Origin of the sequence: Chlorogloeopsis sp. ULAP02 (genome assembly GCF_038404745.2) — a bacterium.
GTDB lineage: Bacteria > Cyanobacteriota > Cyanobacteriia > Cyanobacteriales > Nostocaceae > Chlorogloeopsis.
Window position 1 is genome coordinate 1 of sequence record NZ_JAYKTT020000015.1, and the last position, 49384, is coordinate 49384.

At 40.5% G+C, this 49384-nt stretch carries 53 protein-coding genes, 1 tRNA gene and 2 pseudogenes; 30 read left to right on the forward strand and 26 right to left on the reverse strand.

The genetic code is table 11. The features are described 5' to 3' along the window. The first annotated feature begins 222 nt into the window (after nucleotides 1–222). The 7 genes from U2718_RS08035 to U2718_RS08065 all read left to right on the forward strand — a co-directional run bounded on the left by U2718_RS08035 (nucleotide 223) and on the right by U2718_RS08065 (nucleotide 5661). The gene (locus tag U2718_RS08035) at nucleotides 223–630 is read left to right on the forward strand and encodes a hypothetical protein (protein WP_341997756.1); all 408 of its coding nucleotides are present in this window, start codon (nucleotides 223–225) and stop codon (nucleotides 628–630) included. A 40-nt stretch (nucleotides 631–670) separates the two neighbouring features. Then, complete coding sequence (locus U2718_RS08040; RefSeq protein WP_341997754.1) at nucleotides 671–988, forward strand: hypothetical protein; 318 nt, start codon at nucleotides 671–673, stop codon at nucleotides 986–988. 400 nt (nucleotides 989–1388) lie between these two features. Continuing rightward, entirely contained in the window at nucleotides 1389–1742 is a 354-nt protein-coding gene (locus U2718_RS08045; protein WP_341997752.1) for a phage holin family protein, read from the forward strand. A gap of 42 nt (nucleotides 1743–1784) precedes the next feature. Beyond that, on the forward strand, nucleotides 1785–2597 hold the full coding sequence (locus tag U2718_RS08050; RefSeq protein WP_341997750.1) for a superoxide dismutase: 813 nt from the start codon (nucleotides 1785–1787) through the stop codon (nucleotides 2595–2597). Between the two features lie 12 nt (nucleotides 2598–2609). Then, the gene (locus tag U2718_RS08055; RefSeq protein ID WP_341997748.1) at nucleotides 2610–3947 is read left to right on the forward strand and encodes a ferric reductase-like transmembrane domain-containing protein; all 1338 of its coding nucleotides are present in this window, start codon (nucleotides 2610–2612) and stop codon (nucleotides 3945–3947) included. A gap of 25 nt (nucleotides 3948–3972) precedes the next feature. Next, the gene (locus tag U2718_RS08060; RefSeq protein ID WP_341997766.1) at nucleotides 3973–4212 is read left to right on the forward strand and encodes a hypothetical protein; all 240 of its coding nucleotides are present in this window, start codon (nucleotides 3973–3975) and stop codon (nucleotides 4210–4212) included. Nucleotides 4213–4215: 3 nt separating this feature from the next. Continuing rightward, on the forward strand, nucleotides 4216–5661 hold the full coding sequence (locus tag U2718_RS08065; protein ID WP_341997747.1) for a hypothetical protein: 1446 nt from the start codon (nucleotides 4216–4218) through the stop codon (nucleotides 5659–5661). A gap of 6 nt (nucleotides 5662–5667) precedes the next feature. Here U2718_RS08065 and U2718_RS08070 read toward each other — a convergent pair whose 3' ends face one another. Continuing rightward, nucleotides 5668–6441, reverse strand: a complete 774-nt coding sequence (locus tag U2718_RS08070; protein WP_341997745.1) for a Uma2 family endonuclease — start codon at nucleotides 6439–6441, stop codon at nucleotides 5668–5670. Nucleotides 6442–6516: 75 nt separating this feature from the next. After that, nucleotides 6517–6648, reverse strand: coding sequence for a hypothetical protein (locus tag U2718_RS08075; RefSeq protein ID WP_341997743.1), 132 nt, complete (start codon nucleotides 6646–6648; stop codon nucleotides 6517–6519). A gap of 431 nt (nucleotides 6649–7079) precedes the next feature. Between U2718_RS08075 and U2718_RS08080 the strand changes: the two genes are divergently transcribed. From U2718_RS08080 to U2718_RS08105, 6 genes are all read left to right on the forward strand, one after another. Continuing rightward, nucleotides 7080–7859 carry an FHA domain-containing protein gene (locus tag U2718_RS08080; RefSeq protein WP_341997741.1) on the forward strand — a complete coding sequence of 260 codons (780 nt, stop codon included), beginning with the start codon at nucleotides 7080–7082 and terminating at the stop codon, nucleotides 7857–7859. A 340-nt stretch (nucleotides 7860–8199) separates the two neighbouring features. Further along, nucleotides 8200–8505: a hypothetical protein gene (locus U2718_RS08085; RefSeq protein ID WP_341997739.1), complete on the forward strand. Its 306-nt coding sequence runs from the start codon at nucleotides 8200–8202 to the stop codon at nucleotides 8503–8505. Nucleotides 8506–8730: 225 nt separating this feature from the next. After that, complete coding sequence (locus U2718_RS08090; protein WP_341997738.1) at nucleotides 8731–9084, forward strand: YtxH domain-containing protein; 354 nt, start codon at nucleotides 8731–8733, stop codon at nucleotides 9082–9084. Between the two features lie 14 nt (nucleotides 9085–9098). Continuing rightward, a complete protein-coding gene (locus U2718_RS08095; protein ID WP_341997736.1) occupies nucleotides 9099–9632 on the forward strand; it encodes a DUF948 domain-containing protein in 534 nt (177 codons plus the stop codon). Between the two features lie 193 nt (nucleotides 9633–9825). Beyond that, nucleotides 9826–10632, forward strand: a complete 807-nt coding sequence (locus tag U2718_RS08100) for a TPM domain-containing protein (RefSeq protein ID WP_341997734.1) — start codon at nucleotides 9826–9828, stop codon at nucleotides 10630–10632. A 164-nt stretch (nucleotides 10633–10796) separates the two neighbouring features. Next, complete coding sequence (locus tag U2718_RS08105; protein ID WP_341997764.1) at nucleotides 10797–11429, forward strand: precorrin-8X methylmutase; 633 nt, start codon at nucleotides 10797–10799, stop codon at nucleotides 11427–11429. Here the strand turns inward: U2718_RS08105 and U2718_RS08110 are convergent. After that, a complete protein-coding gene (locus U2718_RS08110) occupies nucleotides 11426–12190 on the reverse strand; it encodes a phosphate ABC transporter permease (RefSeq protein ID WP_341997762.1) in 765 nt (254 codons plus the stop codon). The genes U2718_RS08105 and U2718_RS08110 overlap by 4 nt on opposite strands. An 86-nt stretch (nucleotides 12191–12276) precedes the next feature. After that, complete coding sequence (gene dapB, locus U2718_RS08115) at nucleotides 12277–13113, reverse strand: 4-hydroxy-tetrahydrodipicolinate reductase (RefSeq protein ID WP_341997732.1); 837 nt, start codon at nucleotides 13111–13113, stop codon at nucleotides 12277–12279. 547 nt (nucleotides 13114–13660) lie between these two features. On the opposite strand from dapB, the gene U2718_RS08120 reads away from it, so the two are divergent. Next, nucleotides 13661–14029 carry a hypothetical protein gene (locus U2718_RS08120; protein WP_341997731.1) on the forward strand — a complete coding sequence of 123 codons (369 nt, stop codon included), beginning with the start codon at nucleotides 13661–13663 and terminating at the stop codon, nucleotides 14027–14029. Nucleotides 14030–14237: 208 nt separating this feature from the next. Here U2718_RS08120 and psaK read toward each other — a convergent pair whose 3' ends face one another. Further along, complete coding sequence (gene psaK, locus U2718_RS08125; RefSeq protein WP_341997729.1) at nucleotides 14238–14498, reverse strand: photosystem I reaction center subunit PsaK; 261 nt, start codon at nucleotides 14496–14498, stop codon at nucleotides 14238–14240. Between the two features lie 112 nt (nucleotides 14499–14610). Continuing rightward, nucleotides 14611–14775: a hypothetical protein gene (locus tag U2718_RS08130; RefSeq protein WP_341997727.1), complete on the reverse strand. Its 165-nt coding sequence runs from the start codon at nucleotides 14773–14775 to the stop codon at nucleotides 14611–14613. A gap of 372 nt (nucleotides 14776–15147) precedes the next feature. Between U2718_RS08130 and U2718_RS08135 the strand changes: the two genes are divergently transcribed. Then, nucleotides 15148–15291 (forward strand): hypothetical protein, encoded by a 144-nt coding sequence (locus tag U2718_RS08135; protein WP_341997725.1) that lies wholly within the window; start codon nucleotides 15148–15150, stop codon nucleotides 15289–15291. 92 nt (nucleotides 15292–15383) lie between these two features. Further along, the gene (locus tag U2718_RS08140; RefSeq protein ID WP_341997723.1) at nucleotides 15384–15707 is read left to right on the forward strand and encodes an S-layer protein; all 324 of its coding nucleotides are present in this window, start codon (nucleotides 15384–15386) and stop codon (nucleotides 15705–15707) included. 78 nt (nucleotides 15708–15785) lie between these two features. Here the strand turns inward: U2718_RS08140 and U2718_RS08145 are convergent, their stop codons facing one another. After that, on the reverse strand, nucleotides 15786–16532 hold the full coding sequence (locus U2718_RS08145; RefSeq protein WP_341997721.1) for a ferritin-like domain-containing protein: 747 nt from the start codon (nucleotides 16530–16532) through the stop codon (nucleotides 15786–15788). A gap of 185 nt (nucleotides 16533–16717) precedes the next feature. Between U2718_RS08145 and U2718_RS08150 the strand changes: the two genes are divergently transcribed. The 3 genes from U2718_RS08150 to U2718_RS08160 all read left to right on the forward strand — a co-directional run bounded on the left by U2718_RS08150 (nucleotide 16718) and on the right by U2718_RS08160 (nucleotide 18524). Next, nucleotides 16718–16984, forward strand: a complete 267-nt coding sequence (locus U2718_RS08150; protein WP_341997719.1) for a hypothetical protein — start codon at nucleotides 16718–16720, stop codon at nucleotides 16982–16984. Nucleotides 16985–17140: 156 nt separating this feature from the next. Next, the gene (locus tag U2718_RS08155) at nucleotides 17141–17776 is read left to right on the forward strand and encodes a thermonuclease family protein (RefSeq protein ID WP_411813250.1); all 636 of its coding nucleotides are present in this window, start codon (nucleotides 17141–17143) and stop codon (nucleotides 17774–17776) included. 178 nt (nucleotides 17777–17954) lie between these two features. Beyond that, nucleotides 17955–18524: an HdeD family acid-resistance protein gene (locus U2718_RS08160; protein WP_341997717.1), complete on the forward strand. Its 570-nt coding sequence runs from the start codon at nucleotides 17955–17957 to the stop codon at nucleotides 18522–18524. A gap of 209 nt (nucleotides 18525–18733) precedes the next feature. On the opposite strand, the gene U2718_RS08165 is transcribed toward U2718_RS08160, so the two are convergent. Beyond that, a complete protein-coding gene (locus tag U2718_RS08165; protein ID WP_341997715.1) occupies nucleotides 18734–20320 on the reverse strand; it encodes an alkaline phosphatase in 1587 nt (528 codons plus the stop codon). 169 nt (nucleotides 20321–20489) lie between these two features. Further along, nucleotides 20490–21257 carry a class II glutamine amidotransferase gene (locus U2718_RS08170; protein ID WP_341997713.1) on the reverse strand — a complete coding sequence of 256 codons (768 nt, stop codon included), beginning with the start codon at nucleotides 21255–21257 and terminating at the stop codon, nucleotides 20490–20492. A gap of 241 nt (nucleotides 21258–21498) precedes the next feature. Between U2718_RS08170 and U2718_RS08175 the strand changes: the two genes are divergently transcribed. Together U2718_RS08175 and infC are read left to right on the forward strand one after the other, a co-directional pair. Next, complete coding sequence (locus U2718_RS08175; protein WP_341997711.1) at nucleotides 21499–21687, forward strand: helix-turn-helix domain-containing protein; 189 nt, start codon at nucleotides 21499–21501, stop codon at nucleotides 21685–21687. 153 nt (nucleotides 21688–21840) lie between these two features. Beyond that, on the forward strand, nucleotides 21841–22308 hold the full coding sequence (infC, locus tag U2718_RS08180; protein WP_411813251.1) for a translation initiation factor IF-3: 468 nt from the start codon (nucleotides 21841–21843) through the stop codon (nucleotides 22306–22308). Nucleotides 22309–22612: 304 nt separating this feature from the next. On the opposite strand, the gene U2718_RS08185 is transcribed toward infC, so the two are convergent. The 7 genes from U2718_RS08185 to U2718_RS08215 form a co-directional block, all read right to left on the reverse strand. Continuing rightward, nucleotides 22613–22903, reverse strand: coding sequence for a putative quinol monooxygenase (locus tag U2718_RS08185; protein WP_341997709.1), 291 nt, complete (start codon nucleotides 22901–22903; stop codon nucleotides 22613–22615). A gap of 437 nt (nucleotides 22904–23340) precedes the next feature. After that, nucleotides 23341–23970, reverse strand: a complete 630-nt coding sequence (mtnB, locus tag U2718_RS08190) for a methylthioribulose 1-phosphate dehydratase (RefSeq protein WP_341997707.1) — start codon at nucleotides 23968–23970, stop codon at nucleotides 23341–23343. Further along, nucleotides 23963–24610 carry an HAD-IB family phosphatase gene (locus U2718_RS08195; protein WP_341997705.1) on the reverse strand — a complete coding sequence of 216 codons (648 nt, stop codon included), beginning with the start codon at nucleotides 24608–24610 and terminating at the stop codon, nucleotides 23963–23965. Before U2718_RS08195 ends, mtnB begins: the two co-directional genes overlap by 8 nt. Nucleotides 24611–24634: 24 nt before the next feature. Beyond that, on the reverse strand, nucleotides 24635–25186 hold the full coding sequence (locus U2718_RS08200) for an acireductone dioxygenase (protein ID WP_341997703.1): 552 nt from the start codon (nucleotides 25184–25186) through the stop codon (nucleotides 24635–24637). A gap of 158 nt (nucleotides 25187–25344) precedes the next feature. Continuing rightward, complete coding sequence (locus tag U2718_RS08205; protein WP_341997701.1) at nucleotides 25345–25692, reverse strand: hypothetical protein; 348 nt, start codon at nucleotides 25690–25692, stop codon at nucleotides 25345–25347. Nucleotides 25693–25861: 169 nt separating this feature from the next. Then, nucleotides 25862–26242, reverse strand: coding sequence for a hypothetical protein (locus tag U2718_RS08210; protein ID WP_341997699.1), 381 nt, complete (start codon nucleotides 26240–26242; stop codon nucleotides 25862–25864). A 27-nt stretch (nucleotides 26243–26269) separates the two neighbouring features. Then, nucleotides 26270–26890, reverse strand: coding sequence for a hypothetical protein (locus tag U2718_RS08215; RefSeq protein WP_341994204.1), 621 nt, complete (start codon nucleotides 26888–26890; stop codon nucleotides 26270–26272). 579 nt (nucleotides 26891–27469) lie between these two features. On the opposite strand from U2718_RS08215, the gene U2718_RS08220 reads away from it, so the two are divergent. The 5 genes from U2718_RS08220 to glpD all read left to right on the forward strand — a co-directional run bounded on the left by U2718_RS08220 (nucleotide 27470) and on the right by glpD (nucleotide 32856). Then, a complete protein-coding gene (locus U2718_RS08220; RefSeq protein WP_341997697.1) occupies nucleotides 27470–28195 on the forward strand; it encodes a hypothetical protein in 726 nt (241 codons plus the stop codon). 310 nt (nucleotides 28196–28505) lie between these two features. After that, complete coding sequence (locus U2718_RS08225) at nucleotides 28506–28790, forward strand: DUF3303 domain-containing protein (protein WP_341997695.1); 285 nt, start codon at nucleotides 28506–28508, stop codon at nucleotides 28788–28790. A gap of 198 nt (nucleotides 28791–28988) precedes the next feature. Further along, a complete protein-coding gene (locus U2718_RS08230) occupies nucleotides 28989–30068 on the forward strand; it encodes a glycosyltransferase family 4 protein (protein ID WP_341997690.1) in 1080 nt (359 codons plus the stop codon). Further along, entirely contained in the window at nucleotides 30068–31009 is a 942-nt protein-coding gene (locus U2718_RS08235; protein WP_341997688.1) for an LD-carboxypeptidase, read from the forward strand. The genes U2718_RS08230 and U2718_RS08235 overlap by 1 nt, the downstream gene beginning before the upstream one ends. Before the next feature lie 176 nt (nucleotides 31010–31185). Next, a complete protein-coding gene (glpD, locus tag U2718_RS08240; protein ID WP_341997686.1) occupies nucleotides 31186–32856 on the forward strand; it encodes a glycerol-3-phosphate dehydrogenase in 1671 nt (556 codons plus the stop codon). Here the strand turns inward: glpD and U2718_RS08245 are convergent. From U2718_RS08245 to U2718_RS08255, 3 genes are all read right to left on the reverse strand, one after another. Then, a complete protein-coding gene (locus U2718_RS08245; RefSeq protein WP_341997684.1) occupies nucleotides 32843–33295 on the reverse strand; it encodes a response regulator in 453 nt (150 codons plus the stop codon). The two genes, glpD and U2718_RS08245, sit on opposite strands and share 14 nt — an antisense overlap. A 358-nt stretch (nucleotides 33296–33653) precedes the next feature. After that, complete coding sequence (locus U2718_RS08250; RefSeq protein ID WP_341997683.1) at nucleotides 33654–35198, reverse strand: NAD(P)/FAD-dependent oxidoreductase; 1545 nt, start codon at nucleotides 35196–35198, stop codon at nucleotides 33654–33656. Continuing rightward, nucleotides 35195–36826, reverse strand: a complete 1632-nt coding sequence (locus tag U2718_RS08255) for a cyclic peptide export ABC transporter (RefSeq protein WP_341997681.1) — start codon at nucleotides 36824–36826, stop codon at nucleotides 35195–35197. The genes U2718_RS08250 and U2718_RS08255 overlap by 4 nt, the downstream gene beginning before the upstream one ends. Nucleotides 36827–37127: 301 nt before the next feature. Here U2718_RS08255 and U2718_RS08260 point away from each other — a divergent pair, with 301 nt between their 5' ends. Then, nucleotides 37128–38252 carry a hypothetical protein gene (locus U2718_RS08260; RefSeq protein ID WP_341997679.1) on the forward strand — a complete coding sequence of 375 codons (1125 nt, stop codon included), beginning with the start codon at nucleotides 37128–37130 and terminating at the stop codon, nucleotides 38250–38252. On the opposite strand, the gene U2718_RS08265 is transcribed toward U2718_RS08260, so the two are convergent. The 6 genes and pseudogenes from U2718_RS08265 to argF all read right to left on the reverse strand — a co-directional run bounded on the left by U2718_RS08265 (nucleotide 38245) and on the right by argF (nucleotide 45087). Next, entirely contained in the window at nucleotides 38245–38712 is a 468-nt protein-coding gene (locus U2718_RS08265; RefSeq protein ID WP_341997677.1) for a DNA phosphorothioation-associated protein 4, read from the reverse strand. The genes U2718_RS08260 and U2718_RS08265 overlap by 8 nt on opposite strands. A gap of 259 nt (nucleotides 38713–38971) precedes the next feature. Then, nucleotides 38972–41044, reverse strand: coding sequence for an AAA family ATPase (locus U2718_RS08270; protein ID WP_341997675.1), 2073 nt, complete (start codon nucleotides 41042–41044; stop codon nucleotides 38972–38974). Further along, complete coding sequence (locus U2718_RS08275; protein ID WP_341997673.1) at nucleotides 41041–41214, reverse strand: hypothetical protein; 174 nt, start codon at nucleotides 41212–41214, stop codon at nucleotides 41041–41043. Before U2718_RS08275 ends, U2718_RS08270 begins: the two co-directional genes overlap by 4 nt. Before the next feature lie 483 nt (nucleotides 41215–41697). Continuing rightward, nucleotides 41698–43214: pseudogene (locus U2718_RS08280) on the reverse strand (DNA phosphorothioation system restriction enzyme). Nucleotides 43215–43373: 159 nt separating this feature from the next. Further along, nucleotides 43374–43979 carry a transcriptional repressor LexA gene (gene lexA / locus U2718_RS08285; protein WP_341997671.1) on the reverse strand — a complete coding sequence of 202 codons (606 nt, stop codon included), beginning with the start codon at nucleotides 43977–43979 and terminating at the stop codon, nucleotides 43374–43376. A 187-nt stretch (nucleotides 43980–44166) separates the two neighbouring features. Further along, on the reverse strand, nucleotides 44167–45087 hold the full coding sequence (argF, locus tag U2718_RS08290) for an ornithine carbamoyltransferase (RefSeq protein WP_341997669.1): 921 nt from the start codon (nucleotides 45085–45087) through the stop codon (nucleotides 44167–44169). A 360-nt stretch (nucleotides 45088–45447) separates the two neighbouring features. On the opposite strand from argF, the gene U2718_RS08295 reads away from it, so the two are divergent. From U2718_RS08295 to U2718_RS08305, 3 genes are all read left to right on the forward strand, one after another. Further along, nucleotides 45448–45519 (forward strand) — tRNA-Thr (locus U2718_RS08295). A 910-nt stretch (nucleotides 45520–46429) separates the two neighbouring features. After that, entirely contained in the window at nucleotides 46430–47242 is an 813-nt protein-coding gene (crtW, locus tag U2718_RS08300; RefSeq protein WP_341997667.1) for a beta-carotene ketolase CrtW, read from the forward strand. After that, nucleotides 47181–48542 (forward strand): glycosyltransferase, encoded by a 1362-nt coding sequence (locus U2718_RS08305; protein ID WP_341997665.1) that lies wholly within the window; start codon nucleotides 47181–47183, stop codon nucleotides 48540–48542. The genes crtW and U2718_RS08305 overlap by 62 nt, the downstream gene beginning before the upstream one ends. A gap of 33 nt (nucleotides 48543–48575) precedes the next feature. On the opposite strand, the pseudogene U2718_RS08310 reads toward U2718_RS08305, so the two are convergent. Then, nucleotides 48576–49242 (reverse strand): annotated as a pseudogene (locus U2718_RS08310) (Uma2 family endonuclease). Nucleotides 49243–49384: the final 142 nt, after the last annotated feature.

Sequence of the window (49384 nt, forward strand, 5' to 3'; positions counted from 1 at the left end):
TTCTTTTTAGCTACCTAAAACTTTACAGCATACGTTTATTGTGTTGCCGTCACTTTCTATTCACATTCATTTCTCACACTGAACGTAGATGGAATATTTTATAATTTTGCCTCAATTAGCCTACAAGCCTTGGTTGTAACATACCTCGCTAATATAAGCATTTTTTCTCACACATCAACAAAATAACAGCAAATAATTACTTATGAGCGAGAGGGTAATGATATGTCTTTTAATAATCTTTTAGAACAAATTACATTCAATGAAACAAAAATAGCTGAAGCAAACTTGAGTATAGAGCAGCCTAATGGCGAAATACTTAATAGAGAAAATTTAAATGTCACATCTAGTCCCGATCCGGCACTGTTTGTGGCTCCTATCATATTTTTAGCAATGGCAGGGGTGATTGCTTCTCATAAACTCAAGCTCTTTCATGAGTTTAATCGGCTGAATAAATTGCAACAACATTCTTGTCAAAACTGCCGTTACTTCTCAAATAATAAATATCTCAAGTGTGCAGTAAATCCTATGACTGCTTTAACAGAAGAAGCAAAAAATTGTCTCGACTATCATCCTCAAAAGCAAATCAAACCTGCTTGGCTTTCCAGATTTACTAATAAAAAACGTGATTAATTCGTCATTAATCTTAGAATATAGCAATCCTAAATAATTTGTGAAATTCTTTCTTTTTACATTCCTTCGTGTTCTTTTTCCGGCAGAGTATCGCAATGATGTTTTTGTTACCATGCGGGGTTCTTGGAATCGCAACCCTCCCGTGGGATATAAAGTCGTGCGTTTACGTTTTCAAAATGGCAAACCGACTCAGTTTGAAGACTTTGTAACAGACTTCTTGACAAAAGGTGCAAAGGCACAGTTTGGTAGACTGGTTGGTTTAGCGATCGCATCAGCTGGTTCGCTGCTATTTGCCGATGATACTAACGGTGTAATTTATCGTGTCTCCTACACAGGTACGAAACCATCACCTCGTTAGCGATCGCAGTCAAATTACCTCTACTGCCTACTAATAGAATTCTAGATTTTCGTCACTTTTTACTCACATTTACTTTCAACACTAAATATATAGCAGTCCTAAATGATTTGTGAGATATTGCGTTTGGATTATTTTACTTTAGCTATTTATCATAAGTTACAGCCATTTTCAGATGAATAGACAATACTGTAAGGGCGGGTTTTGTTTCAATCTCTAGCTCAAACCGAAAGGATATCTGCTAAAGCCGCCCAGACAAAAAATTGTGGTTCAAATCAATGAAATTTGCTGTAATCATGACGAATGGTACTTGTCACGAAAAATTTTACAAACCAAATAGGACTGTTATGTGTAAATTCTCCTGAGCGAATTACTCGCTACTCGAAAAAAGAGAGGAACGATTATGGCTGGTCTGATTCTAACCTTGCTAGTCACTGCTGTTAGCTTTTTAATTATTTCTAGACTCCCATTTTTGGGAATTGAAATAGATGGTTTTGGTAAAGCAGTCATCACTGCTATAGTTTTTGGTATTCTTAATGCTATTTTACTGCCCATTCTGACTTTGTTTACTTTACCACTCATTATTTTGAGCATAGGATTATTCTTCTTTGTGTTAAATGCCATCATCTTCGGTTTGGCAGCTGCGATAGTTCCAGGATTTAGTTTACGTTATGGTTTTTGGAGTGCTTTATTAGGTTCAATTGCTTTAGCAATTATTAACTCAATTCTTCTGAGATTAGTAGCACAATTTACCTAAATCAAAAGTAACAGTTTTGGTAATTTTTTAATCAAATCCAATATGAAGAAATCATTTGTTTTACAACCAATAATTTGGTTTTTAACAGGAATTTTGTTAGTATCTACCTTATTTGCCTGTCAACCTCAACAGGTAGCAGAGTCACCAACAAACACTACAGCTACTCCTATACAAACAACCGCACCTGTCGCAGATACGCGTCCCATCGCTTATTTAGATCGCCAACTGAGTGCAAATCCCGCTCAGTTGCCACCATTACCTTACTCTTATAATGCTCTAGAGAAAGCTATTGATGCAGAAACAATGAAACTGCATCATAACAGACATCATGCAACTTATGTTGAGAATCTCAATGAGGCTTTAAAACAATATCCGCAACTGCAAGATAGAAGCGTGGAGGCTTTGCTGCGCGATCTCAATGGTGTACCTGAGGATATCCGCACAGCAGTACGCAATAATGGGGGTGGTCACCTTAACCATACAATTTTCTGGCAAATTATGAGTTCTCAAGGTGGCGGAGAACCAACAGGAGAAATTGCCCAAGAAATCAATCAAACCTTTGGCAGTTTTGAGGAGTTTAGAAAACAATTTAATGAAGCGGGAGGCGATCGCTTTGGCAGTGGTTGGGTTTGGCTAGTGCGCAATCCCCAAGGACAGTTGCAAATTACGAGTACACCTAATCAAGATAGCCCTATTACGGAAGGTTCTTACCCCATCATGGGTAATGACGTATGGGAACATGCATATTACCTTAGATACCAAAATCGCCGCGCTGAGTATTTGAATAATTGGTGGAACGTCGTCAACTGGCAGGAAATCAATAGACGTGCTCAAGCTTCACGCCAACAGAGTTAAAAGAGGTGGCTTATGAGAAGTTTGTTAATGCATAGTCCGGTTGTCATTGCAGCTGGCTGGATTGGGGCATATCTATTCATTACCCTCTTACCCTTATTAATTCTGCTCATCTATCCCCCACTAACAGGAGGAGGATTTTGGACTGACTTCTCAGTTGCTTTGGGTTTCATTGCTTTGGCAATGATGGCACTACAATTTGCTCTCACTGCCCGTATTAATCGTGTCGAAGCTTCCTACGGTATTGATATCATCCTCCAGTTTCACCGCTACATCTCGTTAGTAGCATTTGCATTCATTCTCATCCATCCGCTGATTTTGTTCTTAGTCCAGCCAGAAACGCTACAACTATTAAACGTTTTTACAGCACCGTGGCGAGCCAGAATGGCTGTTGCAGCAACATTGGCGTTGATAGCGCTAGTTATTACTACGATCTGGCGACAGCAACTGAAGATCCCTTACGAACCCTGGCGTACTTCTCATGGAGTTTTGGCAGTTTTAACGGTTGCTTTGGGATTGGGACACGCAATTGGCGTGGGTAATTACTTAGGGCTATTTTGGAAGGCAGTTTTGTGGACAGCGATCGCCCTAGTCGCTCTGTGGTTACTAGTTTACGTGCGTCTGGTGAAACCCTGGTTAATGCTGAAAAAGCCCTATCTGGTGGAGGAAGTACGAGCCGAACGCGGTGATGTGTGGACACTTGCATTGCGGCCTTTTGGACATAAAGGTTTTTGCTTCCAACCCGGACAATTTGCTTGGATTACCCTTGATATCTCCCCATTTCGGATGCGAGAACATCCATTCTCTATGTCTTCTAGTGGAGAACACGCTGAAAAGATAGAGTTTAGTATCAAAGCTCTGGGAGACTTTACCAATACCATCAAAGATGTTAAATCTGGAACGAAAGCTTTCCTAGACGGCCCTTACGGAGTATTTACTACAGATCGTTATGAAGACTCAGCAGGTTTTGTGCTCATTGCTGGGGGTATCGGCATCACACCAATAATGAGTATGTTAGTAACTGCCGTCGAACGTAAAGATGATCGTCCTTACTTAGTAATCTATGGCAGTAAAAATTGGGACGATATCACCTTTCGCGAAGAATTAGAGGGTTTGAAGAAAAAACTTGACTTGAGTATCATCCATGTTCTCAGAGAACCACCCGAAGATTGGTCAGGAGAAACTGGATATGTAGACAAGGAACTTTTGGAGCGATACATACCCAAACGACGCGCCACACGGCAGTACTTTATCTGTGCATCACCCAAGATGATGGATCAAGTAGAATTAGCCTTGCATGATCTTGGAGTTTCACCCACGAACATTCACATGGAACACTTCAATCTTGTTTAATTGAGTTAGTAGTGGTGGGTTTGTGTTGAAGATATTTCTTAATTTACAGAGAGATATTTTCGTTCAACCCGCACATATAGTAGTTAGTAGTAAATTTGCTCAACCAACAATTACTATGCGTTACAGCATCATGCTTCAAATTGTCACAGGTATTACCCTAATTTTAGTTGGTGGTGGTGCTTTGTTTGCTTGGATACAAAACCGTCCTGTCGAAACTACAGAAGTAAATGAAAATAGAAATTTAAGTACGATTTCTTCAGATTAGATAATGGCAAAGTATACACCTCATTTTGAACGCCAGCATCTTTGGCACGAACGCCTGATTGCGCTCATTGCCTTGCTCAACTTATTGCTAGTGTTTTTTAACGCCAGCTATTTATACGCACGTGATTTTTACCTACAAACTATCCCTGCACTTACCCGTTTTTATGACCCTCTTAAGGGTATAAAACCTCATCCAGAAACTGTTAATTATCTAAAGCAGATAGAAGCTTTAGAAGCACAAGTTATAGCAACGGGATTGCAGTCACCCCAGGTAGAAAATCAACTGGCACAACTGCGTCAAATCAGCCTGCAAATAATAGAAGATAATCCTTTCGCAGTCGCAAATCAAAGCAGAATATTAGAAAAAATTAATAATGAGCTTCGGCAAAGAACAGGTGAAAGCTTTGCTCGTGATGCTTTTACAACTTTTTGGAGTTTAGCTCACTTGCAGAGTAGAGGATGGCAGCAAGAAATTAATTTTTGGAATTATCAAATTCACCCTTTAATTCAGACTAACTATTATCGAGAGCTGAATAGATTTGGAAAATTCGTTGATTATTTTTGGTTACTTGACTTGCCATTTATAATCGTATTTGCTCTCGACTTGTTAACACGTACCTACTTTATCAAATGCCGATATCCAGAAATAAGTTGGTTCCAAGCTCTGTTGCGGCGTTGGTACGATATCCTCTTATTGTTACCATTTTGGCGATCGCTACGAGTCATTCCCGTCACAATTCGCCTTTACCAAACAGATTTATTAAACCTGGAACCCGTAAGAGCAGAAGCTCAACGCGATTTCGTCATTGGCTTTGCCGCAGAATTGACAGAAATGGTAGGTATTCAGGTTATTGACCAAATCCAGGCATCGATTCAACGCGGAGATGTAACCACCTGGTTGTTTCATCCTGAGTCTCGCCAACCTTATGTGCAGGTAAATAATACAAATGAAGTTCATGCACTAACTACTCGTCTGGTTAATGTCAGCGTTTATGATGTGCTTCCAAAAGTGCAACCAGATATTGAAGACTTGTTACACCACACTATCACTACCACTCTTAACCAATTACCAGCTTGGCAACAATTGCAGTACTTGCCTGGTTTACGCCATCTACCATCTCAGCTCACAGAAAATTTGTCAAAATCTATATCTCAAGTTGCATATAAAAACTTGGTTAATGTCATAGAAGATCCAGTATTAGCAGAGATTCTTTCCCGTTTAGGTAATAACTTTCGCGAGGGTCTAGAAAAAGAGTTGCAGAAAAAACACAACGTTCAAGAAATTCAGACTTTACTGATAGATCTACTCGAAGAAATTAAAATTAATTACGTTAAAGGTATTCAAGAAGTTGGAATTGAACAACTCCTTGATGAAACCGAGCAATTACATTACAAAATTAAATCTTACTCTAATATACCCTCAGGTTCACTTGTTAAGAAAAGCAATTAATCATGTTTAATCTATAGGCAAGTTATTCGGATCAATTCCTTGAGATTGTAAATAAGCTATGAGCTTTTCTTTTTGCTGGCATTCTTGTTCTGCACGTTGGCGTTCTTGTTCTGCGCGTTGGCGTTCTTGTTCAATCACTTCCACAGCCCACGGTAACAAATTACCTGCCTGATCCCACCACCGCAGCCAATAACCAGTTCGGGCTTCTTTTGTTCCTTGCCAAGTTCCCAAAAATAAACCCATTGAATCAATCCAATGACGACCATTCTCATCTGGCTGCTTTAGTTCGTACCGTCTATTTTCTAGTTGATAAAATTCCAATAAACCACCACTAGGGTCAAAAATTACATATATGGGAACCTGCAAAATTTGCTCGTAAAAAAACCATTTTCCTGGCGGATAGGTTCGTTTTACCGAATATTCTTCCCCCTGAGTTTCGGATAAAAATTCCATCACCACCGCAGGGACATCCCCTTCTAAATTGGGTGTGTAGCTTTTGCGTTCTCCTAAAACTTGATTGACACAAGGAACATAAACCCAATCTGGTGCTTTAACAATAAATTGACTGTTCACAGTCGCACAAAGACCAAAATTGGAAGCAATCAACATCTGAGGTTGGATGAAACCACTGATTTCTAAACTTTCACGCAATGCACCAGCCAAAATTGGCTGACCTGTATTTTCCACTGGTTCATCCTCTAATTGAAAATCGTCGGGCAAAGCTTCCCATGAGATTACCAGTTCAGTTGACAATTTGGTTTCACCAAGTTGGGTTGCCATAAAGACTGCCTTTGGTCGATTTGTTTTTATTTTATCGTTGTCAGTTGGTGTAATAGTAATTCGTCATTAAGAAATTCATATTGCAGTGATTCTTGCTTGTAATGCTGCGATCAATCCCTCTACGGCTAGTATGTCTATGTCCTTGGTAAAATTACTTAAATTATCATAGTGACAATTCAAGGCGATCGCATCTATGAATTTGACCAAATATTTTTGATCAGTTACTTTCCTAACAAATCGGTAAAATTTGGTTTTTTGGGCAATTTGGCACGTATATTGAGTTGTGACTCTTAAGATGAAGGTAATCAGTTATAAGCTGGTTCGTAGAGCATTGCCCTGGCATCGTGCCGGGGTTTTTGTTAGCAAAGAGTTAGCTTGATTTCGGCATTTTGGCAAATATTGAAATTAATAGAAGAGTATTGTAAAAACACCATACGTTCTTGTGCAAATCTCCCGGCTAACTACCGGGTCTTTTTATAAAAAAACTTTGTTAATCTACTCATATATTAATAATTGGTAATTGGTAGATACAATTATTACCAGAGTTAAAATAAGAAAATTTCAGATAATCAACTGAAAACTTTTTGTCTCTAGATTACAGAATCTGGAGAAAATAAAATTTTTTCTGAAAATAAGCCATGCAAAATTTAGGGACACTACAGACAAAAAGTCTGGGTTTAGAGCTTTTTCATGTTCAAACTCACACGTCTTTTGAAATACAACCGTATTTTTCTGTCATTCGTATAGGTAAGCCGAATGCAACTATTAATCCTGATGTGGATGTTTCCGATTTACCAGATGCGAATATAGTTTCTCGCACACACGCAGAAATTCAGTTACAAGAAAGTACTTATTGTATAGAAGATTTAGGCAGTGCTAATGGTACATATCTCAACGACATCAAATTAGATCCAAAAACTCGCTATCCTCTCAAACCAGGAGATAAAATTGACCTGGGACAAGGCAGCAAAGTAACTTTTATATTTCGACACAAACAACACAATAAATCAAATATTGGTAATATCTCCAATCCCACACTAATGCAACCTCCAAACCGCGTTGCTCGGACAAGCAAAATATTAGGTGCATCCCTAATAGTTGCAGGTATCTTGATTTTGGCTGCCAGCACTCAAGTTGGTTTATTTGTACGTCTACCAGGTGTGTTGCTGAGTATTGCCGGAGTTGCGGTTCTGCTAGTGGGTTGTGTCAACCGCATGATCGGATGGTTGTTGATATTGGGAGGAATAGCAGTTATTGCTTTTACTGGTGGTATATTTGCGTCAATAAATCTTCTGTCTGTTTTGGTGGCATCTGCTTTGTTCGCTGCGGGATATCAGTTGTTTACCTCTGGCAAAATCTGGAAGTACGATTTACAAACTCTCCAGACATTAGTAAAGAAACACAGACACAAACAATGAAATGCGATCGCCAAAAAAATCCAGTACTGTTTGAGCTTGCTTGAGATTGTCTATAGCTTTCAATATTCCTAGTACAAACTCAGCTCAACCTAGTTTAATTTTCTTGATCTTATACCTTCACCAGTTACAACAGCCCGGAGGCACAGCCTCCAAACGCTCGTTACCAGGTTCAACCTAGTAACGAGAATTAAGAGCCTTTGGCTCTTCTTGAGAATAGTGCAAGATGTCAATGAGTAATGTAGAAACTACTGCTCACAAAATTCTCTCTAGCTATGATGAAGTCAGAATCTAGCTCAGTTCCACAAAAAAATCTTTGTTTTGGTACTGCTAAAGGAAAGCAATGGTACAAATTGTAGTTGTAATTAATATGCTCATCTCAGCAATTCTACTTTATATAGCTTGGCGAGTATGGCGACTGCGACTACGATGCACTCGGATCACTAATTGGTTCATTCTCGCTGAACGTCGCTCTCATGCGGTATTACGTAATGCACCAGAAGCTATCTATATTAGTCAGTACCAAATTCAAAACTTGCGGCAAACTAACCAAGTGCTAGAGATACAACTCCAACAATTGCGACAGATTGTTAGTCTGTTGGTTGTTGGACAAAGAATATGGCGTAGATATTTGCGAAAAAGTTGGTAGGGGCGGGTTTTGCTGATAATCTTGCCGTTCAAACCGAGAATTTGTCTTCTAAACCCGCTCGTACATCCCCATTTCCTATCCAAATTGTGTTAAGTCAATAACAATAGCGCCACTCAGGCAACCTTTATATTGATATATTGTCTGTAAGTTGGGATGATTTCAATATTTGGGCCTTGCAAGGTGTGAAAACCTGCATAAAATGGGTGTAAGGAGAAAAACAGCAAAATGTCTAACAACCGTTCTGGAGTATTTTTTGGCGGTTTAATGCTAGGAGCTACCATCGGTGCTTTGACTGGGTTGCTCGTAGCTCCACGTGCAGGGCGCGAAACACGTCAACTATTGAAAAAATCTGCCAATGCCCTGCCAGAATTGGCAGAAGATTTATCAACGAGTGTCCAACTTCAGGCAGATCGCCTATCTGCAAATGCATTAAGAAATTGGGATGAAACATTTGAGCGACTGCGGGAAGCGATCGCTGCTGGTATAGAAGCCAGTCAAAGAGAAAATCAAGCAATTAAGCGAAAAGATGCTCCTTCAGAAGCTAACTCAGATTCTATTGCCCAGCACAGAGATAGCTAATCAACGACGTAACTGTGAGTGAACCTCTGTTTTGGCTGGGATTATCTATACTCCTAGTCGCCACCAGTTTGACTGCTGTTTTGGTGGCGGCTATACCGGCTTTGCAAGAGGTGGCGCGTGCAGCTCGTAGTGCGGAAAAGTTTTTTGATACTCTCTCACGGGAACTACCACCAACCTTAGATGCTATCCGCATGACTAGCTTGGAAATCACTGATTTAACAGATGATGTCAGTGAAGGTGTTAAAAGTGCTTCTGGTGTAGTCAAGCAAGTTGATCAAAGTTTCAATAGCGCTAAACAGCAGGCTCAAAATCTTCAAGTTGGTACGCGTAGCCTGTTTGTTGGTGTCAAAGCGGCATTGAAAACCCTAACGCGCCCCAAATCTTCCAAAAGAAGTGGCGATCGCTTATCGGTAAATCAAAAAGGCGTGCTTTCATCCCGATCAAAAAAAGCGATCAGACAATACAAACCTTATCGCAATCAAGATATCTACAATGATGCAAATAGTTGGGACAGCAATAATACAGAAGATTGGCAGGACGAAGAATAGAAATTAGAAAAGCCAAATACAGATAAATACGGAGTCGCTCCCTACAATTCAACCATCAGGAGGCGAAAGCAATCCTTTTGCCAGATAAAATAAATTAGAGTAAAGTTAAAAAGTGTAAAGAATTATCACTTTTCACCTAATCTTTAAAAATAACTCATTCAAGTCCATTGTGAAGATTTGTATAGAGAAGCCCATGCAGCATTGTTTTTGGCGACGGATTTTGGCATTTTGCGCGGTGTTTCTTTTGGCAGGTTCAGTTTGGGCAACCCACTCTCCCCGTGCCTACGCCTACGAGAATCCGAATTTATTACCCGATATTCCAACCCCTGTCATAGATTTAGCCAAGTCTCTTACCATTGTTCAGGAAGAAAACTTAGCTCAAGAATTAGAGCGATTTGAAGCTGAAACTGGCTGGAAACTGAGAGTTTTGACTCAGTATGATCGCACCCCCGGTAGAGCAGTGAAAGAGTTTTGGGGGTTAGATGACAAAAGCGTTCTCCTCGTAGCCGATGCTAGTGGTGGTAATATTCTCAATTTTAATGTCGGTGATGCTGTTTATAAGTTTCTTCCTCGTACTTTTTGGGTAGAATTGCAAACACGTTTTGGCAATTTATACTTTGTACGCGAGCAAGGTGAAGACCAAGCTATTTTACAGTCTCTAGAGTCGATTGAAACTTGTTTGCGTCAAGGAGGTTGCCGTGTTGTTCCTGGATTGCCCAGAGAACAATGGATTCTTACCCTCGTTACCTCAATCATTGGTGGAGTTATTTGTGGATTTGCTGCTCAACCCCGACGCGAAGGACAAATTTTGGCTTGGCAATGGGCATTAATTTTTTCTCCTTTATGGGGAATTTTGTTTATTGCCTTCGGTATTGGGCCAGTAGTATCACGTACTTCTGAATGGCTACCTCTAATTCGTAATATCTCCGGCTTTCTAATTGGCGCTTTAGTTGCGTACTTATCTCCTGTTTTCAGTCGCTCATCAGCATCGGAGACGTAATATTTGGGACTAGGGGATAAGGACAAAAAGACGCGGAGAGGGGGAGACGCGGTGACGCGGGGAAATAGTTCTCTCTCCGCGTCACCGCGTCCCCGTGTCCTCTTCTCCCCAATCCCCAATCTTTACTGATAAGCTGAAAGCTGTTAGGTAAAAGCTTAATAATGATGGAATGGCACGCAACTGATGCTCAGAGTTTGGCAATAATTGATGATGAATTTGGCGATCATGTCTTTTCTCCGGCTGAGTACGAAATTGTGCGACGGAGCATTTACGCTACAGGGGATTTTGAGTATAAATCTTTGATTCGCTTTTCTGACAGTGCCTTGCAAGCGGGTGCTGCTGCTTTGGCTGCACGTACGACTATCATAGTAGATGTACCGATGGTACAAGTAGGCATTAGCTATGATATCCAAAATACTTTTGCTAATCCGATATATTGTGGCATAGATGCCCCTGCTCGCCCTCAAAAGGAAAAAACTCGTGTAGCTTGGGGCATGGAGACTTTAGCCAAGCGATATCCAGAGGGTATATTTGTGGTAGGACAAGCAAAAACTGCTTTGACAATATTGGTTGATTTGATTGAAGTAGAGGAAATTAAGCCTGCTTTAGTTATTGCTACACCAGCAAGTTTTATGAATGTGGATACTGCCAAAGAGCGATTGCGAGATTCTCTAGTACCCAACATCATAATTGATAGCCGCAAAGGTGGTGCTATGGTGGCTGTTGCAATTATTGATGGTTTGGTAGATTTAGCTTGGCAGGCTTATGGACAAGCAGGCAATAATCAGCAAAGTTAGTAGTTATCCATTTCCTCTTCTTCCCATCTTCTACTTTGCCTACTTCCCTTATTTCTCCTACTCTCCCTACTTTCTACATCTACTTCTGGGCGATAACGCTGACTACGTCTTTCTTGCTGGCGATCGCGCAAACGGCGACTCACTTCAGGAAAGTAATCTCGACGTAGATAAGGATAATCGTTCACCCACAACTCGCGCCTGGGAATGTAAACATCAGTGATTTGTTCGATCCTGCTCAAATCTGGGCGATTTGACATCACCACCATTTCTGCTACTTGCCCACGAGTGATAGCCTTGTGTTCAACCCGTAGTGGGGCTTTAATTTGGGCTGTAAATCCCGTGTCATCGCCTACTTCCAAGTTAATTCGTTTTTCTCGATTTTCTACGATGACTAAATCACCTTTACCATCAACGGTTTCTTGTTTGCCAACTAACTCATCGGTGATCCACCAATCCAAAACTCGCCCGCGGAAAAAGCCACTGTATTTATAACGGCGACATTTGGCATTTTGCATACTAGCCCAAAAAACTGGCCCCCACAACCAGTAGAAAGCACCGATTAGTCCTAGTAAAAATACTATGGGGCCAAAATCAAGCCGAAAAATAACTTTGACCACTAAAACAATAGCTGCTGCGACTACAGAAATTAATAGCCGCTGTAAAAAATCTGGAAATTTTCCCCAATAATACTTGTACTGTTGGCCAGTGGCGATTAAGGGGACAAGTTGATTAAATTTTTCGCGAGTCAGTGGGACAAGCATTCGGATTTTTGATTTGATGATGGAGCCACTGCGCTCTTGGTGTTTTATACCAGTTGTAGCACGTGGCATGACTGTGAATTAAAAATTTAGAGTATTTTTTCTAAACCATATACTAACGACTTTAGCTGAAGAACTTTGCGGATTGCTAGTATTACTCCTGGCATATAGGCAGTGCGATCGCTCGTATCATGCCGTAAAGTATAAATTTGACCAAGCGCACCGAAAATAACTTCCTGATGAGCAATTAGTCCTGGTAAACGTACACTGTGAATTCTAATTCCTTCGTCTGCCAGACTACCTCTTGCTCCTGCTAATTTTTCTGTTTCTTTGACAATTGGCTGGTTAAATGTTTTTCCCATCTCAGCCAACATCTGAGCTGTTTGAATGGCAGTACCACTAGGAGCATCAGCTTTTTGATTATGATGTAATTCTATAATTTCTACATGGTCGAAGTGTTGAGATGCTGCTATTGCTGCTTGTTGGAGTAAAACCATGCCAATAGAGAAATTGGGAATAATGAGGCATCCAGTACTGGCTTTATCGGCAAAATCTGCCAAATCTTGAATTTGTTCGGGACTTAATCCGGTAGTACCAACAACCGGACGGATACCGTAAGCGATCGCGCTGCGAATATTATCATATACAGAATCAGGATGGGTAAAATCCACCATTACTCCTGGTTGCATATGCCTCTCACCAGCCACATATCCCAGCATCGGTTCCAATTGATTAGTAATAGGCACTTCTAGGGGTTCATTTAAACCTGCTATCTCTCCTGCGTCTTTACCTTGATGTTCAAGACTGGTATCGATAGCACCCATTAGGCTTAGATCTGGTGCTTGCGCCACAGCCTTGATTACCTCACGGCCCATTTTACCTGCTGCACCATTGACAATCACTGGAATCAGATTTTGATTTGCCATAAATCGAGAAATGCTTTTGTACCCAACAAGCGCATTGTAGGAGAATTTGGTGTTCTAGAACTTTGCTCCTCACCAAAAACAGTGCGATATGTACTCAGACAGAATTAATTACCTAAATAAAATTAATTACACATTCCTTATGCTGTTCCCCGTTCCCTTTTTTGAGTTGCTTATTACTTTGCCTGATCAGGGAACTTGGCTATTGTAGAGTTAGTCGATGACTTCAACTTGGTCTAAGCTAGCTGAAGTTGGTTGTGCGATTATTCAAAGTTCGGCTGAAACTCCAAGTAGCCTTCATGAACTGCCTACACAGAATGGATGAAAAAACTTTCCTCCCTTCTGCCATCTGTTTTAAGTTAATTTTACCGAAAGGGTGCGCAGCACAAACTAGTTGCAAAAACGAGGATTTAAAGTTGTGTCTGCTTTTTCAGCATTACTTGGGTTATATCTTTCAGACAACTTTGTATACAATTTACTGAAAATCAACTAGCTAATGTGAGAATATGGCCACCTTACCTTCGTTAATCAAAAACATCCTGGAGTACAGATGAATAAGAAATTTGTCCTCACTTTACTTTCCAGCCCTGTGCTCTTTGCGTCTATGCTGTCTATGCTCATGATTGCTCATCCAGCAAGCGCAAATCAAACGGTGAAACCGTCAGGAGCTCGCCTTTCCTGCGTTAGAGATACCCACTCAGTATCTCCTCGTTTTGGATGTACACAGGCAACCAAAACCAACACTACAACATCTAAACCAGAGGTAGCGGCACCACAGAATTCCGATCCCAGTAGTATTAAAGAACTCAATTTTACTGAAGAAGAAAGTGATGCTGCTATAGCTATGTTTGGCTGTGACTGCGCCGTTTGTCTCAATGCTATACGTCAAATGCGTGGTTTAACTCCTATGCAAGTTTAGCAGACTGAGCTTATAGATTAAGTTTGAGTTGGATTTTATATACAGAAATAGTCGGAAATCATCAAAGGTAAAAGTAACAAGTTGTTCTGTTGCTTTTACTTTTTTATTTTCAAATTTACAAAAAAAGCCAGAGAAATAATTCTCTGGCTTACAACTGGAGACAAAAGCATTTCTAGGCATCATAACTAACGTTATGGATGAAATAAATCTAGAATCTTCCTAGATTGTGTAATCCCAAGATTACACCTGCTCCTAGAATATGACCAAAGGCGGTAGTAGCTAATAGTGCTGGTAAACCAAAACCACCAAAAAACTGAGATGAAGGTAGAGCAGGCTCTGAGTTCGGATATCTAATGGTTGATTTACCAAAAGCAATGGCAAAGATGTTGCAGAGAATCATAATTACCCCAATCGTTGGATTCCATTGCAGGGGTGTGGTTGCAGCGGCTAGTAAAGTCGATGTCAACAACTGATTTTCTCCTTAAAATAGGTTAATGCTTCTGAAAATATTCATGTGAATTTAATACCAATAAATTCAATCTAAATATTAATTATGCATTAATATTTAATATTTTTTCTTATTACTTAATATATTTTTCAAGCACTTTGAATATCGCCTCTATGTAAAATTTCAGCCATTGGATAAGTTTGTGCTTGCGATCGCCATCTGTTTGTCCTCTATTTGCTACTCTTGCTTTTGATAGCTTGTAAGTAGGTTCACAACAAAATAAATTAAGAATCTTCACAATTTTCAGAGTGCGATCGCTCTTGTCGCTCCTTTATGGGAAAATAGAATCTAATATCTTACCATCACGAAAAACTGTTGGTAATTTTTTAGGCAAGGGAACGCTTAATAAACATAAGTATTAGTTGAGACAATTGCGTACTTGTTCTCTCAATTAATGCAGCATATTTTATATTTATCTCATACCTTTTTTAGGAGGTTTAAGGAAAATATTCAAAATACAAATGTTTGGAGAAAAAGTATTAAATATTGCTTTCAATATCAATTAGTTAGACTTGAGAAGATAGGATGCTCAAGCCTAATATCCTGATCTCAAATTAACTAGCGATCATTGCATGTCTGGTGAAGCGCAAAATAATCGGAGGGGATAAATATGGCAATTCGTAGCAATAATTCAGAAACCAATAATTTCTGGCAAAAAATCCAACAAGATTCTGTTAGTTGGGGAGCATTGATACTTTGGATGGTTGGGTTAGCTGTAATGTTAACATTGGTGGCAATGTTTGCTTACATATAGTTTTTGTGACCTTGCCTGAGTTAGATAACAGAGGGCGCTGACATCTTTAGAAAACTAAACTAGAGATGTATAAATAGGTAACTTTAAGACTTATGAGCATCAAAATTCTGACTAGCTTTGTAGTATTGATTGCTAGCAGTTTCGTTATTCCTGTAAAAGCACAAGAACCTGGCAATCAGGTTCCAGCAAAACCGAATCCAGTTTCCAAAGCTTGCGTTCAAAATCAAGCTGAGACTTTACCCAATCCTTTTAGTGACGTGCCATCCAACCATTGGGCTTTTAAAGCAGTGATGACAATGTATTACTGCGGAGCCTTTCGCCAAGCTACTCCAGCTGCTTTATTTGAGCAAGTACAACCAACAGAAAAACAGCAGCAACCTTCACAGAGTTCGCAACCTCAGAATCAGAGGATCTAAACAAAGAGAACAAGAGAATAGACACGAGGTAAAAGGTAAAAGCAAAAACAATTACCTTTTACCTTATTTTCTAATGACTTATGCAACCATTAATTCAGAATCATTTTCTGAGGGTGCACTATCTTGTACTAACAAACGGGTTTGTCCTTTACCCTGCAATAAATTATCAGCAAATGCCAACATCGCGTTGACTTTACGAGTGCGCCACTGATTGACTAATTTTTGCACCTCATCCGCAGACATCCGTCGCATCATCGCTTCGTACAAATAGCTAGCGTGATCGGTTTCATCTTTAGCAATACTTAACATACCTAACTTGAGATTGCGAGTTTTTGGATCGTTCTCAGGCAAAACATTTGCCATTCGCGTAAAATCCTTACTAGCATCCAACTCTAGAATGTAAGTACTACCCATAAATACATTCCAGTCAATTGCATCTGGTTTTAATTGTTCTGGAGTGAAACCCTCAAAATAGGCTGCAAAAAAGGGACTGCGTCGTTCCTGTGATTTCTTTTCTTCCGTGTTTTTTGGCAAACTTTTAAAATCAATAACTTGTTTATGCAACTGTTTTAAAGCATGAGCAAAAATTTGTCCGTGTCTGGTTTCGTCTGCTGCGTGTTTTGATAGTTTTTCTGCCAACCATGTATCACCTTCTGCTGCGGCTCGTTCACCGAGTTTAGTCAAAAAAGGTACAGAACCAGATTCTGCGAGTTGAAACCCTGCAAGGATGTTAGGACGGGTTTTGATATCGCGGATTTGTGCGGCAGAATAATATGCAACTGCGCCTGAACCCACCAAATGCAAGACGTAAGTCAACAAGTTCATCAGAGATTTGCCCTCATTTTTGGAAAGTGAGATGCCTTTTCTTATAGTAAACTTTTATTTTTTCAATGCTTGGTCAGCTCATTTGCTGTTGCCTAGATTCCTACTCAAGGTTTATATTGTAAATAAGGGGATTTTTTTGACAATTTTTTATCAACTAAAAATTTTGAAATCTAACTAGTAGAAATATGAAGCAGAATCGATTTCTGGTTTTAGTGATGTCTGCTGCTATTACTAGTAGCGCCTTATTTTTTTCTATGACTTCTGCCCAAGCAAGTTCTGAAAAAAACACAGGCAGTTCTAATGAAAATGTTAAAACTGAAGATACTAGTAGCTCAATGGGTGGATCTATGCTTTTAGGTAGTTTGTTAGTAGGCTGTATTTACTTGTTGAGCCGCTCTCAAGAAAGAGAAAGTGCAGCAGTAGTAGAAAAAACCAATACTTACAAAGATTAAAAATCTATTGCATATCTAGAGGTAAAGCAAGCTAGTTTAACACTGGAGGAAGTAACTCGTAAAAGCTAAGTATGTCAAAAAAAATGGATACCAAAAGTATGGGGACGTAGCATAGCTGTGTCCCTATTTGTTTGTCTAAATTTCTTTGTGGCTACTGTGATTCTGGCTTCTTTTCATTTTGGTATTATCAATCCACAGAGAATTGGATGTTTTGATGCTGTGAAACTGACCAAACAGGCTTTGATCTGGCTTTGTGCTGCTATCATCATTTTAGGTTTAATAGGATGCGATCGCCTCTTGCCCCAGCTTTTCCCCTCTGGCGATATAGTCGAACGAGTCAGCGACGGTGATACCCTCAAAGTCAAAGATTCGCAAGGCAACGAGTTTAACGTCCGTTTTGCTTGTGTGGATGCACCAGAAGTACCGCATTCCAACAAAGAAAGAGAAAGTAAAATAGCAAGCGATCGCAATCAATTTACTTGGGGTGCTAAAGCGCAAGAACGGGTACAGCAGTTGGTACAACAAGGAGGCGATCACGTCAAGTTAACGGTAACAGATAGCGATCGCTACGGACGCAAAGTTGCTGAAGTACGCTTGCCGAATGGCACGTTTGTTCAAGAAGTATTGGTGCGTGAAGGATTAGCGCTGGTTTATCGTCCATATTTAAATAAATGTCCGAGTCGAGACACAATTCAACAAGCCGAAGCACAAGCCAAACAACAACAGCGAGGTGTTTGGAGTGATGCCAAGTTTGTTAAACCTTGGGAGTATAGAAGTCTTTATAAAAAGTGATTGGGTATAGGGAACAGGGGACAGGTGACAAGGAACACAGAGAAGAATTCTTCCCCATCTTCCCTATCTCCCTCCTCTTCCTAACCCCTATTCCCCAATCTACCTTAGGGTTCTAAAAAGTTCGTGAAAAATTCCCTAGCTTAATCGTAGAGTTCACAATACTAAGGAAAAAATTTATATGACAACCAATGTTTCTAGCGACATTAACAAGAGTTTTAATAATTCGCTCCTAATTGGTGTTATTTTGATTGTTCTCGGAATTGCTGCGATCGCTGCACCTGCCGTCTCCACAATTTTTGCTGAAACTTGGATTGCTGCGATTTTAGCTAGTGCCGGGGTTAGTAAACTCATCTATGCATTTCAAACTCGCGATCACGGAGGCTTTATTTGGAAGCTTTTGTTAAGCGGATTGTATATCGGCACTGGTGTGATGCTGTTTGTTTACCCTTTAACAGGTGTCCTGACACTGACTTTACTACTAGGTAGCTTTTTGTTAACTGAAGGCATATTCGAGCTAATTCTGGCATTGCGGTTGCGTCCCCAACAAAACTGGACATGGGTGTTGGGTGATGGCATTATAACCCTACTTTTGGGTGCAATGATTTGGTTCCAATGGCCCTTCAATGCGCGTTGGCTAATTGGGACATTAGTTGGTGCAAGCGTTCTGTTTACTGGCATTTCACGCGTCATGCTGTCATTGAATGGGCGTTCTACTTTGAGTCAATCTAACCAACCTACTGGGGCTTAAGCTGGGTTGAGTAGGGTAATACCGTTTTTTCTCTTTCCCAGGCTCCAGCCTGGGAAAACATTGATTGAGGCTCTGCCTGATGATTGAAGACGGAGCCTTACAGTTTTCATTACAATGCTCTGCATGGTAATGAGAAAAACTTCAAAAGGGGGTTAGGGGGAATCGAGGATTGGTGTAACTATCGATAAACAAAAAATCCCTGAAATAATTTAGACTTGCTGTATCCCTGGACGACCATTTTCAACAATAAATGCAGCACGCTTACTAATGGAGCCAGACTCAGTTATCACATCTGACATCACTAGAAAGTCTGCTTGCCAGTTTATAGGAGTTAGCAAGCAACGGACATATCCACGTTGAGCGTTAAAAAACTTAATGTGTGGGTTATCTGGGAGATAAGCTTCTACCGTAGGGTTTGTGTCTGCCCCATTGCCACCAGAACTAATTGATGTACAAACGAATTCACTTCCAACTGTTGTGGATTCTGGGCGATCAAAGTCAGCCTTGAGATCCATTGCCCAGTGGGAATGTACATCACCAGCCAAGGAAACTGGATTAGAGGGTTTGCGCTGTTCTAGAAAACTCATCAGTCGGTTGCGAGAAGCCAGATATCCATCCCACTTATCCATACTGAAAGTTGCGCCTTCCCCAGGTGTCATATCTCTTTGAGCAATAGGAACCTGTTGAGCCAAAATGTTCCATTGAGTTTGTGAAGTATTTAAACCTTCGAGTAACCAATTTTCCTGTGCTTTGCCAGTAATCGTTGCATTTGGATCGAAAGTTCCTGCACAACGTTCTTTGGTTCCATCTCCACAGGGCTGATCGGTACGGTATTGACGAGTATCTAGGACGTGGAATGTTGCCAAGTTACCGAAAGAAAGTCGGCGGAAAAGCTGCATATTTGGCCCTTCTGGTCGAGAGAATGGACGTAGTGGCATATGTTCGTAGTATGCCTGATAAGCTACTGCTCGACGAGCTAGAAATTCTAGAGGATCTTGATCGTCATCGTCGAGTTGAGAGATGGCATTAGCATAGTTGTTTTCTACTTCGTGATCATCCCAGGTAACAATCCAGGGAAAAGCAGCATGGGCAGCTTGGAGGTTGGGATCGGTTTTATAGAGGGCGTGGCGGTTACGATAATCTTCTAAAGTTTTTATTTCAGAGCCGTTATGTTGCCTCACACGTCCTTGTACGATAGGCCCTTCATAAATATAGTCACCCACATGCACCACTAAATCTAGATCTTCCTGAGCCATGTATTTGTATGCAGTGTAATATCCCTGCTCGTAATGCTGACAAGAAGCAAGGGCAAAGGTAAATTTATTTACATAGCTGCCTGGTGAAGGTGCTGTACGAGTACGCCCAATTGGACTAGCTTCGTTGCCTGAGATGAATCGATACCAGTACCAACATTCGGGCTGAAGTCCTTCAACCACAACTCGAACTGAATGAGCTAATTCTGGGCTGGCAATCGCAGTACCCCTAGCTACAATTCGCTTCATTTGGGGATCGGTTGCAACTTCCCAGCGAATTGGAACGATCACAGGAGACATTCCACCGCCATTTAAAGGATCGGGAGCCAAACGAGTCCAAATTACTACGCTGGTTGGATAGGGTTCACCTGATGCTACACCCAGTTTAAAAGGATAATCGGGAAATCTTGCTTTAGCGATCGCTCTTGGATGAGAAAATTGGCTCGCGATCGCTAAACTAGTTAATGCCCCTGTACCAATGATCAGGTTACGCCGCTTGATCCGAGTGTTTAGAAACCGCTGAAAATTCTGGTAGTCCATCATACTTTCCCCCTGGCTAACAGGTAAATGAAAGCAGAGAAACAGATAACACAAAGCAGGCAGAATCATCACATCTGCCAGAACCAAAATGTTAACTGTTACTTTGCCGAGAAGAAGCTACCATTGAGACTTTAATGATTTGCAAAGGTGAAGTTAATATCAGCTTAATTCTCTACTTGATTGGTAAACCGTCTTTAAATACCAGCAATTCCCCTGGAGCGATTGGTGTCCACACTTCGTTGTCAGTCAGGGGAGTAGTAGCAATAACGGCAACGCGATCGCTGGGAGTAGTCAATTCTCGAAAATCTACTGTTACATCTTCGTCTATCAAATGGGCAGCAGCAAAGGGTGCTTGTCGAACAATGTAGCAGAGTTTAGTTGAGCAATGAGCAAAAAAGTGTTCGCCATTGGTTAGTAAATAGTTAAAAATACCTGTAGAAGCCAGTTTATCAGTAATTTCTTGCAAGACTGGATATAACTCTTCTAAAGGAGGCTTCCCAAAAGGAAAGCGTTCTCGCAAAGTTTCTAATATTAAGCAAAAAGCTTTTTCACTGTCGGTGTTACCCACAGCTTGATAAAACTGCATACCAAGCAAAGAAAAATTCGGTAAATCGCCATTGTGGGCAAATACCCAATATTGCCCCCACAATTCGCGGCGAAAGGGATGGCAGTTTTCTAAAGCAATTTCTCCTTGGGTGGCTTTGCGAATATGGGCAATCACGTGGGTAGAGTGGATGGGATAGCGTCGCACAAAATCTGCGATCGGAGAACTGACAGAGGATTTGGGATCTATAAAAAACCGACATCCTTTTCCTTCAAAAAAAGCAATGCCCCAACCATCGCTATGATCGTCAGTTTTTCCTCCTCGTGCCGAAAAGCCCTCAAAAGAAAAGCAAATATCCGTCGGAACATTGCAATTCATTCCCAGCAGTTGACACATGGTAGTTGCGATTGTGAACTTTAGACTAATTGTCTGTGGTCTTAAGATACTTCAGAATGCGTCAACCTGTCTGGCGCAATGATTACTTTGTTTATAAAGGCGAGCAATAAAATATTTGGCGATCGCTGATTTCAACTTGCTTTGTTCAAAATTTCTTTATTATTTTTAATATTTTTCAATAATTAGTTACAATTTAATTTAGATAGCAATCTAATTACGATTGCAAGGAAGGCAACAGCGTATGCAAATGCAAGGTGTTTCACTGGCAGAGGCAGCAAGACGTTTGGGCATGAGTCAGAGCGATTTGTATGTAGCTGTGCAAAAAGGGCAAATCCCTGCTTTTAGAAGAAATAGGAGAACTGTAATTCCTCAAGCTGCATTAAGAGCGTATCAAGTTAGGCATCGTCCTAACTCTGATTACAGACTTTAAGCTTCTCAGAGAAGTATTATTTTTAACCCATCACATATGCTAACTATGTCCGCATCTATGTTCATAGTTAGCATTGTGTTACCTTAGCATTAATTGCAAATCAAACTGTTGAACAATTGAGAGGAAATAACTATCGTAGTCCAAAAACAACTTATTAACTCGCAGATCAAGTCACCTCAAGTCTTCTTGATCGATCATGAGAATAACAATCGTGGTCTTGTCAACACCCGTGAGGCTCTACAGCTAGCCGAGAGCGTAGATCTCGATTTAGTAGTAGTCTCTGAAGGCAAAGAGGCTCCTGTGGCGAAAATTCTCAACTACGGCAAGCTTCAGTATCAAAAGAAAAAACGTCAGGGTCAGAGTTCTAGACCTACAGTTAAGGAAGTTCGGTTTCGTCCCAATGTCGGTACGGCCGATTACAATTTACGCATCACTCAAGCTACCCAATGGTTGAGTAAAGGCGATTCTGTTAAGTTTACCATTCGTTTACGAGGTCGAGAGCATCAATATCGTGATGCTGCGGGAAAACTTTTAGACCGTATTGTCAGCGATCTCAGTTCAGTGGGTAAAGTACAATCGCTTGATAAACGCTCACTAATTGTTCAAGTCATTCCTGCCTAAATAGAGCTTTGTGCGATCGCTAAGTGAAACCAAGCGAGCAACGACTGAAAATTATTCAAAAATTGCTGGCAGAGAACGACTGGGTTGCAGCAACTAAAATATCTGGGCATTCTGATTGAATCCTAAGATTTTAAGAGTGATGCAGTCATAAACTAAACTTTATAGATTTGCTGCTACCGTTATTACCAACTTTTCCAAATTGCCCCTCCAGGTTGACTTTACCTTGAGGGGCTTGCTGTTATCATGCTGGAAGCAAATTTGGAGGCACAATAACATCAAGAGATTGTCAATGTTCTTTGCAATACTATGCCAAAAGTTGATAGCGACGAATATCTGGTTCAGCCGCAACTAAACCATCTAGTTGAGCTACTGCCTTATTAATATGAGCTGACGCGAGATGAGCATCAAGAGTATCATTGGAAGCCCATTCCTCAACAAAAGTAAAGTCTGTTGGAGTGGATTGGTTTTGTAATAATTCATACTTGATACAACCGTTTTCTTGGCGAGTAGGCTCAATTAATTCCAGTAGCACAGCTTTGAGTGCTTCGACTTGATCAGGTAGAGCAATCACACGGGCAACAACGCGAGTAGTCATGTGTTAGTGGTTAGTAGTTAGTGATATAGTGGTTCTGCTGATAATCTTGCCGTTAAAACCGAGAATTTGTCTTCTAAACCCACCCGTACAGGAGTTAGTGGTGAGCCAGCGCGCTCTTGGGGATCTCCCCCATGTAGACGCCCTCCGGGCGGTGAGGGCTTCCCGTAAGGGTATGCGAACCCCCATACTCCTACTCTACGAGAAGGGCTACGCCTAACGGAGAACCCGCAGGATATCCGAAGGGCTTCTCGCAGATTACCCGGAGGGTTAATGGCCAACAGCTAATAAGTGGTTAGGCAAAATTAAAGTTATGGGTAGAGGCAAGGGAACAGGGAACAGCAAAAAAATGTGTAATTAATTTTGTTTAGATACTTAGTTAGTGGTTGTTTCATTACTCTCTTTGTCCCCTTGTCTTTGTGTCCCCGCGTCTCCCCCTTTCACATTATCCCTATCCGATGACCTGCAACCATATAACGAAAAATATACTCTACTAACTCAATATAATTACGAGCATCTATGGGAGAAGTTGCCCACACTGTAACACCGTGATTGCGGATGAGTAGGGCAGGCACTTGCGGGGGAGTTACACTGAATCTCTCTTTAATCTCATCTGCAATCAGCTTCACCTGTAGATGGTTTGCAAATACAGGCATTACACAATTTGGATTTTCTTCCCACACTCCCAGTCCTTTCAGCATTTCCAGTGCTGGCAGAGGTAAGACATCTCCTGGGGCAAAGCAAGAAACTAAATTTGCCTCAACTGAGTGGACGTGATAGCAACTGACAGCTTCGGGAAAAAGATTGTAAATTACCTGGTGAATGGCAGTTTCAGCAGAAGGTTTAGAATCATCCGCAGTTAGTTCAACCCTACCATCTGGATAAATCCGAACAAAATCACCCAGTGCTAATTCGCCTTTAGATTTTCCACTAGCTGTAATCCAGAAGCTACCATCAGGTAAACGCGTTGAGAGATTGCCCGCAGTTCCCACCATCCAGCCTTGTTGGTAAAAATGACGGGCAGCAGCGATTAACTCTAGACGGGCATCAGTTAGGATTGGGCTATTCATGGGTTGAAACTGAATTCCACAATTTTGCTAAGTAGTCACGCACTTCTAAAAAGTCTTGCCAGGGAATGTAGGGTTTTTGGTGTTCTTCTAAGTATTGGGCAAGGCGATCGCGGGCAAACACTATCGGTGTTTCTAATGCCATATTTAAGTCGGTAAGAGAATCACCAATAGCAATTTTCTCATCAACCAAGTACTTTTCCATCACTTGTACCTTGGCGACTAATTCCGTTCCACCCTCAAATTCCGAGTGTACTTGAAAGTATTCACCACTAGTATCTATATCTACTGCATGGAGAGCATGAATTCGTGGCATTAGTTCACCCAAAACAGCCTCTACCATCCCCCGCAGACCCCCAGAAATGACAACTAAAGGCACTTTTTCTGCTTCTAGAAAATTCAGCAGTTCTGTAAATCCTGGACGAATTTTTTCATACCGTGTAAATTCTAAAACTTCAGGGTAGCGAGAGGATGGGATTGATTCTAAAATTCGCCGCACCCCCTCACGTAGTGTCAACTCTCGTGCGTACATTTGGGGTATCAACTGCCCAGAAAGCTGCGGCGCAAAATGCTTGAGAACTGCAACAAAGGTTTCTTTTACAGTAATCGTGCCATCAAAGTCACAAAAAACGATTCTCTTCACTTCCTCTCCCGCAACCCAACTTTTTCAGGCTACCACCTGATGGATACGAATTAGTGTACCTGTATATTCGGGAACCCACCCTTCTGTACCAGCGAAATAACGTACTGCTTTAACTCGGCGTGCTGGTGTGAGATAAAACCAATGTTCAGTTCCGGCTGGTACGTTAATATACTCTTCTGGCTGCACAGTTAGTTCGACTTGAGTGCGATCGGGACGCACAAAGCCAAAAATTGCTTCTCCTGCAACAATGTAGCGAACTTCATCGTCTGCATGAGTATGAATTTTGTCAAATTTTGTCAAAAGCCCATCAAGATTTGGTGTTTCTGGATGTAGAACAATCAAATCACGAGATTCGTAGCCAGCAGTTTGTTTCAATTGCTCAAAGTAGCCGTCTAAAGCTTCAAGGACTTGTTCTTTTTCGTCTTCATTAAGACTATCTTTTGCCAACAACTGATTTAACTGGGGATTTTCTCCTACAGACCAGCGATTGAGTTGGATATTTAAGCATGCAAGCTCGCGAGTAATGTCTTTTAGTTCAGTGTATGTCTTGCCGTCTTCTAGCTGTAATATAGCCATGATTGACCTCCTGCACAGATGAATATTATACGGTATCTCGCTCAACTTAGTAGTATATTCATAGGACAGTAGTATGATTAATACGGTCATACTAGCAAAAAGCGATTTTTCATCAATGGTTAACAGGTTTTGAGTACAGCCAAATTACAGCTTAAAGCCTAAGGATCGAGGTTAAAAGATGCTTTATGAATGAGAATATCATTTTGAAATTGTAGCGTCACACTCCAATACGGATTAGGATCATCTATTGTTTGAGATTCATTATCAGTGGAATAAACACCATAATTATTCCATTGGTAAATTTTCTCGCGAATCTTTCCACCAGCAAAATTGATTTCATTTTGATAAATTAAAACACCATCCCAGCCAATAATCGAACGAACTTCCGCATAAGTCATTCCTGTAGAGATAGAATTATATAAATCTTGTTTGATTTGATTAGACTGAAAACCCGTTTGCTGAATCTGTATATTTCCTTGGGGATGTTGATGAGGTATTTTGAACATAGAGTTCATATACAAGCTCGGAAATTGATTCAAAAAAAATTCTTTATGGGAATAGATAAAAGCAACCCATCCCGACAGCCCAATAGATAATAGTATTAAATATTTCATTTAAAAAAGGGTGGAATATCCACCCTAGAACGTTTTCAGTTGACATCAAACAGTCTGAAGATTAACGAACACCTGCTGTGGTTTCGTGCGCATTACTGTATGAATTCATAATGCTATGAATCGTTCCATAAACTTTAGTGTAATTACTTTCATGGTAGTTACCATATAGAGAAGAACCAGCAGTATGAACGGTAAAATCATCAAATGCTACTTCTTTGCCACCCCAAGTATATTTAACGTCTACATCACCATCTACATAAATCTTATCTGCCCAAGATTCGTATTTTTCATTCCGAGTTGAATAGGTTTTAGAATCAAGATTCAAATCAGTTTTTGTTGTGGTGTGAGTATTTGTCCACTCGTTACGAACAAAAGTTTCACCAGCCAAAGCAGGGGTAGCAAAAAAAGCAGCCAGAATTGCCAAGCCAAGAACTTTCTTCATGGGTGTATCCTTTTTGTGAAATGAGAATTAGTTGTCTTTTTCAGCCTCAAATGTTGGTAATGGCTGAGGCTGGAACCTCGTAGACTGTTTATTAGGTTCATTTGTATTATTTCTGGTTATAGTCACCCCTTTACAGACTCCATATATAGTTGGGAAACTTTCGGGGGTTAATTGGATGCCAGCACCGATGAGTTCAGCACAAGCACGAGCATTGATAATCTCTAAATCATATTGAGTCTTACGAGCAATCGTTTCTGCCATGCTTTTGCAGGTACTCTCTAGTCTTCCACCTAGAGGAATTACAAAAGCAGCGTTTAAACCATAAGAAGCATTTTCTGAGAAGCTAATTCCATCAAAGGAACTAAAGGAAGTTCCTAGAATTAAGGATGGGCGAGGGCAAACAACCTGGATTCCGGCGACGCCTTGAATTTTGTATGTCGCTGATTCACCAACGTTATAAACTCCGGTTTGATGAATAGCGGCGGAGTTGCGTTGCTGGTTATCAAGTGTTTGTTCTTGATTGGGTTGAGATTGAGAATTGACAGAGTTAGTGACAGTTTGCGCTTGGGCTTCTGCATTGATGCCGACTACTACGAGCAGACATAATAATGAATGGTGGGTGAATCTTGTGAAAGCTTTTTTAAGCATTTGAGTTTTTTTAAATCAAGTCAGTCATTGTGATTTGTAGTGATTGAGTTGGATGATGGTTTTGTGTGCGTTGTTGAGTACAATTTGATATTCCTAAAAACCACGCAAAAACACGAGGGGGGTTTTGGGGGATTAGGTGGGATCAATGCATGAAGTTATGTGTAGCGAAATCTATCTTTGTACTCCAGTGATTAAGATGTTTGTTTAAAAGAAGAATAAGGAAATATTGAAGAGAAGACAAAGACAGAAATAAAACAATCAATACTAAGTATGCTCTTATTTAGAGAATATACTGAAGCAAGATTTTGAAAGGATTGGCAGAATTTTATTCGCGAATCTACGTTTTTGTATATTTGCACAAACTATTAAAATCAGGTTTTTAACTGACGGAGGATTAAAAAGTGTGGTGAAAAGTGTTTGATTGCTGTAGATTTGAGTGTGACATCATACTTTGAAAATCTTTTTTATTTTGAGATAAAAAACTTTTAGTTGGCCAGATTCAACAATTAATTTTCGGCTGAGATTTTCTCGGTCGAGCAATTCTAATTGTCTAAAAAAATATTTAATGAGTTGTATTCGATGAATACTCAAGAGTTATTCGATATTGCTGATAAAGTCATCTATAAATCCACGGGCAAACATCTTAATGACTTACAAGCTGATTTATTGAAAGCGTCTTGCCAAAATCAAACATACGAGCAGTTTGCAAATGATCGCGGCTACTGTCTTGACTATATTAAGAAGGATGTAGGCTCAGTGCTATGGAATGTCCTCTCTCAAGCTTTGGGAGAGAAAATTACTAAAAAGAACTTTCGACAAGCTTTGGAGCGATATCAACAGGCTCAAGAATTTCTTAGCTTTCGGGATTCACAGCAACAGCAAGATGTTTGCGAGCTAGCTAAGACTTCGATTTTATCTAGATACACTCAAGAATTTGGCAAGCTTAAACAACTGCTCCGACAAGGGAAATACAAATTCGTAGCATTTGTGGCTTTGACGGAAATAGAACAATCTTCTTGGGTTGTAAAGCTGATAGAACCAATCGAAAATGAGTTTGATGGTGCAAGGGGGCGATCGCTCCCTCGTACTGAACCGCTAGCTAGTCTTGTGAGTGAACTTGTCCCCTTATTGCCAGATCAACAGCAATCAAAAATTCAGATTGGATGTTTACTTCAATGTTTATGTTCTGATGATTTTCTACTGGTTTTAGACAATGCTGAGGTTGTTTTGCAAGTTGACAAGTTAATCGCACAAGATAGCCATAGTTATGCTCCGATTTTGCACTTGGAAAAATTGAGAGGTTAGATTTAGTAGGTGTATTGCGCGGTTGTCGCTCTCAAAATAATGGCGCTTGTTCGCTATAGACGTGGTAGACGCGTTCGCCGTAGCTAGCGGCTACTTACGCTTATTCGCTGTTGCACCTACCGTAGGTACTGCTTCTCGCAGAGTAGCGCTACTACACACTAATTATCATGATTAACACCGACTTACTTATCAGCTTCAATGAGGCGATCGCCCATTAATATAGTGTCATATCAAAAACCTCTCAGTTGAATCAAGTGTCTACTAGTCCGAGTAAGATTGGGCAAGTTGATTGAAACTGAAGGACTATCAAATGCTGTTCATGATTGTTGAGCGATTTAAAGACAATGATATGCTACCAATCTATAAACGCATTCGGGATGAAGGTAGGATGTTTCCTGAAGGACTGAAGTATCTTGATAGCTGGGTGGAGCCGAATTTTAGCCGATGTTTTCAGTTGATGGAGTGTGACGACTTACGCTTGCTTCAAGAATGGATTTTGAAGTGGCGTGGTTCAGGAGCAACTTTTGAAATTGTTCCGGTATTGAGTAGTAAAGAAACCCAAGAAGTTGTCGAGCCACTGCTCAACCACTTGTAATTCCCTCACAGCAAAAGGAATTGCGGAGTATTTCGGTGATCAACTGAGTGATGAAGAAGTAAAAGTTATACAACAAGCACTCAACAAAATTCTTGGAGCGATCGCCATCCACCAGTAACCTTCAAAACAACTTCGATGTTCCTTTTGTGTTGAGTTTGTGCTTTAGTGTCTTTGTGGTTTTACCTCCTCACACGGCTGATGAGTGCTTCTGTTCAATCTCTAAAATTACTGTTTGTTTCCACTTCCGTTGGGCCTCTTGGTACAGGACTTGGTGGCGGTGTGGAATTAAGCGTGTATAATATAGCCCAAGAAATGATCCGCAGGGGTCATCAACTGCAAATCGTTGCTCCAAATGGTTCCACATGGAATTCACTACCACTAAAACAAATTCCCGGTAATTTACAAATTATTGCTCAAAGCCTGAAACGCACAGATCCCATCACTATGCCAGAAAATTCTGTGTTGGCAAATATGTGGGACTATGCGCGTCAAGTTCAAGATAACTATGACTTGATTGTAAATTTTGCTTACGATTGGTTGCCTTTTTACCTGACACCTTTTTTCAGATGCCCGATCGCTCATTTTGTCAGCATGGGTTCTCTGTCTGATGCTCTCGACCAAATTATCATCCAGATATCAAAGCAATTTCCCGGTACGCTTGGCTTTTACACTCCCTCACAAGCGGCGACTTTTCCTGAGATCACCCCACCCATATACTATTTAAGTAGCGGTATTGATTTATCTCTGTATCAATTTTGTACTGAACCAAAACAACAATTAGCTTGGTTAGGTCGCATTTCCCCAGAAAAAGCTTTGGAAGATGCAGTAGCTGTAGCAGAAACTACTAAAATTCCACTAAAGATTATGGGTAAAATTCAGGATGAATCATACTGGCAGCAGATTCGTCGGGATTTCCCCAATGCCCCTTTTGAATATCTGGGATTTTTACCAACTGAGCAGTTGCAACAGATAGTCCGCGAGTGTCAAGCTTTATTAATGACACCGCGTTGGGTAGAAGCATTTGGAAATGTGGCTATAGAAGCACTTGCTTGTGGAGTTCCAGTTATATCCTACAGTCGTGGTGGCCCAGCAGAAATAGTCCAAGATGGCAAAACTGGATTTTTGGTAGAACCTGATAGCGTTGCTGGGTTGGTAAATGCAACGCAGCGTATTCACGAAATCAACCGTCACACTTGTCGCCAGCAGGCTGAGGAAGAATTTTCTCTCAAAGCACTAGGCGATCGCTTTGAAAAATGGTTTAAGGAGATTATTTTTTAATGCCACCCCAAATTATTATTCCACCACCCCTCCAGCCAGGAGACTTACTCAGAGTCATTGCTCCTAGTGGTGCTTTGCGAGAATTGGGGGCATTTCAACGCGGAGTAGAGATTTGGCGATCACGTGGCTATAAGTTACAAATCATTCCAGAGATAGATGCCAAATGGGGATATCTGGCAGGTAAGGATGAAAATCGCCGCGACCATTTAGTATCTGCATGGCAAGATCCAGAATGTCGGGGCATTCTTTGTGCCAGAGGTGGTTTTGGCAGCACCCGGATTTTGGAAGAGGACGTGGGGAATATTTTTGATTGTTTCTCCGCGTCACCGCGTCTGGTTGTCTCCGTGTCTTCTCCTACTCCCAAGTGGTTGATAGGCTTTTCTGACATCACCGCTTTGTTGTGGAGTCTTTATCAAGCAGGGATTTCTGGTGTTCATGCTCCTTTATTGACTACAATAGCCGATGAACCAGATTGGTCGCTGCAACGCTTATTCGATTGGGTGGAAGGGCGTCCCCTTGCTCCTTTAAAGGGTTGTGGTTGGGGAGGCGGTGTTGCTAGTGGCATTCTTTTACCAGCAAATCTGACTGTGGCTACTCATCTTTTTGCTACACCCTTCCAACCAAAGATGGACGGTGTAATTATTGCTTTTGAGGATGTCACCGAGGCTCCCTATCGCATCGACAGGATGTTGACACAATGGCGGATGAGCGGTGTTTTGTCTAAAGTCCGTGGTATTGCCTTGGGGAGCTTTAGTAGGTGTGAAGCGCCACCCAATGTACCTAGCTTTAGTGTAGAGGAAGTTTTACGCAATCGCTTGGGTGATTTAGGTATTCCTATTGTCTCTAATTTACCCTTTGGTCATGAAGCACCGAATGCAGCTTTACCAGTCGGTGTACAAGCAACTTTAGATGGCGATCGGGGAATATTGGATATCTCTTAAGAAAAAGGCAGAAGGCAGTAGACGCGGTAGACGCGAAGCGGCTTCCGAAGGTACGGCTACTTGCACCAAGTCACTCCGCGCAAGAGCGTAGGTAGGGAAGAGGATTTGACTTATTTGTCTTATTCATAGCCGATGGTGCGCTGCCTGTGCAGGTGATTAGTTTTTAAAGGCTTGTTATGAATAATTTGCAGGCTACAAGTAATAACACGTATGACTTAGTAATAATTGGTGGCGGCATTAATGGAGCTGGCGTAGTACGAGATGCAGCACTAAGGGGACTCAAAACGCTCTTGATTGAGAAGAATGATTTTAGCAGCGGTTCGACAAGCTGGTCAACTCGATTAATTCATGGGGGATTGCGCTATCTAGAGACTTTTGAATTTGCCTTGGTGCGTGAATCTTTACGAGAGCGGGAAATTCTCTTGCACATAGCACCCCATTTGGTAAAACCACTACTACTGACGATTCCGATTTATCGCGCTCGCTCTCGCCCTTACTGGAAAATTCAAGCCGGGATGCTCCTTTACGATATTTTGAGCTTTGATAAGTCTCTGTTGTCTCACAGGATGCTACCAAAGCGAAAGTTTCAGCAGTTATTTCCCGATCTCGATCCTGAGGGTTTGTCTGGTGGTGCTCAATATTATGATTGCCAAGTAGCTTATGCTGAGAGGTTATGTTTGGAAAATATCCTTTCCGCTCAAGCAGCAGGAGCAGCGGTGCTTAATTATGTGCAAGTTCAGCAGCTACATCAACAAGGAAATAGGATTGATAGTCTTAGCTGTTGCGATCGCTTTACAGGTGAAGAAGTCAGGGTGAAACTGAGCGATCGGGGTGTAGTTGTCAATACATCTGGCCCTTGGGTAGACCAAATATTAGAATCGATTACCGCAAATGGGTTAACATCAAGCAAGAGTGAAAGTAAAAAAATCGGCCCGACGAAAGGTAGTCATATCATTGTCGATCCCTTTGCTGGCGCACCCATAACTGCATTGTATGTAGAAGCTAAAACAGATGGACGTCCTTTCTTTATTATTCCTTGGTTGGGCAAATACTTAATTGGAACTACAGATAAGCACTTTCAAGGCAATCTCGATCAAATCAAAGCTGATCACGATGAGATTGACTATCTGCTCACTGAAACCAATCGCGTTATTCCCATTGCTGGCTTGTCTCGTCAGGATGTCAAATTTACTTACTCTGGTGTTCGCCCCCTACCTTGGGAAGAAGGCAAGCAACCAGGAAAAATTACCCGCAAGCATATACTTTGCGATCGCACATCAGCAGGGATTGTTAATCTAATTTCTTTGATTGGTGGTAAAATCACGACTTATCGCCAAGTTGCGGCAGAAATAGTTGATGCAGTTTATCAAAAATTAGGTGAAAAAGCTCCTCCCTGCTCAACTCAGAATCAACCCTTGCCGGGAGCCATATTACCCAATGATTCTCGCCTCAACAAAGCTCTTAATGATTATAAGGATGTTATCTCACCCAGTTCAATTCATCATTTATTTTCAATTTACGGAGCAAGAGCGATAGAGGTTTTAGCCTTGACAGATTGCTCATCTGATTTAGCTGAAGTGATTACGCCTGAGCTACCAGATATTAAAGCCCAGATTGTCTATGCTGTAAACTCAGAACTGGCACGAACATTGGTAGATATTGCCCGTCGCCGCACGTTTGTGGCAATGCTGAATAATTACGGCTTGGACTTGTTACCTGTAATAACTGAAATACTAACTAAGCACTGTGGCTGGAGTTTACAGAATTGCGATCAGCAAGTAGAGAATTATTATACCTATATTCAACAAAATTGCATTCCCGATGATCAGCTAACTACTTATCAGTAAAATATAACTGCTGCTGAATAAGTTTTACTATTTCCATTAATAAATCTGTAGGATCTACAGGCTTTAGTAGATAACCTTGAAACCCACACTGAAGATGAAAATCGCTCTCTTTTTGTAAATCAATACCTGTTACTGCAATAGCAGGAATATTTCCCAGAGGCGGATTAAGAATTCGGATTTGACGAAGTAATGAATAGCCGTCAACTTCTGGCATGGCAAGATCGGTAATCAGAAGATGTGGTTGAAATTGTTTCATTATTTTTAAAGCTTCTAGGGCTGATGCTGCGGTTGCCACCTGAGCACTATTTTCTTCAAGAACAAAGCTGATGAAGGTACGGGTATCTTCATCATCGTCTACTACAAGTATCCGCAAACCGTCCAAAGTTTGAAAATCTTTTCTATCATCTTTGAGATGATAGTTTTCATAATTATCCGACATGATAATACTGCCTCCTAGTTGCTTGCTCAATTAGGGGGAAGTCCTGCTAGGAGCTAGTTGGAGCTGGCTACCTAGTGGGCGTATAAATTTCACCAAGTTTCATTAAATCAATTTTCTCTTGTCTCGGTCTTATTTCCTACGAGACAATTACTTTTCTTAAAATAATTACCACCCTGGTTAGATGTATTTCTGTTCAAACGCAGTTATTAATTTTCCGCTCTTTACCACTACCCCAGTATCTAATTACCAATCCCCAGTTCCTTTTGCATACAGCAGCCGGATAGATTAGGACAATGCCTAATCATTAAATAAGGACATTAAGCGGCTTTCAAGCCTGTTCCCTGTTAAGAGTTCCCTGCTATACCACATCCTTGAGCATTTCTAAATGCTTGTGTACGGGTGCTAGAGTATTTGCGGTAATCATTCCACTGGCTGCGACTGCTGGTAAACCGATGCCGGGAAATGTCGAGTCACCACAGCACAGCAATCCCTGTAAAGGTGTGCCAGAACCTGGGAAAAAACCTTTTCCGGCTGGAATCGCCGCACCGTAAGAACCCCGATGGCGGCGCAAAAAGCGTTCGTGTGTTAAGGGTGTACCAACAAGTGTTACTTCACATCGCTGACGAATATCTGGAATAATTCGCTCTAGAGCTTGCCACATAACTTCCGCACGCGATCGCTTCCTTTGAGCATACTCCTGACTTTTTCTTTCCATTCCCTGCCAAAGAGCGTACGGCTCGTTACCAGGAGTATAAACGTGAATTACGTGCTTGCCCGGTGGTGCTAATGACGGATCAAGAATTGAGGGAATTGACACCAAAACTACATTTTGAGGGGCTGTCACACCTTTTTCCCAGTCGTTAACTACAATGTAATGACAAGCAAGCTGGGAAGGCAAACCCTGAACATCGATACCAAGGTGGAGATGCATGAAACTATCACACTCAGGTGTACTAACTCGCTGTTCTATAAACCATTTCGGTACTGCTTGCTCTGGTAGTAACTTGAGCGTATCCCATACCGATGCATTTGATACGACAGCCCGTCGCACCCGGATTTCTTTACCATTACGTAGACGCACCCCTGTAGCGCGATTACCTTCTACGAGTACTTGTTCGACATGGGCGTTCAGTATTAACTGCCCACCGTGTTTTTCCAACCCCCTAACTAGCGCATCTACCAGTGCACCACTACCGCCCACCGGATAGTCAAGCACTACTCCTGGGCGATACCAGTCTGCAAACATAAATGCCATTTCTGCGGCACTGGTTCCATTGGCTGGTAATCCCGAAAGCAGAAAACAAAGTAAATCCAGCCAGTTACGAATAAAAGAGTCACAAACAACGCCCTCCATCACCTGGCTAAAAGCTCCCGTCAACTTGGTGATATTGCCAGCATGACGTAGCATCGGCAAAGCAAATCTACCCATCGTTATGACTGCACCCAGATCGAGACGCAATGCCGCAGGTGGAATGGCAACCGCGGCACTAGCTAGGGGTTCGATCACGCACTGAAGTTTGCGCCATTCGGCAACAGCATCTTGCCCGCGCAGACGAGCGAGAACCTCACAAAATTGATCTGCACCTACCGTCGTATCAAAATCACCTTCTGGCAAACAGCATCCCCATGTATCGTATGTCACCCAGGGTATATCCTCAGCGATCGCATCCAGTACTTGACGCAGAGGATTAGCAGAAGGTTTGTAAGATAGTCCAGAATATAAAGATGGCCCGGAATCAAATTTGAATCCGTTACGCTCAAAGGCATGAGCAGCACCACCGGGGATAGAGTGGCTTTCGCAGAGTGTCACATCAAAGCCATAGCGTGCCAGTATGGCTGCACAACTCAAACCACCAATACCGCTACCAATAACAACTACATCTGTTAAGTTTGTGTTGCTCATCTTGAATAAGGGTGCTGCTTGTCAAACACTACTTTACCGTACTCTAGTTTGACGATTCGGTCTGCGAGATGAAAATAGCGATCGTCGTGGCTTATTGCTAGCACTGTTTTACCTTTATCTTTAAGATTTGGTAACAGTTGGGTGTAAAAAAACTCCTTAAATATTGGATCTTGATCGGCTGCCCACTCATCAAACAAATAAATTGGTCGGTCTTCCAAGTATGCTATTAGTAAAGCTAATCGTTTACGCTGTCCTTGAGAAAGAGCAGTGGTAGAAATTTTACCATTTTCAATAGTTACTTTATGGTCTATTTGTAGTAGTCTCAAGTAATCTTGAATTTGATGGTCTAGAGTAGAGCTTTCTAAACCTAAAATTTCGTCAAATAGATAAAAATCAGAAAAAATTACAGAAAAATGCTGGCGATACCATTCCCGGTTTTGTTCGTTAATTAACTCTTCATCTAATCTAATTTCACCAGCATCAGGAATGTAAAGTCCAGTAATTAGTTTAGCCAGAGTTGATTTACCGCTACCATTTCCTCCTACAATAAATATCAATTCTTGTGGATAAAATGTTAAATTGATTGAGCCCAAAACAAAGTTATTGTCTTCTCTATCTCCATAATAAGTATGAGTAATGTCTTGAAGTTGTAAGCTCTTCCAAGAATATCTAATTATGGGTGGCTCTGTTAGTAATTCTGCTCTACTGCCTAGAGATAAACCCAGTGACTCAATTTTTTGCAATGCAATATTGGCTTTACTCAGATGAGGAAGCTTACTGATGATATTGTCCATTGGCAACATCAAGTAAGTAAAAGTTAAGATGTAACCAGAGAGAGTTTGCGAGTTGATAACAAGCAAATTGGGTAATACAAAGAGTACAAAACCGAGTGCAAAAAAGAATATAAGTTGTCCCCAGCTAGAAGTTGTAGCGAAAAGGGTTAAACCACCAATATTGTGAAGACGGTAGTTAGTAGCAGCTGATTGCAGTTTTTTTTCTAGAAAGACTTGACGACGTCGATAATGTAGCTTAAGCTCTTTTACTCCTTCAGTAATACTACGGAAGTGTTTAAACAGTACATCTTGATCCTCACGAGCAAGGGCAAGCAATTTCTCACCTCTATCCAACAACCACTTGCAACTAGCAATTGCCACAACAGCAAGGGCGACAACTAGTAGAAGGACTAACCAGGATAACCAGGTAATATACACTACACAACCCAGAACGATCGCCAAGTTTATAAACAAGAAAGGCATTTGGTAAACACCGTTGGCAACGGCTTGAACGTCTTCTGTGAGAGTTGCTAGTAGTCGGGGGTTTCCTAATTCTTCCAAATGGCTCAACTCGGAGAAGAGAATCTGGCGACTCAAGCGCATCCGTAATTTGAATACTGCATTCTGCGATAAGCGAATCAGCATAACTTGAGAAATAATGCTGGTAATGAGTACAACTATTGCAAGCCCTGCAAAGCCCCAAGCTATAATTGCTAGTGATGAAGTGGACTTGCTACTTGCTGCATAGCTGATTAGAGCAATCAGGCTAGCACTACTACCACCACTGAGAAATCCAGTGACAATGGCGATCGCTAGAACTTGCCAAGAATCTTTAAAAAGACGAATAATGTACACTTTTAGGCTGCTACATTTAACTAATATCTATTATTTCTTAAGGAGACTGGGTACTAGCGATCAAAGATAAGGAATTCTCCCTTATGCCTTCCTCAGATTGTAAAATATGTGGAAGTCTGCTCAAAGTAGCTTGATGCTAATGCAAATATCTCAGAGCAATATCTTCATGAACTCCAAGTATGCCTCGAAATAGTTTAAAATCTTTAAATTTCCAAGCTCTATTTAATTTTCAATTCTGTATCGTTCTGCTGTATGAGCAGTGAGATTTAAAGTTCGGGCTTTTACAGTTGGGGAATATTTTATGAGAAAGATATTAACAAAAGTCTTGGTGCTTTCAGGGATTGTGGTGTTTCAGGAAGTCCTTATGATTTCCAATAGCAATGCTGAGACTTTAAAGTTGACTCAACAAAGCCCTGACTGGGAACGTCTCAACTTTGCTCATAACGAGGATGAGCGATGCAAAAAATCAGATGATCCGTTTATAGTTCCAGCTTATATTTTTTCAACCCCTAATCAGAGTGTAATTTCATCGCCTGTTCTCAAAATTACTGGTTCTCACACAACTGCTCCACAAGAGCACAAACAGTGCGTCGATCAATCTCAACATCGCCCAGTTCTGTTCCTTACAAATCGCGAAAAATTGCAATACGGTTTTAAGGATACAGGGGATGGACACATTTTTGTTGCGAATGTGCGGCATATAAAAGCTGGCAATCATTCTCATACATGGTATGTTGCCAGCATTCCAGTCAAATCTGTAACTAGCATGACTTTTCAAGTTGCTATGCGGCGACAACCAGTTTTAGGTGTGCGTGGGATGCATAGCCAAATACGTATAGCTTTCAATGAACCCGTTATCCTCAAGCAGCAGTTTCCGGTTAATACGAATGAAGAAATTCGAGTTAACGAATTAATTTTCTCTTTCCAAGGCATCACTAAGTCTGGTGTGGAGATAGATTTAACTCGTGGTGTAGATGGCTCCTCTCTTTTGGCAGGCGGTATTTATACAACCAACGCAAAGCTATATGATGCATTTGTCACTAATTCCACCCAGTCAATGCGGCAATTTCGTCTCAATTTGCCGCGCGATCGCATGATTGCCTATATTCAAAAATTTATCAACAACAGTAATTATCGACGGTTGTCTCGTCATTTTGGTCTTTTTGGCAGCAATTGTAATAGCAATCAATACTACATTCTTGACAAAGTGATGAACAATTTTTATACTACTGTTCAAAAGCAAAATAGTGGCAAAATAGCTTTTTGGGATCCTGACAAAGCCTACAAAGGTCTTAAAGAGCGCGGACTGTTGGTAAAAGAAATAACTCCCCATGAAAGAGAGGTGGGAGCACGGGTATTTCTAGCAACTTTTGGTATTTCTGGCGCGAATTTGGCATCGCACCGAACAAGGCACAATATCAATTAACTTCAGAAAGGAATTTACTTAAATCAAATTCCTCTTGTTTTTCTTGCTTAAATCTTTCGGAATTTAGAATTAATAAAAGTCGTTCGGAGTAGTCTACTGCTCCTCGTAGTTCATTTTGCAAAATTTCTAGTCCACCATTAGCATACTCTTCAAAAATATGTATGCGTTGCTCGTCTGCTATATCGTTATCACCTAATATCTTAATGTCTGTTGTTTCAGCAATAGCCAATAAGTTAATTAAAAGAGCAAAGCTGCTAGCAAAGTAATCCTGTCGTAGTGGAGATAAATCTTTAGCTATTCCTTCTAGAGGAATTCTTTTTTTATGCTTTGCACCCAAGGCAGCAGCAAATGTTATTACTTCTACATAAGTTTGAAAAGGGCCAGTTGTATCTTTTGATGCTACTAATGCTTTGACTAATTCGACTTTATCTTTAGCAATCTTGATTCTATTAGCTGCCATTGTTTTGAGAGTGAGTATGTTACAATTTTAACTTAAATCTCAAAGTGATCGCATTCTCTTCTTGTGCTTTGTAATTTGTTTGAAAAATGCGAATGCTAAGGAAATAATTCCTTTACCCGCACCTCAACTTCTGGAAAAGCAACCAATGAAAGCGTCGCATTCTCATCTAAAATTATTTCTTGAGCATAGCTGTTATTGTTGCACCCGAAGATATTTTAAAAATAATCAATTGGCTGAATTCAATTTCAAATTTATACCATTAACCCTCTCGTTTGACTTCAATCATTTCTGTATACTCAAATTCGTTCGGGCTTTGCCTCACCAAGGAATATTTTTCTCCTGCCAACTCAATATAATCTTGCTCGCACTCTGGTTTAGAAGAGTAGTAAGTTAGCACATATTGCTTGCCTATTCTGTTTGCTATTTCTGCTTCTACTTCACCCCGCCACTGGGTTTTAGTCACCATAACCACTAGTTGATTCGCCAATCTAGGAATTATTTTGGCGATTTGCCGCCGATACTGCTCATCTAAACTACCAAATGGCGAATCCATCACTATTGGAAAGGTGCTGCTATCGGGAATCATGAGAATATTCTTGCGATCGCTCCACTCTCGCACACGATCAATAATGCTGGCAATAAAAGATAAACTGAGGATTTGATTTTCGCCTGTAGAAGCAGCAACAGGTGATTCTATGCCTGTTGTATTTTCTACCAAAGTCAGTTCATACTTTTCACTTATTTTTGGAATATAAGGTGTAAATGAAATTTCACCGAATATCTCTTGCACCCGCTTTTCTAGTTGCAAGCGAAATTGCGTTTCTTGACGAATTTTTACTTCTGCTAGTCTATCAATTGCATCTTGGGTAGCGGCGATCCGGCGTTGTGCTAGTGCTTGCCTTTCTTCATTTAGTTTCTGCTTGGTAATCTGCTTGTTCAAATCTTCCAATTCTGTTTTTAGATGCAAGCTTTGCTGCTCATTTCTGCCTCTATCTAAAGTTAACTCTGTGATTTTCTCTTCAATCTCATCTAAACGCTTTTGTAGGCTACTTATTTCTTCACTAGCATCTTTTCGCAATCTATCTTCAATATTATCTATCTCTGTCTCTATTTGCGAGATACTTTTTCTTAACTCATTTATTTTTGCTTGTTCCTTGTCAACCTCTTCCCAAAATACTGCTGCTTGAGTATCAATTTCGTCCACTTGGGCGCTCATGCGAATAGCCGTTTCTTCAACCGTAGAAGAACCTGCTCTATCCAATAATTTTCTCACATTTTCGTGAGAGTGGCTTCCCTCGTGTAAATCTGCACCACATATACAGCATCTAGATTTCAGTAATTCATTGATAAATTCTTTAGAAATCCCAGGAGATAACTCGCCCCTTTGCTTCAACTCATCTAAAATTCTACGGAAACTTGCAGTTGTTTCTGAAAGCAATATAGTATAACCACGCGTGGCAATAACTTTTTTTAATGCTTCTCTAATTTGTTTAAGAGTATCTTGGTTAGAATTTTTTTGCTTATCTAAAAATTGTCGTCTTTCCTCTAATTCCTTAGCAGCGTTAAGTTCTCTTAATCTATGACTTGTTTCTTTTTTTAAAGTTTGCTGATATTCTAATTCTTGACTAATTTCCTGTTGTCGCTTCTCGATGTATTCAAACTCTCGCTCAATTTTTGCTTGCTGCTGTAAAAGTTGTTTAATGCCTGAATCTCCAATGATTTTTAACTCATTTTCTAAACTTTTTTTTGCTTCTTTTAAATGATTAATAGAACGATTGATTACCTCTACACCTAAGAAAATTTTTGTTGCCTCTGCAATTTCCGCTTTTTTATCAGAACGAACTATTTCTTCAATACGTTCGCCATCAAAAAAGAAATATTGATGTAAGCTAGCAGGTAAAATTTGATTAATTATATCTTCTGGCTTCTGATCTGGTAAATTCCATTTCCCGTCATCTCCAGCAAACTGTAAATATAATTTTGTTTCACCAACCTCAAAGTCAGTTGAATTTTTATAAACCCGAAATTCTCGTTTAACTCGGTAACGTATACCGTCATGTTCCCATGCAATCTCTACCCAACATTCTACAGGTTGCCCAATTTTTACTTCTGCGACTGCACGCTTATTCACCAACTGTTCAACAGAGGCAAAAGCAGCACTAAATTTCTCGTACAGTACCCAAGTAAATGCATTGAGTAAGCTAGTTTTACCTGCACCATTATTGCCGTGAATAATTGTTGTATTACAATCATTTCCATGAGCCAGAATTATCTCTGGCGTTTTTCCATAAAAGGAGCGAAAGTTGCAAAGCTTAATTGAAGTTAGCTTCATCTTACGGCATCCTTCACAATCCTCAAAATATCATCATTAATATGGCTGTTTATCTTTTTATCTAATCTAATTTTTTCTAATTTGCATACCTGTTCAATAATTTGCCGTACTTCTGCCGATGCATTATTAATTGGCTCCTGAACATCATCAATATTTGCTTCTTTATTCATTTAATTTAATGAATCTAATATTTTTTGATTTTAAACACGGATACAGTAGCGATCGCAACCGTAGAGCCACTGTTTTATTTGTTTTTTAGTATGAGTGTGAATATCAATCTACACAAGATTTGTTAAGTAGAAAGCAGAGGGCAGTAGAAGTGGTAGATGCGGTAGCCTCTCCGCGTCTACAGTTCAGCGTTGGGCGTAGACGCAAAGCGGCTTCTCGCAGAGTAGCCCTTCCCGCAGTCTTTGCTGTTCCCTTTCCCCGAAAGGGGTTCAGTTGGCGTAGCCGCCCTGAAAGGGCTAGGTAGGGGGTTGCTACGTGCAAGAGCGTAGGTAGGTAAAAGGCTATTTCTGGCTGCTTCCAGTGAAGTTGCCATTTTACATTTAATTATGTCTACCTACTTATTTAAGGTATTTAATCATGAATTAACCTAGATAAATACAAATACAACATATAAAAATCCTTTTGCCTCCTGCCTTTTACATTCTTTAAATATCCAATAAACCATATCGCTTTTGTAAATCAAGTAACTTGATTCTTGCTTCGCCCGCATTGTCTGCTAAATCAGCAAATTCTACAAAGCGTCGCAGTTCTTTTCTTAGTAAATTACGTTCTACTTCTAAAGTTTTTCTATCTAAATCAGGTGGTAAAACAATCATGTCAAATATCGTGGCGCGTTCCTTACCTGGATGGGGACGCAAAACTCGTCCCCGTCGCTGGATAAATTGGCAAGGATTACCAGAACTTGCCAAAATCACAGCAGTTTTAATTGCTGGAATATCTACTCCCTCATCCAAACAGCGAATTGCCACTAACCCCTGCAATTCACCACTTTCAAATTGACGACGCAGAACTTCCCGTTCTTGTAAAGATGTTTGTGCCGTGTAGGTGCTTACTCTGTAACCTAGTTCTACCCCCAAAATTTTGACAACAGTCTTAAGTTGATGCAAGCTAGAACGCTGCCCTATTTCTTGGGAGCCATCACTACAGTAAAAGAGAGTATGATTTGTTTCACGGCGATTTGTCATTAATTCTCGTAAAGCATTTAATTTATTTGCTGCTGCACCAATTAACCTTGCCCTTTGCATTAATAAAGGCTTTAAATCTTCGTTATCTTCTAAATTATCTACTTCTATATTTTCACGTTCTCGATATAGCAATACTCTGCCAATCTTTTGCGTTAGTTTAGCATAGGCACGACTTTCTATCTCCGTTAACTCTACTAAAATTGGATGGTAAAGATAATGTACTAAAGCGCCTTGACTAATAGCATCTTTTAAAGTTAATTCTGGTTGAAGTACTGAGCCGAAATAATCAAATAATGATAGGGTTCCAGCTTCATCAAAATATCTTTCTGGTGTAGCAGACAATGCCAGTCGCAAGCCCACAAATCGGGGTAAACTTTCTTCTAACTTAGACGCCCCTAAATTATGAGCTTCATCACCGATAATTAAAGTTTTTCGGGAAAATACTTAAGTTGAGACTGAAATCCATCTCCAATTAAAGTAGAGTTGGTAGTAATTACTGTCAAAAATGCTTGCGAACCAGAATGTACATTATAAAGTTGAGTAGAAAGTTGACTTTGCCAAGTATATACATTTTCAAAAGCTAAAATGGGTTGCAAATTAAATTTTTCACATTCTCGCGCCCATTGAGTAACAAGATGACGGTAAGGACATACTATTAACAATGCTTGCAAGTTAATTTGCTTATATAACTCACAAGCAACGGAGAGTGCCGTAATTGTTTTACCGCTGCCTGTAGCCATTTTCAGCGTACCTCTGCCATTGTTAGCAAACCAACTGTTTATAGCTTGGCGTTGATATTGCCGCAATTGCAGAGATGCTGGCATCCGTGGGCATCCAGGTAATGGCTGCTGGGTTTGATAACTGCCCTTGCTCTCGCCTACAAACGGTAATTTGAGACGGTATTGCTGTGGGGGAAAAACTCCCACAGCCTTTTGTGAAGTAGGCAGAGGCTTGACTCGATACTGCGTTAGATACATTGATACTGTACTTAAACAGGGATTGGTGAGTGGGGAGTGAGGATAAGAGGACACACGGGGACATGGGGACACGGAGAATTTTTAATCAATTTTTCTCCGCGTCTTTACGTCTTTTCCTCTCCGCGTCAGTGAAACTCCCTACTCCCCATTCCCCATTCCTTAGTCGTAACTGCGCCAAACTGCAATTAGGGAACCTTGAACTTGCACTTGTATAGCAGGTACTTCAATGGGGTTGTATTTAGGGTTAGCTGGTTTGAGGGTAACGCGATCGCCTTGACGATAAAATCGCTTGAGTGTGGTACCGTATCCATCTACTCTGGCGGCAACAATCGTACCATTTTTGAGTTGATCTGGTTCTGGCACTGGACGTAATAATACCAAATCTCCATCAACGATAGAATCTTCAATCATGCTATCCCCCGCTACCCGCAAAGCATAAGTTTGAGAAGGTAGGGAAAAATTAGAAAAGTCTAGATTCTCGACTGCATCGGTGAAAGGTTCAATTAAACCACCAGCAGCAATTGTACCCAAAATCGGTACACCTTGTTTTAAGGAACGCAAAATTCTAATGGTGCGTGCCTTCCCTTCATTCCATTCTATATATCCTTTAGTTCGTAAATGTTCCAAACGACTTTGAATTGGCGCTGGCGACTTTAAATTCATTGCCTGCATCATCTGTCGAATTGAAGGCGAATGTTGATGTTCTCGAATATATTCTGCCAGCCATTCGTAAAGTTCTCTTTGCGCTTCCGTTAGTCTTTCCATATATTTGTAGGGAGGAAAATACAAATGTCCCTAGAACATTAGTACTACAAAAAACATCTCAATGGAAAGTAAAAATTTAAAAGTTAAAAGAAAATACTTTTGACTGAAGAAGGATAAGGATGAAGGCTAAAGGATAAAATATTTTATTCATTCATACTTTACACTTCATACTTTAGCCTTGAGTTTTTTACTCCGCTTCTAAAATACTAGCAAGTAATGCCTTTTGAACGTGCATTCGATTCTCCGCTTGATCCCAAACTCGTGAGTGGGAACCTTCCATGACATCATCGGTAATTTCTTCACCACGATGGGCTGGTAAGCAGTGTAAAACAATTGCTTCTGAATCAGCAAGGTTCAACAGATGCTCGTTGATTTGATAGGGTTGGAAGATAGGCATTCGGTCATCTGCTTCTGCTTCTTGCCCCATACTTGCCCAAACATCAGTATAAAGTACATTTGCACCTTTTGCTGCTGCTTCGGCATCATGAGTGAGAATTACTTGTGTTTTATTGTTTGCGATCGCCTGTGCTTTTTCAACAATTTTTGCACTTGGTGCAAATCCATTCGGCGTTGCTACTCTAACGTTCATCCCTACCAAAGCACAACCCAGCATTAAGGAATTAGCGACGTTATTGCCATCGCCTACATAAGTCAAGGTTAACCCAGCACAGGTGCCAAAAGTTTCTTGAACTGTCAATAAATCTGCTAAAACCTGACAGGGATGCTCCAAATCGGTGAGAGCATTAATTACAGGTATCTTGGCATAGTCAGCAAAAATTTCTAATTCTTGTTGTGCAAAAGTGCGAATTGCCAAAATATCCAAATATCTATCCAGAACCCGCGCTGTATCTTGTACAGGCTCACCGCGACTTACTTGTGTCACATTCGGATTCAAGTCTATTACCTGTCCACCCAGTTGGTACATCGCGACAGTAAAACTCACTCGTGTTCGAGTAGAAGCTTTGGAAAATAACAGTCCCAAAACTTTATTACACCGTAACCTCAACTGTTGAGATTTTAGTTGAGTTGCCATTTGCAGGAGTTCTTGAACCTCTTGAGAACTGAGGTCTGCTAGACTTAATAAATCTCGTCCGCTCAACGCTGCCATGCTTCTAATCTGTAAAGAAAAATGTTATCTTTAGCGTTCTGTACGCAGCTGTGCAAAAAGTAGTGCCTTAAAACTGTACCAAATATTTTTGTGTCTATCCTAAAGTGTCAGGTGGCCTTGACTTATCAATAAGATTATGAATTTTGATAGTAATAAAAACTATCTTTTTTAGTATTTTTATTTACATTTTGCTAATTTTGCTAAAGTTCAGCGACTTAAAAAAATCAAGAATTTTAGAATCGAAGATATTTTTGGCATATTCTATTTACAATCAGCTTTTTTATGCTATAATTATTAGTCGGTGTGATGTTTAAGAGCATTGCTGTTCTGATAAATTAAATTCGTCTTCACTAAAGCCCTGCCAGCATAGCACAGCGGTAGTGCATCCGACTTGTAATCGGAAGGCCCTCGGTTCAAATCCGAGTGCTGGCTCTAACCAAAAACCCCCGAATTTTGAGGGTTTTTATTGTTAAATGATTATTCATCCTTCTTGTGCCTAGAGTGATAAAAGAAAGACTACTCAGATTTCAAAAATCAAACCGGATTCCTAATAACTGATTGTAAAAAGAATATAGCGTTTCCCGACCCAGTGAGGTACAGGAAGAAATAATTAACCACAGATGTAGACGCGCAGCGGCTTCCCGCAGGGTACACAGATAAATTTGTACCTGAGCAGACTAGAAACCGCTATAAGTGTGAGTTAATACAAAGTTTAAGTACTTAATGTTATTGTCCTGTACTGTTATATAAAATGCAAATATATCCCTCTTCAAATATTGGTATTTTGTCAGTCTAAGGCATTGATAATCACCGTAACTACAAAAAATTTATAAATGCCTAAACTGCTAAAAACTTAGCATCAATTGGGTATTCACAATTACAAAATATATTGTTGCTAGATATCAAATCATATCACTTCTCATGTGAGAAGGGATATTGATTAGAAATTTTGTGTTCATCAATACAAATATATTTAACATTCGCCTGTTTCAGAAAGTAGAGGAACTCTGATAAGCAACAGTGTTACTTGTAGAAAAAATCAAGTTTGTATGGGAGAACTGTTACCAGTAGCCAGTAACAATATCCCTATATTGCTCGTGCTTGATTACATCTGTTTTCAAGCCTGCAGTAATAGAAGATTTTATGCTTGAAATTTAAGTACTCGTGCATAAATAAACATTTAGGATGACTTACAAGTAAAACTACAGATAGAAAGCAGTAATTTGTTAAATCGATAAGATGAAGGCATTAACAAAGTAATTAATTGGTAGATTTCTAGCTTCATAGAGGTCAAGCAATTTAGTTTTTTGTTCAGAGTTCGGTTAATTAAACCGAACTAAAAATGCTGCAATTAATGCTTGAGTTTTATTACACGGGGAGTATCAGTTTGAATATCTGCGATCGCCCACTTTTTGACGCTGTAGAGTTTAATCAATTTGTTCCTAAAAAAGATTCTATTACTGGGTTGATAGTTGCTTTACTTATTATTAATATTTGGGCAGCTAGTTTGACTTTTCTACTTTATTTTGATGTCAGCAAATTTCCAAATTGGTTAATACCAATCGCTATAATTTGGCAAACTTTCCTTTACACGGGACTATTCATTACTGCCCATGATGCTATGCATGGAGCAATTTACCAGAAAAATATCAAAATTAATAATTTTATTGGTTCGTTATCTGTAATACTTTATGCTCTCTTTTCATATCGTCAACTTTTGAAAAAGCATTGGCTGCATCATCATCATCCTGCTAGCGAAAAAGACCCCGATTTTTATGATGGTAAGAGAAAAAATGGGATTATTTGGTATTTCCATTTCATGAAGGAATACTGGAGTTGGCATCAATTGATAGGGCTGACACTCGTATATAATCTGGCTAAGTACGCTTTACAAATTCCTGAAACACATCTCTTGCTGTTTTGGGCTATCCCTCCAATTTTAAGTTCTATTCAACTGTTTTATTTCGGTACGTTTTTACCCCATCGAGAACCCGAAGAAGGATACGTTCGTCCCCATTGCGCCCAAACAATTCGATTGTCAGTTTTTTGGTCATTCATCACTTGCTACCACTTTGGCTACCACCAAGAACATCATGAGTTTCCTCAAGTACCTTGGTGGCAACTTCCAGTCGTTTACAAACAGAAAATTCAATAACTTATTAGCTTTTGACTTACTTATGACTCACTTTGGCATTATTTGCCCGCCCTATCCTGGGCACTTGAATCCCCAAGCTGCGTTAGCACGAGAACTCCAATCACGTGGACATCGCGTCACCTTCTTGCAAATTCCAGATTTAGAATCAAAAGTAAAATCGGAAGGGGTAAATTTTTATCCGATTGGCGAAGCAATTTATCAACCTGGCTCAATGGCTGAAACCTTCGCTCAATTGGGAAAATTAAGCGCAATCAAGGCGCTGGATTACTCCCTTGACTTTTGCCAACAAATGATTGAAATAGTTTGCCAAGATGCACCCAAAGCGATCGCAAAAACAGGGATTGAAGTTTTGCTGGTGGATCAACTCGAACCTGTTGGCGAAACGATAGCAGAATATCTCAATCTTCCGTTTATCTGTATTTCTTGCGCTCAGGTAATTCATCGCCGAGCCGATGTTCCTCCTTTCTTTACTCCCTGGAGTTATCAGAATACGCATCTAGCAAAAATCCGCAATCAAGTAGCCTATTACTTTTTAGATCGCAGTTGCCAATCGGTTTTGCAAGCGATTAATCGCTACCGCCAAGAATGGAAGTTGCCAGATTACCGTCACATCTACACTTCCAATGCACGACTTGCCCATATTAGCCAACAGCCTCGGTTGTTTGAGTTTCCCATTCCCGATCTGCCATCGCATCTCCATTATGTAGGGCCTTTGCGAAATGCTTCACCAAAATTCGTTTCCTTCCCCTACGAGAAGTTAACCGGACAGCCTATGATTTATGCCTCCTTGGGAAGCGTGCAAAATACCAAGGAAGCAGTATTTCGTTGCATTGCTGCCGCTTGCGATGGATTGGATGTACAACTGGTAATCACTCATGGGGGTGGGATGAGTGCAGAGGCAGTGCGATCGCTGCCAGGTTCCCCCTTAGTAGTCGAGTATGCCCCGCAACCGGAGATACTAGCGCACGCTAGTCTGACGATAACTCATGCAGGCATGAATACAACATTGGATTCCCTCAGCTACGGTGTACCTGTAGTAGCGATTCCAATTACGTTTGAGCAACCAGGAACTGGTGCGCGCATTCGCTCCATAGGAGTAGGAGAAGTGCTTTGTCTGCGAAAACTAAATATTTCCAGACTGCGATCGCGAATCAAGCGGGTATTGACAGAAAATTCTTACAAAAAGAATGCCCAGAGAATTCAGCAGTCAATTCAACTCTCAGAAGGCGTAAAACAAGCAGTAAATATCATTGAGCGGGTTATTCAATCCCAACGTTCAGAAGTTGTAGAAGCCATATAAACAATGTGGCTTAACTCTATTGCGAAGTCGCGGCTATTGCTTTCGCTCATCGGCTGCTTTCAACCCCTGCTCAAATTCGTCAATAGCTTGAATTGAATCCGAGATTGCCAGACATTGCTCTAGCAAAGAAATGTCTAATTCTGGCAGTATCTCACTTTTAGAGAGCTTCATACCCATAAGTATCAGGGTAAACAGTGGCTTGCTCTTTTTGGGAATTATCCCGTAAATGGTATAACTTAAACTGGTTTCTCTCCCAAAACCAGACTTCTGCAACTCCTAATCTTCGGTAGATTTCCAGTTTGCTTACACTCCCACTGGTCAAAACTACTTCTATAGCTAAATCTGGTACTTTTTTTTCTTCACCTATGCAGTAACACTCGTCTGGTTCTGCACCAGCTTTTCTTGCTTTGTTTTTAAAAGTAGAACTTCCCATAGGTACAAACCGAATACGCTTGCTGTAGAAGAAACGCTCTAACAGCATCCCTAAATTCGTTTTGATTTTTTCATGTCTGATTGATGGCGACACTATCTCTAATATTCCATCTAAATAATTAACACGGTAATGAGAGTTATTTTCTAGTTTTGCCAGTAGCGATTCATAGCTTTCCCAACTCACACCACTACTGATAAACCTTTCTTCTGGGTCGTTACTATGACGCAATTCTGGCTCATCAATTAGTTCTTTAAGGCTGTTGACCATTGTCATCTCTCCTATTAATTTTTGAGATAAAGGTGAGTTTTGCGTTTATTTCATGCTGATTTCTCCATAACATCTGTTTAGATATTATCGTGAAATAAAGCGATCGCTTGGGCGTTAATCCGCGCTAAATGTCTTACAGTAC

Coding starts and splice junctions, on each gene's coding strand:
- U2718_RS08035 (WP_341997756.1), top strand. CDS start 223: ATGTCTTTTAATAATCTTTTAGAACAAATTACATTCAATGAAACAAAA.
- U2718_RS08045 (WP_341997752.1), top strand. CDS start 1,389: ATGGCTGGTCTGATTCTAACCTTGCTAGTCACTGCTGTTAGCTTTTTA.
- U2718_RS08050 (WP_341997750.1), top strand. CDS start 1,785: ATGAAGAAATCATTTGTTTTACAACCAATAATTTGGTTTTTAACAGGA.
- U2718_RS08055 (WP_341997748.1), top strand. CDS start 2,610: ATGAGAAGTTTGTTAATGCATAGTCCGGTTGTCATTGCAGCTGGCTGG.
- U2718_RS08065 (WP_341997747.1), top strand. CDS start 4,216: ATGGCAAAGTATACACCTCATTTTGAACGCCAGCATCTTTGGCACGAA.
- U2718_RS08070 (WP_341997745.1), bottom strand. CDS start 6,441: ATGGCAACCCAACTTGGTGAAACCAAATTGTCAACTGAACTGGTAATC.
- U2718_RS08080 (WP_341997741.1), top strand. CDS start 7,080: ATGCAAAATTTAGGGACACTACAGACAAAAAGTCTGGGTTTAGAGCTT.
- U2718_RS08085 (WP_341997739.1), top strand. CDS start 8,200: ATGGTACAAATTGTAGTTGTAATTAATATGCTCATCTCAGCAATTCTA.
- U2718_RS08090 (WP_341997738.1), top strand. CDS start 8,731: ATGTCTAACAACCGTTCTGGAGTATTTTTTGGCGGTTTAATGCTAGGA.
- U2718_RS08100 (WP_341997734.1), top strand. CDS start 9,826: ATGCAGCATTGTTTTTGGCGACGGATTTTGGCATTTTGCGCGGTGTTT.
- U2718_RS08105 (WP_341997764.1), top strand. CDS start 10,797: ATGGAATGGCACGCAACTGATGCTCAGAGTTTGGCAATAATTGATGAT.
- U2718_RS08110 (WP_341997762.1), bottom strand. CDS start 12,190: ATGCTTGTCCCACTGACTCGCGAAAAATTTAATCAACTTGTCCCCTTA.
- dapB (WP_341997732.1), bottom strand. CDS start 13,113: ATGGCAAATCAAAATCTGATTCCAGTGATTGTCAATGGTGCAGCAGGT.
- U2718_RS08120 (WP_341997731.1), top strand. CDS start 13,661: ATGAATAAGAAATTTGTCCTCACTTTACTTTCCAGCCCTGTGCTCTTT.
- U2718_RS08135 (WP_341997725.1), top strand. CDS start 15,148: ATGGCAATTCGTAGCAATAATTCAGAAACCAATAATTTCTGGCAAAAA.
- U2718_RS08140 (WP_341997723.1), top strand. CDS start 15,384: ATGAGCATCAAAATTCTGACTAGCTTTGTAGTATTGATTGCTAGCAGT.
- U2718_RS08145 (WP_341997721.1), bottom strand. CDS start 16,532: ATGAACTTGTTGACTTACGTCTTGCATTTGGTGGGTTCAGGCGCAGTT.
- U2718_RS08150 (WP_341997719.1), top strand. CDS start 16,718: ATGAAGCAGAATCGATTTCTGGTTTTAGTGATGTCTGCTGCTATTACT.
- U2718_RS08160 (WP_341997717.1), top strand. CDS start 17,955: ATGACAACCAATGTTTCTAGCGACATTAACAAGAGTTTTAATAATTCG.
- U2718_RS08165 (WP_341997715.1), bottom strand. CDS start 20,320: ATGATGGACTACCAGAATTTTCAGCGGTTTCTAAACACTCGGATCAAG.
- U2718_RS08170 (WP_341997713.1), bottom strand. CDS start 21,257: ATGTGTCAACTGCTGGGAATGAATTGCAATGTTCCGACGGATATTTGC.
- U2718_RS08175 (WP_341997711.1), top strand. CDS start 21,499: ATGCAAATGCAAGGTGTTTCACTGGCAGAGGCAGCAAGACGTTTGGGC.
- U2718_RS08185 (WP_341997709.1), bottom strand. CDS start 22,903: ATGACTACTCGCGTTGTTGCCCGTGTGATTGCTCTACCTGATCAAGTC.
- mtnB (WP_341997707.1), bottom strand. CDS start 23,970: ATGAATAGCCCAATCCTAACTGATGCCCGTCTAGAGTTAATCGCTGCT.
- U2718_RS08200 (WP_341997703.1), bottom strand. CDS start 25,186: ATGGCTATATTACAGCTAGAAGACGGCAAGACATACACTGAACTAAAA.
- U2718_RS08205 (WP_341997701.1), bottom strand. CDS start 25,692: ATGTTCAAAATACCTCATCAACATCCCCAAGGAAATATACAGATTCAG.
- U2718_RS08210 (WP_341997699.1), bottom strand. CDS start 26,242: ATGAAGAAAGTTCTTGGCTTGGCAATTCTGGCTGCTTTTTTTGCTACC.
- U2718_RS08215 (WP_341994204.1), bottom strand. CDS start 26,890: ATGCTTAAAAAAGCTTTCACAAGATTCACCCACCATTCATTATTATGT.
- U2718_RS08220 (WP_341997697.1), top strand. CDS start 27,470: ATGAATACTCAAGAGTTATTCGATATTGCTGATAAAGTCATCTATAAA.
- U2718_RS08225 (WP_341997695.1), top strand. CDS start 28,506: ATGCTGTTCATGATTGTTGAGCGATTTAAAGACAATGATATGCTACCA.
- U2718_RS08230 (WP_341997690.1), top strand. CDS start 28,989: ATGAGTGCTTCTGTTCAATCTCTAAAATTACTGTTTGTTTCCACTTCC.
- U2718_RS08235 (WP_341997688.1), top strand. CDS start 30,068: ATGCCACCCCAAATTATTATTCCACCACCCCTCCAGCCAGGAGACTTA.
- glpD (WP_341997686.1), top strand. CDS start 31,186: ATGAATAATTTGCAGGCTACAAGTAATAACACGTATGACTTAGTAATA.
- U2718_RS08245 (WP_341997684.1), bottom strand. CDS start 33,295: ATGTCGGATAATTATGAAAACTATCATCTCAAAGATGATAGAAAAGAT.
- U2718_RS08250 (WP_341997683.1), bottom strand. CDS start 35,198: ATGAGCAACACAAACTTAACAGATGTAGTTGTTATTGGTAGCGGTATT.
- U2718_RS08260 (WP_341997679.1), top strand. CDS start 37,128: ATGAGAAAGATATTAACAAAAGTCTTGGTGCTTTCAGGGATTGTGGTG.
- U2718_RS08265 (WP_341997677.1), bottom strand. CDS start 38,712: ATGGCAGCTAATAGAATCAAGATTGCTAAAGATAAAGTCGAATTAGTC.
- U2718_RS08270 (WP_341997675.1), bottom strand. CDS start 41,044: ATGAAGCTAACTTCAATTAAGCTTTGCAACTTTCGCTCCTTTTATGGA.
- U2718_RS08275 (WP_341997673.1), bottom strand. CDS start 41,214: ATGAATAAAGAAGCAAATATTGATGATGTTCAGGAGCCAATTAATAAT.
- lexA (WP_341997671.1), bottom strand. CDS start 43,979: ATGGAAAGACTAACGGAAGCGCAAAGAGAACTTTACGAATGGCTGGCA.
- argF (WP_341997669.1), bottom strand. CDS start 45,087: ATGGCAGCGTTGAGCGGACGAGATTTATTAAGTCTAGCAGACCTCAGT.
- crtW (WP_341997667.1), top strand. CDS start 46,430: ATGCTGCAATTAATGCTTGAGTTTTATTACACGGGGAGTATCAGTTTG.
- U2718_RS08305 (WP_341997665.1), top strand. CDS start 47,181: ATGAGTTTCCTCAAGTACCTTGGTGGCAACTTCCAGTCGTTTACAAAC.